48 protein-coding genes (1 of these 48 running past the window's edge) are annotated in these 57,671 nt (G+C 34.5%); 18 read left to right on the top strand and 30 right to left on the bottom strand.

Annotated elements, in window-relative coordinates:
- From ACHRWY_RS24325 to murI, 8 genes are all read left to right on the top strand, one after another.
- Positions 1–625, top strand: partial view of a CBS domain-containing protein gene (locus ACHRWY_RS24325; RefSeq protein WP_395358024.1) — the 3' portion only. It extends 35 nt beyond the left edge of the window; the window shows 625 of its 660 coding nt (coding positions 36–660); the start codon falls outside the window, past its left edge; the stop codon is at positions 623–625.
- Positions 626–738: 113 nt separating this feature from the next.
- On the top strand, positions 739–1,626 hold the full coding sequence (locus ACHRWY_RS24320; protein WP_395358022.1) for an NAD kinase: 888 nt from the start codon (positions 739–741) through the stop codon (positions 1,624–1,626).
- A gap of 173 nt (positions 1,627–1,799) precedes the next feature.
- On the top strand, positions 1,800–2,489 hold the full coding sequence (locus tag ACHRWY_RS24315) for a DUF6089 family protein (RefSeq protein ID WP_395358020.1): 690 nt from the start codon (positions 1,800–1,802) through the stop codon (positions 2,487–2,489).
- A gap of 4 nt (positions 2,490–2,493) precedes the next feature.
- Positions 2,494–3,234 (top strand): isoprenyl transferase, encoded by a 741-nt coding sequence (locus tag ACHRWY_RS24310; protein WP_395358135.1) that lies wholly within the window; start codon positions 2,494–2,496, stop codon positions 3,232–3,234.
- Positions 3,167–5,914 carry an outer membrane protein assembly factor gene (locus ACHRWY_RS24305; protein WP_395358018.1) on the top strand — a complete coding sequence of 916 codons (2,748 nt, stop codon included), beginning with the start codon at positions 3,167–3,169 and terminating at the stop codon, positions 5,912–5,914. The genes ACHRWY_RS24310 and ACHRWY_RS24305 overlap by 68 nt, the downstream gene beginning before the upstream one ends.
- 47 nt (positions 5,915–5,961) lie before the next feature.
- Positions 5,962–6,996, top strand: coding sequence for an OmpH family outer membrane protein (locus tag ACHRWY_RS24300; RefSeq protein WP_395358016.1), 1,035 nt, complete (start codon positions 5,962–5,964; stop codon positions 6,994–6,996).
- A gap of 15 nt (positions 6,997–7,011) precedes the next feature.
- On the top strand, positions 7,012–7,515 hold the full coding sequence (locus ACHRWY_RS24295) for an OmpH family outer membrane protein (RefSeq protein WP_395358014.1): 504 nt from the start codon (positions 7,012–7,014) through the stop codon (positions 7,513–7,515).
- 150 nt (positions 7,516–7,665) lie between these two features.
- On the top strand, positions 7,666–8,442 hold the full coding sequence (gene murI / locus ACHRWY_RS24290) for a glutamate racemase (protein ID WP_395358012.1): 777 nt from the start codon (positions 7,666–7,668) through the stop codon (positions 8,440–8,442).
- Between the two features lie 3 nt (positions 8,443–8,445).
- Here the strand turns inward: murI and ACHRWY_RS24285 are convergent, their stop codons facing one another.
- Together ACHRWY_RS24285 and ACHRWY_RS24280 are read right to left on the bottom strand one after the other, a co-directional pair.
- The gene (locus tag ACHRWY_RS24285) at positions 8,446–9,681 is read right to left on the bottom strand and encodes an aromatic hydrocarbon degradation protein (protein ID WP_395358010.1); all 1,236 of its coding nucleotides are present in this window, start codon (positions 9,679–9,681) and stop codon (positions 8,446–8,448) included.
- A complete protein-coding gene (locus ACHRWY_RS24280) occupies positions 9,682–11,007 on the bottom strand; it encodes a DUF4270 family protein (RefSeq protein WP_395358008.1) in 1,326 nt (441 codons plus the stop codon).
- Positions 11,008–11,288: 281 nt separating this feature from the next.
- Here ACHRWY_RS24280 and ACHRWY_RS24275 point away from each other — a divergent pair, with 281 nt between their 5' ends.
- The 5 genes from ACHRWY_RS24275 to ACHRWY_RS24255 all read left to right on the top strand — a co-directional run bounded on the left by ACHRWY_RS24275 (position 11,289) and on the right by ACHRWY_RS24255 (position 15,396).
- Positions 11,289–12,077: a DUF6268 family outer membrane beta-barrel protein gene (locus tag ACHRWY_RS24275; protein WP_395358006.1), complete on the top strand. Its 789-nt coding sequence runs from the start codon at positions 11,289–11,291 to the stop codon at positions 12,075–12,077.
- Positions 12,078–12,093: 16 nt separating this feature from the next.
- Positions 12,094–13,101 carry a Kelch repeat-containing protein gene (locus tag ACHRWY_RS24270; RefSeq protein WP_395358004.1) on the top strand — a complete coding sequence of 336 codons (1,008 nt, stop codon included), beginning with the start codon at positions 12,094–12,096 and terminating at the stop codon, positions 13,099–13,101.
- Positions 13,085–13,423, top strand: a complete 339-nt coding sequence (locus ACHRWY_RS24265; RefSeq protein ID WP_395358002.1) for a DUF4907 domain-containing protein — start codon at positions 13,085–13,087, stop codon at positions 13,421–13,423. Before ACHRWY_RS24270 ends, ACHRWY_RS24265 begins: the two co-directional genes overlap by 17 nt.
- Complete coding sequence (locus ACHRWY_RS24260) at positions 13,424–14,524, top strand: sensor histidine kinase (RefSeq protein WP_395358000.1); 1,101 nt, start codon at positions 13,424–13,426, stop codon at positions 14,522–14,524.
- Positions 14,525–14,679: 155 nt separating this feature from the next.
- Entirely contained in the window at positions 14,680–15,396 is a 717-nt protein-coding gene (locus tag ACHRWY_RS24255) for a LytR/AlgR family response regulator transcription factor (protein WP_395357998.1), read from the top strand.
- A 1-nt stretch (position 15,397) separates the two neighbouring features.
- Here the strand turns inward: ACHRWY_RS24255 and ACHRWY_RS24250 are convergent, their stop codons facing one another.
- Both ACHRWY_RS24250 and ACHRWY_RS24245 read right to left on the bottom strand, forming a co-directional pair.
- Positions 15,398–15,916: a gamma carbonic anhydrase family protein gene (locus tag ACHRWY_RS24250; RefSeq protein WP_395357996.1), complete on the bottom strand. Its 519-nt coding sequence runs from the start codon at positions 15,914–15,916 to the stop codon at positions 15,398–15,400.
- A 9-nt stretch (positions 15,917–15,925) separates the two neighbouring features.
- Positions 15,926–16,915, bottom strand: a complete 990-nt coding sequence (locus ACHRWY_RS24245) for a type IX secretion system membrane protein PorP/SprF (RefSeq protein WP_395357994.1) — start codon at positions 16,913–16,915, stop codon at positions 15,926–15,928.
- A gap of 143 nt (positions 16,916–17,058) precedes the next feature.
- On the opposite strand from ACHRWY_RS24245, the gene ACHRWY_RS24240 reads away from it, so the two are divergent.
- From ACHRWY_RS24240 to ACHRWY_RS24230, 3 genes are all read left to right on the top strand, one after another.
- Positions 17,059–17,958, top strand: a complete 900-nt coding sequence (locus ACHRWY_RS24240; RefSeq protein WP_395357992.1) for a NifU family protein — start codon at positions 17,059–17,061, stop codon at positions 17,956–17,958.
- Positions 17,959–18,073: 115 nt separating this feature from the next.
- Positions 18,074–18,511 carry a YtxH domain-containing protein gene (locus ACHRWY_RS24235; RefSeq protein ID WP_395357990.1) on the top strand — a complete coding sequence of 146 codons (438 nt, stop codon included), beginning with the start codon at positions 18,074–18,076 and terminating at the stop codon, positions 18,509–18,511.
- 89 nt (positions 18,512–18,600) lie between these two features.
- Positions 18,601–19,413, top strand: a complete 813-nt coding sequence (locus ACHRWY_RS24230) for a mechanosensitive ion channel family protein (protein WP_395357988.1) — start codon at positions 18,601–18,603, stop codon at positions 19,411–19,413.
- Positions 19,414–19,419: 6 nt separating this feature from the next.
- On the opposite strand, the gene tsaB is transcribed toward ACHRWY_RS24230, so the two are convergent.
- The 7 genes from tsaB to ACHRWY_RS24195 form a co-directional block, all read right to left on the bottom strand.
- Entirely contained in the window at positions 19,420–20,094 is a 675-nt protein-coding gene (gene tsaB / locus ACHRWY_RS24225) for a tRNA (adenosine(37)-N6)-threonylcarbamoyltransferase complex dimerization subunit type 1 TsaB (RefSeq protein ID WP_395357986.1), read from the bottom strand.
- Between the two features lie 299 nt (positions 20,095–20,393).
- On the bottom strand, positions 20,394–21,686 hold the full coding sequence (locus tag ACHRWY_RS24220; RefSeq protein WP_395357984.1) for an efflux RND transporter periplasmic adaptor subunit: 1,293 nt from the start codon (positions 21,684–21,686) through the stop codon (positions 20,394–20,396).
- A gap of 4 nt (positions 21,687–21,690) precedes the next feature.
- Positions 21,691–23,076, bottom strand: coding sequence for a TolC family protein (locus ACHRWY_RS24215; protein WP_395357982.1), 1,386 nt, complete (start codon positions 23,074–23,076; stop codon positions 21,691–21,693).
- Between the two features lie 79 nt (positions 23,077–23,155).
- Complete coding sequence (locus ACHRWY_RS24210) at positions 23,156–24,271, bottom strand: efflux RND transporter periplasmic adaptor subunit (protein ID WP_395357980.1); 1,116 nt, start codon at positions 24,269–24,271, stop codon at positions 23,156–23,158.
- A 37-nt stretch (positions 24,272–24,308) separates the two neighbouring features.
- Complete coding sequence (locus ACHRWY_RS24205; RefSeq protein WP_395357978.1) at positions 24,309–25,574, bottom strand: ABC transporter permease; 1,266 nt, start codon at positions 25,572–25,574, stop codon at positions 24,309–24,311.
- Between the two features lie 2 nt (positions 25,575–25,576).
- Positions 25,577–26,821 carry an ABC transporter permease gene (locus ACHRWY_RS24200; RefSeq protein ID WP_395357976.1) on the bottom strand — a complete coding sequence of 415 codons (1,245 nt, stop codon included), beginning with the start codon at positions 26,819–26,821 and terminating at the stop codon, positions 25,577–25,579.
- Positions 26,814–27,515 carry an ABC transporter ATP-binding protein gene (locus ACHRWY_RS24195; protein WP_395357974.1) on the bottom strand — a complete coding sequence of 234 codons (702 nt, stop codon included), beginning with the start codon at positions 27,513–27,515 and terminating at the stop codon, positions 26,814–26,816. Before ACHRWY_RS24195 ends, ACHRWY_RS24200 begins: the two co-directional genes overlap by 8 nt.
- 176 nt (positions 27,516–27,691) lie before the next feature.
- Here ACHRWY_RS24195 and ACHRWY_RS24190 point away from each other — a divergent pair, with 176 nt between their 5' ends.
- Positions 27,692–29,098, top strand: a complete 1,407-nt coding sequence (locus ACHRWY_RS24190) for a DUF4403 family protein (protein WP_395358133.1) — start codon at positions 27,692–27,694, stop codon at positions 29,096–29,098.
- Between the two features lie 21 nt (positions 29,099–29,119).
- On the opposite strand, the gene ACHRWY_RS24185 is transcribed toward ACHRWY_RS24190, so the two are convergent.
- The 16 genes from ACHRWY_RS24185 to ACHRWY_RS24110 form a co-directional block, all read right to left on the bottom strand.
- Positions 29,120–29,392, bottom strand: coding sequence for a hypothetical protein (locus ACHRWY_RS24185; protein WP_395357972.1), 273 nt, complete (start codon positions 29,390–29,392; stop codon positions 29,120–29,122).
- Positions 29,382–29,966: a DUF420 domain-containing protein gene (locus ACHRWY_RS24180; RefSeq protein WP_395357970.1), complete on the bottom strand. Its 585-nt coding sequence runs from the start codon at positions 29,964–29,966 to the stop codon at positions 29,382–29,384. The genes ACHRWY_RS24185 and ACHRWY_RS24180 overlap by 11 nt, the downstream gene beginning before the upstream one ends.
- A 2-nt stretch (positions 29,967–29,968) precedes the next feature.
- A complete protein-coding gene (locus ACHRWY_RS24175; RefSeq protein WP_395357968.1) occupies positions 29,969–30,658 on the bottom strand; it encodes an SCO family protein in 690 nt (229 codons plus the stop codon).
- 10 nt (positions 30,659–30,668) lie between these two features.
- Positions 30,669–31,310, bottom strand: coding sequence for a hypothetical protein (locus ACHRWY_RS24170; RefSeq protein WP_395357966.1), 642 nt, complete (start codon positions 31,308–31,310; stop codon positions 30,669–30,671).
- Positions 31,311–31,389: 79 nt separating this feature from the next.
- Positions 31,390–31,740 carry a cytochrome C oxidase subunit IV family protein gene (locus ACHRWY_RS24165; protein ID WP_395357964.1) on the bottom strand — a complete coding sequence of 117 codons (351 nt, stop codon included), beginning with the start codon at positions 31,738–31,740 and terminating at the stop codon, positions 31,390–31,392.
- 18 nt (positions 31,741–31,758) lie between these two features.
- A complete protein-coding gene (locus ACHRWY_RS24160) occupies positions 31,759–32,742 on the bottom strand; it encodes a cytochrome c oxidase subunit 3 (protein ID WP_395357962.1) in 984 nt (327 codons plus the stop codon).
- Between the two features lie 42 nt (positions 32,743–32,784).
- Positions 32,785–33,372, bottom strand: coding sequence for a heme-copper oxidase subunit III (locus ACHRWY_RS24155; protein ID WP_395357960.1), 588 nt, complete (start codon positions 33,370–33,372; stop codon positions 32,785–32,787).
- A gap of 8 nt (positions 33,373–33,380) precedes the next feature.
- Complete coding sequence (gene cyoE / locus ACHRWY_RS24150; protein ID WP_395357958.1) at positions 33,381–34,283, bottom strand: heme o synthase; 903 nt, start codon at positions 34,281–34,283, stop codon at positions 33,381–33,383.
- A 159-nt stretch (positions 34,284–34,442) separates the two neighbouring features.
- Positions 34,443–36,584 (bottom strand): energy transducer TonB, encoded by a 2,142-nt coding sequence (locus ACHRWY_RS24145; RefSeq protein ID WP_395357956.1) that lies wholly within the window; start codon positions 36,582–36,584, stop codon positions 34,443–34,445.
- A complete protein-coding gene (gene deoC, locus ACHRWY_RS24140; protein ID WP_395358131.1) occupies positions 36,585–37,328 on the bottom strand; it encodes a deoxyribose-phosphate aldolase in 744 nt (247 codons plus the stop codon).
- Between the two features lie 118 nt (positions 37,329–37,446).
- Positions 37,447–37,830 (bottom strand): VanZ family protein, encoded by a 384-nt coding sequence (locus ACHRWY_RS24135; RefSeq protein WP_395357954.1) that lies wholly within the window; start codon positions 37,828–37,830, stop codon positions 37,447–37,449.
- The gene (gcvH, locus tag ACHRWY_RS24130; RefSeq protein WP_395357952.1) at positions 37,823–38,203 is read right to left on the bottom strand and encodes a glycine cleavage system protein GcvH; all 381 of its coding nucleotides are present in this window, start codon (positions 38,201–38,203) and stop codon (positions 37,823–37,825) included. The genes ACHRWY_RS24135 and gcvH overlap by 8 nt, the downstream gene beginning before the upstream one ends.
- Before the next feature lie 85 nt (positions 38,204–38,288).
- Positions 38,289–45,491 (bottom strand): cell surface protein SprA, encoded by a 7,203-nt coding sequence (gene sprA, locus ACHRWY_RS24125; protein ID WP_395357950.1) that lies wholly within the window; start codon positions 45,489–45,491, stop codon positions 38,289–38,291.
- Between the two features lie 24 nt (positions 45,492–45,515).
- A complete protein-coding gene (gene ruvA / locus ACHRWY_RS24120; RefSeq protein ID WP_271336810.1) occupies positions 45,516–46,097 on the bottom strand; it encodes a Holliday junction branch migration protein RuvA in 582 nt (193 codons plus the stop codon).
- Positions 46,098–46,174: 77 nt separating this feature from the next.
- Complete coding sequence (locus ACHRWY_RS24115) at positions 46,175–48,466, bottom strand: NADP-dependent malic enzyme (RefSeq protein ID WP_395357948.1); 2,292 nt, start codon at positions 48,464–48,466, stop codon at positions 46,175–46,177.
- 159 nt (positions 48,467–48,625) lie between these two features.
- The gene (locus tag ACHRWY_RS24110) at positions 48,626–49,051 is read right to left on the bottom strand and encodes a CBS domain-containing protein (protein ID WP_395357946.1); all 426 of its coding nucleotides are present in this window, start codon (positions 49,049–49,051) and stop codon (positions 48,626–48,628) included.
- 574 nt (positions 49,052–49,625) lie between these two features.
- On the opposite strand from ACHRWY_RS24110, the gene ACHRWY_RS24105 reads away from it, so the two are divergent.
- Entirely contained in the window at positions 49,626–49,817 is a 192-nt protein-coding gene (locus ACHRWY_RS24105) for a hypothetical protein (protein WP_395357944.1), read from the top strand.
- A gap of 246 nt (positions 49,818–50,063) precedes the next feature.
- Here ACHRWY_RS24105 and ACHRWY_RS24100 read toward each other — a convergent pair whose 3' ends face one another.
- The 3 genes from ACHRWY_RS24100 to ACHRWY_RS24090 all read right to left on the bottom strand — a co-directional run.
- On the bottom strand, positions 50,064–52,064 hold the full coding sequence (locus ACHRWY_RS24100) for an OmpA family protein (protein ID WP_395357942.1): 2,001 nt from the start codon (positions 52,062–52,064) through the stop codon (positions 50,064–50,066).
- A 9-nt stretch (positions 52,065–52,073) separates the two neighbouring features.
- Entirely contained in the window at positions 52,074–52,979 is a 906-nt protein-coding gene (locus ACHRWY_RS24095) for a type IX secretion system membrane protein PorP/SprF (protein ID WP_395357940.1), read from the bottom strand.
- Between the two features lie 53 nt (positions 52,980–53,032).
- Positions 53,033–57,671, bottom strand: a 4,639-nt coding sequence (locus ACHRWY_RS24090) for a gliding motility-associated C-terminal domain-containing protein (RefSeq protein ID WP_395357938.1), incomplete at its 5' end; no start/stop codon positions are given.

Raw genomic sequence — 57,671 nt, 5'->3', positions numbered from 1 at the left:
CAGAGCGATTGACAGTCAGGAAACGATCGCCTCGGTTCAGGACTTTTTTGCTGACTTGAATTTTTCACATTTTCCGGTTTTGGAAAACGGAATTTTTATTGGAAGTATTGCTTCTGACGATGTTGAGACTTTTGATACAGACAAAAAAGCAATTGATTACAAGTATACCCTGGAGCGCTTTTTTGCCAGAAAATCCATGATGTGGCTGGATGTCTTAGAAGTTTTTGCCAAAAATCACACGAATGTAATTCCGATCCTTGATGAAAACAATACCTACATCGGGTATTATGAAATGGAAGACATCATGAAATTTTTTCAGGAAACCCCATTTTTAAAAGAACAAGGCGGCATCATTATCGTTCAAAAAGGGCTTTTAGATTATTCCATGGGTCAGGTAACACAAATTGTTGAAAGTAATAATGGTAAAATCCTGGGCTGTTTTATTTCTGAAGCAGATTTAGAAAATGTTCAGATTACATTAAAGATTGGTGTGGGACCTATGAATGAAATCATTCAGACTTTTAGACGTTATAATTACGAAATTATTTCAGAACATCAGGAAGATGCTTACATCAACAGTTTAAAAGAACGTTCAGATTACCTGGATAAATATCTCAACATATAAATGACCAATCTGGCAATCTCAGAATTTGTCTGTTCGGCAATTCTTGCATTTCCGGATTTTTACATTATTTAATTCTCAAATTGACACATTACTTCATTATCTAATCAAAAAGAATGAAAATAGCTATTTACGGACAGTATTATCAGAACAGTACAGAACCCATTATCAAAGACATTTTTTTGTTTTTCAACACTAATAATGTTGAAATGGTAATTGAAGAAAACTTTCTAAAAATGCTTTACGAAAAACAACTTGTTAAAAAAGAATACGAAACTTTTTCATCCAGTACTTCATTAGATAATAGCTATGAAATGTTGATTAGTATTGGTGGAGACGGAACCATTTTAAGAGCTGCCACCCTGGTTCGTAATTCCGGTGTCCCAATCTTAGGAATAAACGCAGGCAGGCTCGGTTTTTTGGCCACTGTTCAAAAAGAAAACATTGATAATTTTTTGCAGTTTGTAATTGACAAAAATTATACTACTTCTGAAAGAACCTTACTAAGCTTAACCTGTGATCCAAAAAATGACGCTATTGAAGAAGATTTGAATTTTGCCATGAATGAGGTTACAGTAAGCAGAAAAGACACGACTTCGATGATTACTGTCGAGACTTACCTGAACAATGAATATTTAAATTCATATTGGGCAGACGGCTTAATCATTTCAACACCAACAGGCTCAACAGGATACTCTCTAAGCTGTGGAGGCCCATTATTAACACCCGATGTTAAAAGCTTAGTGATTACCCCTATTGCCCCCCATAACTTAACAGCAAGACCCCTTGTTATTCCGGATGATACTGAAATTAAACTCAGAGTATCAGGAAGAGAAGATCATTACTTAGTTTCACTAGACTCCAGAATTGCTTCAGTAAAAAATGAATCGGTTCTAACCATCAAAAAAACTGACTTTAAAATAAAAATGGTTGAAATTCCGGGCGAAACCTTCTTAAAAACACTAAGAAACAAACTGCTTTGGGGAGAAGATAAGAGAAATTAAGTTTTTTTCTGGTTCACCACTATACGATAATAGGACTTTTTCTCGTTCTGCATGTATCGAATCCTTATTAAATGTCTCAAAATCATATTGTAAATTGAAAAAAAAGCACATTTAACTAAAGGAACGTTGATTCGTATTGATAATTATTATATTTGCACGCAATTTTGAATTAAATGAAGAAAATTTTTAATTTATTGTTATGTTTTTTCCCCTTTATCACACTAAATGCTCAGATCAATGAGATTGGTGTTTTTCTTGGTGGAAGCAACTTTGTAGGTGACGTAGGTAAAACAACTTATATCGCTCCGGAAAAACTGGCTTTTGGCATATTGTATAAATGGAATAAAAGTCCACGACATGCATACCGATTCTCCTACACCCAGTCAACTGTAGCAGGAAACGATCTCGATTCAAAAGAGACCGGAAGAAATCAAAGAGGCTATAGCTTTGAAAATGATATTAAAGAACTTTCAGCCGGATTAGAATTCAATTTTTTCGATTTCAATCTGCACGATTATCATACTAAAGTTACTCCTTATATATATTCAGGATTAAATTACTTTCTTTACGATCAGTTATATCGTTTCAAGACCAGTCCAAATGTAACCTATTCAAAAAATTCGAGTTCATTTGCTATACCTATTATATTAGGTATAAAATCTAATGTAACACCTCATTTTGTTATAGGCGCAGAAGTTGGAGCCCGGTATACTTTTACAGACGATATTGACTCAAGCAACCCCAACACAAAAAACACAAACATATTTCAGTTTGGAAATCTAAATAATAATGATTGGTATATCTTTTCTGGTATTACTTTAACGTATACCTTTGGACAAAAACCTTGCTATTGCGCAGAATAATAACATGAATTTAATAGACTCTATAGATCAAACAAACTTACCCAAGCATCTGGCCATTATTATGGACGGAAACGGCCGTTGGGCAAAACAACAAGGTTTTTTAAGAGCATTTGGTCACGAAAACGGAACAAAATCTGTAAAAAAAACAATCACAACTTGTGCTAAACTTGGCATAGAGTACCTAACCTTATATGCTTTTTCGACAGAAAACTGGAATCGTCCAAAATTAGAGGTAGAAGCACTAATGAGAATTTTGATCAATTCATTAAAAAAAGAGCTTGTTACCTTACAAGAAAACAATATCAGACTTAATGCAATTGGAAATCTTGATAAATTACCAAAATCAGCTCAAAAAGAGCTTCTGGATGTAATCGAAAAGACAAAAAATAATACGCGTCTTACTCTGACACTGGCTTTAAGTTACGGATCACGAGAAGAATTGGTAAATGCTGTGAGAATCATCAGTGATAAAGTTAAAAATAATATAATTTCAATAGACAGTATTGACGATTCAATTATAAATGAGCATCTTTACACGCAAAATTTACCTGACGTAGATTTATTAATACGAACAAGTGGAGAACATAGAATAAGTAATTTTTTGTTGTGGCAGATCGCCTATGCAGAATTATATTTTACTAATGTCTTGTGGCCAGACTTTAAAGATCAAGATTTATATGAGGCTATTATTAGTTATCAAAAAAGAGAACGTAGATTTGGAAAAACCAGTGAACAAATTAAATAATTTTTTAGTGTTACAAAAAAGAATACAAATAGTCTTTACCCTAATCCTTTTGGGTAGTTTTTCACAAATAAAAGCACAAGAAAGAGTTCCTTTTGATCAGGGAAAAAAATACATTCTTGCTAAAGTTTCTGTTGTTGGTAAAATAAGCTTCAATGAACAAACTGTTGTTACCTTTTCCGGTCTTCAAAAAGGACAGGAAATAACAGTTCCTGGCGAAGAAATTAGTGGTGCTATCAAAAAACTAGGCAAACTTGGCCTGTTTGATGAAATCGCATTTTATGTAAACAAAGTCGAAAATGACAGTATTTACCTGGACTTAAATATCGTCGAACTTCCCAAATTAAACGAGGTAAAATTTGTTGGTATAAAGAAAAGCAAAGTAGAAGGATTAATTAAGGACAACAATTTAACCAAAAATAAAATTGTCAACGAAAACTTAATTACGACAACTAAAAATTATATAGAAAATAAATATAAAAAAGAAGGTTTTTACAACACTAAAGTTACCATTACAAACACTCCTGATACCATTAACGGACATCAGGTAAATATGCTCGTTCGGGTAGACAAAGGCGATAAAGTAAAAATCAGCAGTATTGATTTCATTGGTAATAAACAACTTACCGGAAATCAATTACGATCTGCAATGAAAGACACTAAACAGAAGAATGTATTTCGTGTCTTAAAATCTTCAAAGTTCATCCCTGAAAAATACAAAACCGACTTAGAAAAAGTGGTTGCGGCTTATAAAGAAAAAGGATATCGTGATGCACGTATAATTTATGATTCTGTTACCTATAACAAGGATAAAAATATGCTTGCGATCAAAATTAAAATGGAAGAAGGAAACAAATATTACTTTGGTAATATTAAATTCTTAGGAAATACTGTTTATTCTGACCAACTATTAAATCGCTATCTGGGTATCAAAAAAGGAGAAACTTATAATGGCGTTTTACTGGAAAAACGTATTGCAGACAAAACAAAGCCAGACGCTGAAGATATCACAAACCTATACCAAAACAATGGTTATTTATTCTCTAACATCAATGCTGTCGAGGTAAAAACAGTAAATGATACGATCGATTTCGAAATTAGAGTTACTGAAGGACCAATTGCTTATTTCAATAAAATCTCTGTTGTTGGAAACGACAAAACAAACGATCATGTTATTTACCGTGAACTTAGAACTAAGCCGGGAGAAAAATACAGCAAAGAACAATTAGTAAGGACTATTCGTGAAATTGGTCAGTTAGGATTCTTTGATCCTGAAGCAATTGATCCAAAGTTCAAGAATGTAGATGCCAGCGCAGGAACAGTAGATATTGAATACCATGTTGTCGAAAAAGGATCCAGCCAGGTCGAACTTCAGGGAGGTTACGGTGGTGGAGGTTTCATTGGAACTTTAGGTCTTTCGTTCAATAACTTCTCAGCAAGAAACATTTTTAACAAAGAATCTTACAAACCATTACCAATGGGAGATGGACAAAAAGTAGCACTTCGTTTACAAGGAAGTACCTATTTCCAAACCTATAGTTTGTCATTCTCTGAACCATGGTTTGGAGGAAAAAAACCAGTACAATTTAGTTCATCTATCTCCTATAGTAAACAATTCTTAAACAATTACGCTACCAGAACTGTAGATAAAAGCAAAAGTTTTAACATCTTAACATTACAAGTTGGTTTAGCAAAAAGACTTACCGTGCCGGATGATTACTTTGTTTTATCTCAATCGGTTAGTTACCAACATTACGATTTAAATAATTACAACACAGGATTATTTACTTTTGGTAATGGGGCATCAAGAAACTTAGCATATACAATCGGACTTTCAAGAAGTAATAAAGGGGTTAACCCAATTTTCCCAACTTATGGTTCCGACTTTAGTATTTCTGCAAAAGTTACACCTCCATACTCGTTATTTAACGGAATTGATTATGGAGACCTAAAGAATCAAAAAGAATACAAATCACAATATACAGGAACTCCAACTTCTGGTATAGATGGTAAACCACTTAACACTGGTGATTATGTAAAAACTGAAACTGTAAACGGATCATCAGGTCTTGCAAGTGTTGGTTCTGATTTTGCAAGTGCAGATACTGATCAGGGAAAAGTAGATCAGAAAAAATACAATTGGTTAGAGTACTATAAAATCAAATTTAAAGCTGATTGGTATACTAAAGTGTATGGCAAATTAGTTTTAAGAACATTAACAGAATTTGGTTTCTTAGGTGCTTATGATCAGTCAAGAGGTGTTGTACCATTTGAACGTTTTTATTTAGGAGGAGACGGGATGGCAAATTACTCTATGGATGGTAGAGAAACAATTGGATTAAGAGGTTATGAAAATAATGCACTAACGCCTGTAAACGCAAATGGCGATCAAATTGGAGCAACTATTTACAACAAATTCTCTATGGAATTACGTTATCCAATTACATTAAAATCATCGGCATCGATTTATGCATTAGCCTTTTTAGAAGCTGGTTCATCGTACCCAACCTTTAAAGATTACAACCCATTTGACCTGTATCGCTCTGCCGGAGTTGGTTTACGTGTTTTCATGCCAGCATTTGGATTATTAGGTATTGACTGGGGTTACGGTTTCGATCCTCAACCAGGAGAAACAAAAGCACACGGTAAACACATTGGGTTTATAATTGGGCAACAATTTTAGTAGAATTTTTAATACATTTGTTTAAAAATTTAAAATATACTAATATTATGAGAAAACAATTTTTATTTATCTTTTTAGCATTGATTGTAGCAAATACAAGCAACGCTCAGACTAGAACGACAAGGATTGGTTACATTGACATGGAGTATATTTTAGAAAATGTATCTGACTACAAAGAAGCAAAAGCTCAATTGGAGTTGAAAGCTCAAAAGTGGAAACAGGAAATAGAAGCTAAAAAAATTGAAATTAATAAAATAAAAGAGAACCTTAAAGCAGAAAGAGCTTTGCTTACTAAGGAACTTATTGACGAAAGAGAAACAGAGATTAAATTTCTCGAAACCGAAATGATGGATTACCAGCAAAAACAATTTGGTTCTGATGGTAATTTAATGCACCAAAAAGCCGGATTGGCAAAGCCAATTCAAGATCAGGTTTTTACTGCGGTACAAGATATTGCTGAAGCTAAAAACTATGATTTTATTTTTGACAAATCATCAGATTTGACAATGCTTTTTAGCAATAAAAGATTTGACATCAGCGATCAGGTGATTCGTATTTTAAACCGAACTGATAAGCGGGAACAATTAACTAAAAAACAGTTAAAAGATCAGGAAGCTAAAGAAAAACTCGAAAATGCAATTGACGAAAATCCGGCAATGCAGGACAGACAAAAAGCATTAGACGAAAAAAGAACGGCCAGGGAGAAATTAATCGAAGACAGAAGACTCGAACAGGAAGCTAAGAAAAAGGAATACGACGACAGAAGAAAAGCAATAGCAGCCGAAAGAGAGGCTAAAAAAAATGGCACGGTTTCTGAACCTGCTAAAACAGATGCCACTAAAGATGCAACGGCCAAACCTGCCACCACAGGAACTGACGCAACAGCTAAGCCTGCTGCTTCCGGAACTGATGCAGGCACAACTACTGAGCCAGCAGTCGATAAGGCGGCAGAAAGACAAAAACTTTACGAGCAACGTAAAAAAGAGCTGGAAGAAAGAAGAAAGAAAATTTTAGAAGAACGAGAAGCGGCCAAGAAAGCAAAAGAAGCCGAAGCTCAAAAAGCAAATACGACCAATAATTAATTAATATTTTTAAAAATGATGAAACAAATCAAAACTTTACTAATTGCTGCAATACTAATTCTAGGAGCAAGTAACACAATGAACGCACAGGCTAAGGTAGCTCATGTTGATGTTAGCGAGATTATGTCGAAAATGCCTGCAATGCTAGATGCACAAAATCAACTACAAAAATTAAGTGGTACATATGATGCAGAATACAAAAAAATGGTTGACGAATACCAAGTAAAAATCAAAAAGTATGAAAGTGAAGCTGCAACTGTAACTGATGCTGTAAACGGAGAACGTTCTAAAGAAGTTCAGGACATGCAAAAAAGAATCGTTGATTACAGAGACAACGCTCAAAAAGAATTACAACAAAAAGAAACTGACATCGTAAAACCATTAATGGAAAAAGTAAGAGCTTCTATCCAAAAAGTTGGAAAAGCAAAAGGTTTCCAATATGTATTAGATGGTTCTACACTTTTATTAGCTGATGGTCCAAACATTACTGCTGATGTAAAAAAAGATTTAGGATTCTAAAAAAAGGATTTCTTATAATTAAGGCTGTTCAAACTCTAAAAGTTTGGACAGTTTTTTTTTACAATTAATTAAGATTAAAAAACCATAATATTCTCAGATTTCCTTTAAATTGGAATATAAATTTACTTCAAAAAACACTAAATTTGTACTATGACGAATAATAATCCTATAGGCATTTTTGATTCCGGAATTGGAGGAACTTCCATTTGGAGTGCCATTCACGATCTGCTTCCAAACGAAAAAACCATTTATTTAGCGGACAGCAAAAATGCTCCTTATGGTCAAAGAACCAAAGAAGAGATTGTTGCCTTAAGCAAAAAAAATGTTGATTTTTTACTCGAACAGAACTGTAAACTTATAGTAGTAGCGTGTAATACCGCCACTACAAATGCAATTCGTGAACTTCGTGATGATTATGACATTCCTTTTATAGGAATTGAGCCTGCTATAAAACCTGCTGCAAACAACTCAAAAACGCAGGTTATAGGGATTTTAGCAACAAAAGGAACGCTGAATAGTGAGTTGTTCAACAAAACGGCTGAAATGTTTCAAAACACCACAATAATTGAACAAGTAGGTTATGGACTTGTTCAACTAATTGAAGATGGGAATTTGAACTCACCTGAGATGACTCAATTACTGGAATCATATTTAAAACCCATGATCGATGCTAATATTGATTATCTGGTGTTAGGTTGTAGCCATTACCCGTATCTAATTCCACAAATTAAAAAGATACTTCCGGAGCACATCCAGATTATAGATTCAGGAGAAGCTGTTGCCAGACAAACTCAAAACATATTACGTGAGAAAGTTGGATTTACAGACCATTCAAAAAGTGATCCTGTATTTTATGTAAATTCAAACCCTGAAGTTTTAAAATCAATTTTAGAGTATAAATATCCGGTTATTGAAAAAGACTTTTAAGTACTAATCAATTTTTCGCTTGACGAACCAAATCCCGTCCAAAGATAAATTGAGAGAGATTTTATGATAGTTTTCTTTGATTAGATTATCTGAGATTCGGCCTCTTTGCCCATATGAATATGAGATATTCAAAGCTGAATATGTGTTTTCAATTGGTAAGGAAAGTCCAAAGGAAACTGCAGCGTTATTTACTCTTTTTCCATCTACTTCAAGATACCCGGTATCAAAATTTGCTCCGGCAGCGTACTGAACCCTATCCCAATATTTTCGAATATTCTTTTTGGTACTATAAGTAAATCCAAGTGCAAATCGGTCCTGATTTACAAAATCACCGTATAATTCAGATTGACTGGTATTGTTCCATAAACTTTTTTCATAATCCAATGTCATATTTACGTTGTTTTTAAAACGTTTACTAATACCTACACCCATTTCTAATGGCATATAATAATCGTCTGTATCTGATTTCACATTAGACTCAACAGTAGTCACTACATCATCTGCAACTGATTGAACTGTCTGAACTTTTGATGCTCCAATTTGTGTTGGCAATTTAAAAGTAGTTGCGATAGTAAAAGTCGAATCAATTTTATACTGTGCCCCCAATGTGGCACGAAAACCACTATAATTTGTCTTTTTCTGAATGCTCGTAATTGTGTTCATAATCAGAAAACTTCTATCATCGCTTGTGTTACCAAACAATACTGAAGCTGTCGCTCCAAGAGAAAGTTTTTTGCCAAATTTATATCCGTATGACAAATCAAAATTATTCAATCCGCCAGAACCTGCAGCGGTTAAATAGTAATAATCCTGACTATTGGTAATAGGCAGTTTTAAATTCGAAATTCTAAAAGCTGCACTTGAGTAAGGCTTTAGGGCAATACTAAATCCGGAATTTTTACTCACAGGAAAAGCAAGCGCAAGATGTGAAAACTGAAAATTATTACGACTTTCACTCTTTGAACTACTTTGATAAGTTGTTACAATAGCTTTTCCCCCTATATCAAACATAAAATGATTCTGAGGTATAAAACCTAAGGATGCCGGATTTAAATTATTGATAAAAGTACTTGAAGGCAAAGCCATTCCTGAAGAACCAATTGAGGGAATTACCCCAAAATCAGAATCATACAAACTCCCTACTCCATACAATGAATAAGGCGAGCTGGAAATACTTTGAGAAAATGAAGTTAGCGACATCAAAATGAAGCAACTTAAATAGACTATTTTACTTTTCATTTAATAAGAGATGTAATAAATTTTAAGCTGAATTTTATTGTTCAAATGTTTTTGATCTCCCAGAACAATTCTGTTTACTGTTTTAGAAATTCCAGGCAATGTGAGAATAAGGGAAGATTTAGAATCGGATGGTTTCAACATTTCTTTCTGAAGAAAATTACCTATTGGAACGAGATAACCTATATTTTCATTAAACTCATCGCTTTTTTTATTTAGAATACCAAAAACCGAAGTGCCAGCCGAGTTGACCAGCGAACCACTAATTCGATTTAAATTATCCGCCACATAAATCTTTAAAGAATCTGCCAGAGGGTACTTCTCTGAGTAGGTATTATTAACCGGCTTCAGCAACAACTGGGCGTCTACAATCGCCCCTTTATCCGAGAGGTACTTAAGCTGCTTGATATTAGGAAAATCAATTTTACAGGCAACACCAGTTCCTGACTGGATAAATCCCTGATGGCTGGTTAGCAAACTGGATAATTTACTACTCGACACCGGTAAATTCTCGATGATCGTTCCCGTTCTGTCTAGTGAGACCGCATTAAATTGCTTAGTTGCATCCTGAATGGTAAAATCTATTATAAAAGAAGTTTCTTGATCTGCCTGATATTTGGAATAATATAGCCGCACTTTGCTTGTTGTGACATGAAAGCCAATAACGCTAGCTGAATTCGAGGTAGACGGTACGAGAACAAGTCCTTTTAAGTATTCATTAAAACTATCGAAATCTGTAATTTCTCTTTTCTTTAATTTCTGAAATAATGCAGCCCCAAAAGTGCTGCTCATTTTAATATTAACAGAGTCTTTTTCGAGGGGTCTTGGCTTGTACGAAATTGTACCAAGACTTTCATCACTATAAGTTAAAGCCGAATTATTATAAAAATTATTATCGTCTGTATTTGGTTTTACTTTTTGAATCAATCGATGAATATCGAATGTTTGTACCTTTGTAGTATCTCCGTAATAGTAGTTATCGTATTTAAGGATCATCGAAATAGAATCAAAAACATAATTGGTTGTTTCGGTATCAGAACCACTATTAATTAAAGCATAAGAATCTGAAGCCAGTTGAAAATAACTGTTCGATTTTACCTTTCCGTAAATCGGATCTTCATAGTTTCCAATTAAAATCCGGCTTTGATTAGACGTAACAAGTGAATCAAAATTTATAGTAGACATATCTACTGTTACGGTATCAATTAAAACCACTTTATTATTTAAAGCTAAATAATCAGATCCAACAACAAACTCACCCGCATCTGAATCTGTTCCGCATGAAAGTGCTGTCATGGCAAAAAGCAACATCAATATAAACTTGTGCATAATCAATTTTTTGAACAAATATAAATGGCACTCTTCTGCACTACACTATAACATATACAGACTAGTGTTTTTAGCCTATAAAAAGCAAAAAAACATCTACAATGGATTAATCCCCTCAAATACTTCATTCAGCATTAAAAAATGCTAATTAGTCTATCAAAAAGTGCCATACATATATCTTCTTTTTTTTAAAACCATTAGGCACCTACTTTTGAACCAATAAATAAGTAATGAAAATAAGGTTGATAATTAGTTCGGTTTTTTTGATTTCATTTTTCAATATGAAAGCTCAGGAAAGTTTTTCTGTTGTTATGAATTTAAAAACAGAACCTACTGATAAAATTGATTTTACCGAAAGTAATATTGGAATATCATTTAATAAAAAGATAAACTCTAAAAACAAGATAACAAACACGTTAGAATATTCGAATTTGAAAGTTAATTATGAATTAGAAAGCAATGAATCAGCCTGGGAACTGAATGGATTTAATCAGATTCAAAACACATTTGCGATTTCGCACGAACTTTCAAATGCAACAAATCTGAATTTTTCCATTACTCCGACGGCAAATTTTCAACATAATCTGGATGTTAACGATCTGTCGGTTTTAGGTAGTTTTGAAATCAATCAGCAATTAAACTCTAAAACAACAATTAACATCGGAGTGGCCAGAACAACTATTTTGGGGAATCCCGGGTTTCTGCCTACTCTGTCCGTGAATTATAAAATAAGTAACGAAAGTAATTTACTAATTGGTTTCCCGAATTCGAAAATTTCATATTCAAACAATATTCGAAACCAGTTTAGTCTAACCAATAGCTTTAATGGAAATTATTATCATATAGATGCACATAATCCGGACAATAATGCTTCAAAAATTACTTTATCACAAATGTCCTCAGCATTTGAGTATGAAAGAAATGTAGACAAAAACTGGTTTTTGAATTTTAAAGCCGGATATGACTTTGATAAAAAATATAACATCATCGACAATGACAATCATAAGGTGTATGATTTTAATACCGGTAACGGATATATTTTAGGAATTGGCATCAAATACAAACAATAAATAAATTTAATACACTATGAATAATTTAAAAAAAGGAATATTATTCGCGGCACTGTTTTCGAGTCTCTTTTTTATAAGCTGCAGCAATGACGATGACGATGATGATTTAATAGGAAACTGGATTAAAAAATCAGCATTTGACGGGCCTGCAAGATCTAGTGCAACCAGTTTTGTTATTGGTGATTATGCCTATGTAGCAACAGGTTATACCGGAGATGTTTATTTGAAAGATTTATGGGCATACAATTCTACCGGGGATTATTGGGAACAAAAAGCAGATTTTACAGGTGTTGGAAGAAGTTCTGCATCAAGCTTTACTCTTAACGGAAAAGGGTATATAGGTCTTGGTTATGACGGAACTAATAAATTAAAGGATTTTTATCAATACGATCCTACCAGCAATAGCTGGACTCAAAAAACTGATTTTGCAGGAACGGGCCGTTATGCCGCTGTAGGTTTTCAGGCAGCTGGAAAGGCGTATTTTGGAACTGGTTATGACGGAAATTACCTGAAAGACTTTTATCAATATAATGATCAGACTAATACCTGGACTCTTGTAAACGGATTTAGCGGAAACAAAAGACGTAATGCTACTGCTTTTGTAATTGCCGATAAAGTTTATTTAGGAACCGGAATTAACAATGGTGTTTATCAGGAAGATTTTTGGGAATTTGACCCTGCTACTGATGTCTGGACAAGAAAACGTGATATTGATAAAGATACTGATGACGATTATTCATACAATGATGATTATGCCATTGTGCGTTCAAACGCATCCAGTTTCTCTATGAATGGCTTAGGATACGTTGTAGGCGGAGAAAGCATAAAAACAATTTGGGAATACAATCCAAGTACTGATTTATGGGTGGAAAGAACACCAATGGAAGGTGCTACAAGAACAGATGCTGTTGGTTTTGCCATCAACAATCGTGGTTTCTATATGTTAGGAAGAGTAGGTTCTACTTATTTTGATGATGCGTGGGAATTTAAACCTTTAGACGAACAAAGTGACGACGATAATTAATACAAAAAGACGATTCTTCTGGGCCAAAATCCAGAAGAATCTATTGTTTTTTTTACTGGTTTTACAATTTACTGCCTGTACAAAAAGTGAACCTTTAAAAACAGAATCTTTTAAAACGGCTTGGGGCTGGGGATATACGATTACATATAAAAATGAAATTATCATCAAACAATCTATTATTCCGGCCATAAATGACAGTAAAAGTTTTGCAACAGAAAAAGACGCTTTAAAGGTGGCTAATTTAGTTGTAACAAAGCTTAAGAAAAACATATCGCCAACGGTAAGCAAAAATGATTTAATTTTATTAAAAATAAAATTATAAATGAAAATAGATACCATCAAAAATACAAGTTCAAATAAAATTTTATTTCACTGCATAATCTGGATTTTCTTTATTCTGACTTCCTTAATTCAATTTTATGAGAGTCCGTTTAAAATCAATAATGATTTTTATGCACAATGGATCACGGGAATTATTTTGTTTTATCTGAACTATTTTTATTTGGTTCCTGCTTTACTTTTGCAAAAAAAATACTGGCTTTATTTTGTCTTTGTTTTTGTTCTCATTGCTGTTTTTATGATTATCAGGATCAATTATTTCATTCCTGAATTTAGGCATATAAGACCCAGAATGTTCCCTCCTGAAGATCTTAAATTAATGTATAAAGGAACAAGGACCAGAGCAATAATGGCTACCAGACAACCCTTATTTTTTAAAATTGGCCCATCATTTTTCTATATTTTAATTATTACCATAAGTGCCATTATCAGAACACTTACAGAATTTTACAACAATCAACAAAACAAATTAATCGCCGAAACTCACAGAACAAATACAGAATTGATTTATTTGCGAAAACAAACCAATCCGCACTTCTTATTCAATTCTTTAAATAGTATTTATTCTCTGGCACATAAAAAATCTGATTTGGTCCCTGATGCCATCGTAACATTATCAGAATTAATGCGGTATATGCTGTATGAAACAGATAATAAAACGGTGGCTTTAGAAAAAGAAATCAATTACATTCAGAACTATATTGAGCTCCAAAAGCTTCGGTTAAACAACATCGAAGACATTGTAATCAATGTACATGGCGATACCAGAAACAAACATATTGAACCGCTATTATTGATTTCATTTGTCGAAAATGCTTTCAAGTACGGAACAGATTATAAGGGTGCCGCTCACGTAAAAATTAAGATTTTCATATTGGATAACAGTCTTGATTTCTGGATCGAAAACACCATCGAAAACTATGTAAAAGATCCTGAAAATTCAGGAATTGGATTAGTGAATATCCAAAACCGACTGGATTTACTTTACCCAAATGCACATGAACTTACCATTACGCAAGACAATCAATATTATCGCGTGCATTTGAATCTTGAATTAGATAAAATTCAAACTGCTATAAATTAAATATAACGAATCATGGACAGAAAAAATTCATTCAAAATGGTGTTTTAGGAATTGCTTAGTCCAGTACGTTTTTTATGATAATTTTAAAACTTAATTTATTGATTTAAAACTATTTTTGACCTGAAAACAAATTTTAAAAACTTAATCTCCAACAGATGAAATGTGTAATTATAGACGATGAACCTTTAGCGGTTGAGTTATTAGAAGATTTTGTCCGAAAAGTAGATACATTAGAATTGGTAAGCACTTTTAACAATGCTATAGATGCTGTTTCTTTTATCAATCAGAATAATGTTGATCTGATTTTTCTGGATATTCAAATGCCACATTTCTCCGGTATTGATTTTTTAAATACCATCGAAAAAAAACCACTCGTAATTTTTACAACAGCTTATTCTGATTATGCTGTAGAAGGCTTCAATCTTGGGGCTGTCGATTATCTGGTAAAACCAATTCCGTTTCATCGTTTCTTAAAATCGGTTGTCAGAGCGCAACAGGTTTTAAATCCGGCCGGGGCAATTCAGGCTATTACAGAAAATACCACTGTTCCGGAGCTAGAGCAGGATTTTATGTTTGTAAGAGCCGAATATGAAAATGTAAAAATGAATTTTTCGGATATATTATTTATAGAAGGTTTAAAAGATTATGTAAAGATTTACACAACCGATAATAAATTTACACTAACCCTGATTAGTTTAATAAAGCTTGAAAACTTACTATCCAGTAAAGGATTTTCGCGAATTCACAGATCTTACATCATTAATATAAAACATGTAAAATCAATACAAAAAAATAAAGTTTTGATTAGTGATAAAAGAATTCCAATTAGCGAAAGTTATAAAAATGCTTTCTTTGAAAGAATCAATTTGTAGCTTAGTCTTCGTTTTTAAACCAACCCGAATACATTACATAATTATTTGATATACGCTCAATTTCTCCCGCAAAATCTGATTGATCAATGTCTTTCACTTTTTTTGCCGGAACACCTGCATAAATAGTCCCTGAAGCCACTACTGTGTTTTGAGTTACCACAGCTCCCGCTGCTATAATAGAATTACTTTCTACTACACAATTATCCATTACAATAGCGCCCATTCCAATAAGCACATTATCATGAATTGTACAACCATGAACAATTGCATTATGCCCAATTGAAACATTATTACCAATAATCGTTGGATGTTTCTGATACGTACAATGAATAATTGCACCATCTTGTATATTAACTTTATTTCCTATCGTAATGAAGTTAACATCACCACGAATAACAGCATTAAACCAAACGCTGCAAGAGTCTCCAAAAGAAACATCGCCAACAATTGTAGCATTTTCAGCAACATAACAATCCTCGGGAATCAATGGTGTTTTTCCGTTTACAGATTTAATAAGCATAATAAAATTTTAGTTGATTGCCGGACAGTTACAATCGTAACGTTCCTTTTTACAAAATAGATTAATCCCCAAAGTAATTTGATGATAGCCACCCGTATCAAATTTCACATCGCCGGTCACTTGTGAATACGTATAAGCAAACATGAAATTATTAAAATTCACACCAATAATTGGTGTAATATATTGTAGCTTTTGAGCTGCTACCCCGCTTGTTGTACTATATTGTGTCCCATCAAAACTTCTTCTGTAAGACAATGCCGCCCATATACTACCAAAGTCCATGCTTTTATAAGCCTTTAAATTCAAATCGATTGATTTCTCTTTAGTCTTATCAAATATTTGAAATAATACCGAAGGCTCCCAGGTAACATTATTGTGCTTTCCAAAAACATATCCGGCACTTAGAAGAAACTTTCTTAAATTATCACTTTCGTAATCGGTATATAATTCTCTTCTGGTTTCCAGTAATCCCTGAACTGTAGCATGAGCATAAAAATCAAGGTAATTATAAGAAGCTCCAACATCAACATTAAAATAAGAATCTTTTTGAATTGATCCGAAAACGATTGGATCAAAAGTTCCCCCAAATTTAGTTTCGTCTAATTGGCTTTGAATCACTCCTCCGCTAATACCAAATGAAAGCTGATTTAAATCCAGTTCATCTCTTGAAAACATAATATGGTGTGCATAAGTAAGTTTTACACCTTTTTGAGAATGGTAGCCATTTTTATCATTAAAAACAATAACTCCCGCACCTGATCGCTCTCCTATTCTGCCATTAAAAGTCAATGTCTGAAGTGTTGGTGCATCTTCCTGACCAAACCACTGTTTTCTTGCTGTCAGTCTTATCTTTGCGCAATTTGCCGCGCCGGCCATAGAAGGATGAATTAAGTAATAATTATCTGATAAATAATCGGAATAAACAGGTATTCCTTCCTGTGAATAAGAATAAGATGATAGGATCAAAAAAATAAATAAAACCTTGATTCTAAATTTCATAAAGGCAATTTTGTTTAAATATATTTTTTACTCTTATAATTTAATACGATTATTTTGAAAAGAGTCTTAATTATTTTATTAAAAAATCAAATATAGGTATTAGTAGAAAATAACTTTACTAAATTTGTGAAAAATTACAAATCATGACGAAAATCACCATAAAAGAAACTCAAAACCCTACCATATTAAAGTTCGAATTTGAAGATTTCATTACACAGAACCAAAACTTTGAGTTCAAGAATATTGATGAAGCGCAATCATCTCCTTTAGCACAGCAATTGTTTTACCTTCCGTTTGTAAAAACAGTTTATATTTCAGGAAATTTTATTGCTATTGAAAGATACAGTATTGTAGAATGGGACGACGTAAAAGACGCTGTTGCAGAACAAATTACTGCGTTTGTAGACAAAGGTGGTGTTATTATAAAAGTAGACGAAAATGCGACGAAAAAGCAGCCCATTACGGTTTATGGAGAAACAACTCCAAATCCTGCTGCTCTAAAATTTGTGGTAAGCAGGATGTTAACCCGTAATGCTGTTGAATACAAAAACATCGATCAGACTGCTTCTTCACCATTAGCCAAAGAATTATTCAAATTTCCTTATGTAAAAGAGGTTTTCATTGATGAAAATTACATCTCTGTTACCAAATACGACATTAACGATTGGGACGAGATTACTTTAGAAGTAAGAACTTTTATTAAACAATTTATTGAAAACGGAGGAACTGTTTTAGACGAAAGCTTAATTGAAGTTGCTACTAAAAACGATGTTACAAAAGATGAAGCATTTGACAAATTAGATGTTACATCACAACAAATCATCAACATATTAGAAGAATATGTGAAACCTGCAGTTGCGGCTGACGGCGGAAATATTGCTTTTGACTCTTATAATGAAAATGACAAAACGGTAAAAGTAATTTTGCAGGGTGCCTGCAGCGGTTGTCCATCCTCTACTTTTACTTTGAAAAGCGGAATCGAAAATATGCTAAAAAGCATGTTGAATGATGAAGCTATTAAGGTTGAAGCTGTAAATGCATAAAATTTCATCTGATAATAAACAAAAAGCGCCTCAAATGAGGCGCTTTTTTATTAAATCCATATTTACTTAATTTTCAACACATTATAACAACTTAATGTGATAAAATTTGTTAATATTGTATTCTAAACTAATCAATATTATAACCATGGGATTATCATCATTTTTTTCGAATTTATTTGGCAAAGCCAAAGATACTACATCAGATTTAGCAACTCAGGCCGAGGTAAAGTTTGAAGAAGCAAAAGAAGCAGCCGCTCCTTACATTGAAAAAGCAGAAACTTTTGCCGAAGAAACTATTGCAAAAGCAAAAGAAGCCTCAGAACCAATATTGGAAAATGCTGCAGAATATGCCAATAAAGCTAAAGATATCGTAAGCGAATATGTTGAAAAAGCTTCAGATTCAATAAGTGATGTAATAGATGCTGTAAAAGAAAAAACAACTGAAACAACCAGCGAAACCAAAACTGTTGTTTCAGAAACTGTAGCAGATGCAAGCGAAAAAACCGAAGCTGCAGCAGATGAAAATACCAATCCGGTTTCTGATAAGGAATAGAAACTCTTTTCTTATCCAAAGAAATATTTTTATATTTGCACTACCAATATACCTTCTCTTTTGAGAAGGTTTTTTTATTCAAAAAAAACATGAACATGAGTCCGGAACAACTTAGCAATTACGTTACCAAATTTATTGATGTACTGGTTGATTATTCTCCCAAATTAATCTCTGCCTTTATTATTTTATTTGTTGGTATATATGCCATCCGATTAATAAACAAAATTATCACCAAAGTAATGGTTCAGAGAAATCTGGACCCCACTTTAACAAAATTCCTTTCGGACATCCTAATATGGGCACTCCGAATTTTATTGTTTGTAACATTTATCTCCAAACTCGGAATCGAGACTTCGTCCTTTGTTGCGATTTTAGGAGCGATGGGACTTGCTGTTGGTTTATCATTGCAAGGTTCACTTTCTAACTTTGCCGGAGGAATGCTTATTATCGTTTTTAAACCTTTTAAAGTTGGCGATACAATCGAAGCACAAGGTGTAATCGCAACTGTAGTAGAAATTCAGATCTTTGTAACCAAAATGCTTACCGGAAATAATCAAACGGTCTTTGTGCCCAATGGAGCTTTATCTAATGGCACCATTATCAATTATTCGATGCAGGGAGAACGAAGAGCCGATTTGACATTTTCAATTTCTTACGACTCTGATATTAAAAAAGCAAAAGATATTCTGTTAGACGTTTTGAACAAAAATCCTAAAGTACTTAAAAAGCCTGCTGCAGAAGTTTTTGTAAAAAATTTATCGGCAAGTTCCATCGATTTTGCCGTTCGTCCATGGGCGAAAAACGCAAATTACGGAGCTGTTTTTTCTGAGACTTTAGAAAACTGCAAAGCAGCTTTAGATGAAGCCGGAATCTCAGTTCAGCCGTTTACACTTCAAAAATAAATAGTTTTATTGTTTTTTTGATGGAGGTGCCATCATAAAATCTTTCAGATAATAAGGTTCAAAATAAGCGACATCAACAGTGTCGCTTATTTGACATTTATCATAACTAATCTTGCTCATTGCAGCTGCCGAAGGATATTTGATTTCTTCTAAAAACACGAAATTTTCCTTCATTAAAACAGATTTGCATTTGTCAGCACAATCACCAACAAAATAGATTGTTTCCGTAAATTCAGCAAAAGATTCTTCTGTAATTATTTCAGCCTGGATACTTCTTTCTACTTCTAAATTTGCATTAAATACTTCACTGTACACTTCCATTCTTCTTGCATCCAGCATTGGGATAATTTTTCCATCTGAAACCTGAGCCTGAGAAGCCAGAGTTTGCAAAGTATCAACAGCAATTAACGGAATATTTAACGCAAAACACAATCCTTTTGCCGCAGATACTCCAATTCGTAAACCAGTATAAGAACCTGGTCCCTGGCTTACTGCAACAGCAGCTAAATCCTGAACCGAAATCCCTGCATCAGCAATAACTTCTTCAATAAAAACATGCAATTTTTCAGCGTGCGAATAACCTTCTTCAGCAATTTCTTTACATAAAATCGTTTCTCCGTTTTTTGCAATTGAGACTGAACAATTTTTGGTCGCTGTTTCGATATTAAGAATAAAAGACAATGTATTTAATTTTAAGTATTAAAAAATATTATTTAAGAATTTCCCATACAGAGAAAAACAGATATCAAAATCAGAACCGGAACGATGCATAAATTTATCATTAAAAAAAGTAAATAAATTAAAGCTTTCTTTCCAACAGAAAAATAAACATATTCTTCGTTGTAATATTGCGTTTTATATGCCTTGTAATGTGTAAAACAAAGAAATACCAGTATCAGTATCAGGCCCAAACCAATCGATTGAAAAAAACCATCCGGCGGACTTCCGCATAATGAAATCATAAGTAGTAAAATCTCAGGTTATTTCTTAGTAGCATCTGCTTTTTTAAGTTTTACTTTATCTCCGGAATTTAAGTCTTTAGAAACTGTCGTGTAAGGTCCCGTAATAACAACATCTCCAGATTTTAATCCTGAGGTTACTTCAATATTTGTATCGTCCTGAATTCCCGTTTTAATAATTCTGATTTTAGCCTTATCCCCTACTTTTACAAAAACACATTCAAATTTCTTATCGCTTTTTGGAGCTGCTTTTTTATCTTCATTGGGATCCTCAACTTTAAAATCTTTCACAGCAGTTGTATCTGATTTCACTACTACCGCGCTAATTGGCACTGCCAAAACATTATTTTTAGTTCTCGTAATAATATCCACTGTAGCTGTCATTCCAGGTCTGAAAGGCGAATATGTATTGGGTTGTCCTTCCAGTAAATCCTGATAGGATTCTTTCAAAATACGAACCTTAACTTTAAAATTGGTCACCTGGTCTGATGTTAAGGTAGAGCTGGCTGAGTTAGAAATACTGGTTACAACACCTTTAAATTTCTTTTTTAAGTAAGCATCAACTTCAACATTTGCTTCATCTCCAATTTTTACTTTAACAATATCATTTTCGTTTACATCAACTTCAACTTCCATATTGTTCAGGTTGGCTACTCTTAAAAGTTCTGTTCCGGCCATTTGTTGTGTCCCTAAAACACGCTCACCCAATTCAACATTTAAAACTGAAATCGTACCATCTGCAGGAGCATAAATTAAAGTACGTCCTAAATTGTCCTTAGCTTCTGTTACAGAGGCAGAGGCACTTTGTACATTATAGTACGAACTTTGTTTGGTCGCTTTTGCTACCTCAAAAGTAGCAATCGATTTATCCCAGTCTGATTTTGAAATTACACCTTTGTCATACAACGTTTTGTTGCGTTCATAACTTGCTTTTGCTTCCTTATAATTTGCTTCAGACTGTGTTAAACTGGCTTTTGTTCCGGATAAATTTGCAACAGAGCGATCTAATCCAGAAGTATATAAATCAGGGTTTATTTTTACCAATAAATCTCCTTTTTTAACAACCTGTCCCTCCTTAACATTTAAGGCTATAATTTCACCCGAAACCATTGACGAAAGTTTTACTTCAATTTCCGGTTGTATTTTTCCGGTTGCCGAAACGGTTTCAACAATTGTTGAGGCCAGTACTTTTGAAATCTCTACTTCTTTTCCTTCATCCTTATTTCCTACAACTCCGGCTTTTGAAAGACCAACTAATACTGCAATAAAAACTATCGCACCACCTAATAAGAAATAAACTGTTTTTTTTGACATAATATTATTTTGTAATAATTGGGACAATTGGAATTCCAAAGTAGAATTCAAGTATTTTTATTTTAAACATGTAATCATACTTCGTTCTGATCACATCTGACTGTGCATTGGTTAACAATGTTTGTGCTTGCGTAAAATCAAATGAATTCATCAAACCCACATCGTACTTTTCTTTAGCATAATTGTAAGCCTGTTGTCTCGCCTCTAAAGTTACCGTTGATGATTCGTAAGTATTCAAAGCACCTTTTGCATCTGTAAAAGCAGTATAAACGTTACGTTGCAAATCTAAACTTTTTTGTTCTAAATCTATTTTAGATTTCTCTAAACTTACCTTACTTCTTTCTACATTATTCCTAACTGAAAAACCATTAAAAATTGGAACATTCAATTGAAAACCAAAATTGTGCCCCTTGTTATCACTAAACTGATCCAAAACAGAGTGTGGTCCGGCATAAACCGGGTTTCCGCTACCGTCTGTTCCTATAAGTCTATCACTGTAACTTGCACTTGTACTAAACTGATAAAAGCCTCTAAGTGTAGGCTGAAAAGCACCTCTTGCTATAGCAACATTTTTCTCTGCAATTTCAAGATTGGTTTGTGCCAGCTTCAATTCTGTTCTTATTTCTTTTGCTTTATTATAAATATCGGTTGGAGCTTGTGCCAAAATATTATTTTCATCCTTTGCATTAGTATCATCTACAACATCAAAATCTGCAAACTCTTTTAATTGTAAAAGCTGAGCCAAACTTAATTTAGAAATTAACAAACTATTTTCAGCAATAATTATAGCTTGTTGATCGGTAGCCTCAGTGGCTTTTAAATCATATAAATCGCCACGCGGAATTGTTCCTGCATTAACCATTTCCTGAGAACGGGCCAAACGTTTTTGATCAATCAATAATTGTTCTTTTTTTACTTTTAAATTTTCTTTATTAAAAAGAATTTCCAAAAATGCATTGGCAACATTTAATGAAATATCTTCCTGCATTTTCAACAATTGATATTGCGATGCTATAATAGAAAGCTTCGCTCTTCGATAGGTATTTTGATTTTGCAAACCTTTATAAATATCGACACCTGCGTTAACTCCTAATGAAGAATACTGTGTTGTCTGAGTAGTTGCAATATTGGTCACCGGATTAACGTTCAAACCTATATTCCAGGAATGAGAAGCATTTCCACTTACAGACGGAAGATAACTTCCTAATGCTCCTTTTTTATCAATTGTAGCATTTTTAACATCTAACTCGGATAACTTTATAGTTATATTATTATCTAATGCATATCGCACACATTCTTCTAATGTCCATTGTTTTGATTGTGCCTGAGTTGATAGACCAAACCCAAAAAGCATGGCAAAAACAAGACTATTATATTTATTTATTTTCATATATTTTTAATGAAAGCACAGCAAAAAAGCTACGCAAATTTAACATTTTTTAAATCCCAAAAACCTTTATGCGTTCAAATTATTTTTTCTCTCCTTCATTTATCAAACCCTGATTCCAGATTTTAATTTTATCTGTAGCTTTAAGTCCGCTTTTAACCTGAACGTAAATTCCGTCACTCACTCCTAAAACAAGATCTCTTCTTTGAAATTTCTGAGGAGCTGATTCAATTTCAACATATGGTTTTTGTGTCTTTTTATCAAACTGAACCAATGATTCTTTGATCGCTAAAATCTTATCCGCTTTTTCCAGGATAATAGAAGCATTTGCACTTAAGCCTGCTCTTATAAAAGTGGCATCTCTATTTTCTAACCTGGCTTTTATTTCAAACTGAATAGCACCATTTTCTACAACACCTTTTGGCGCAATATCGGTCAAAACCGCCTCAAATTTTTTATTTTCAATGGCTCCAACAGTAATTTCTATAGGCATTTTTTCTTTGATTTTACCTACTTCAGATTCGTCAATTTTTCCAATAAAAATCATTCTTCCAACATCTGCAACACTGGCAATTGTAGTTCCTTCATTAAAATTATTACTTTCAATAACCTGATTTCCAACTTTTACAGGAACTGCTAAGACCATTCCGTTTACCGTTGAACGAATTAAGGTATTTGCATAACTTCCTAATGAAGTTGTGGTTCCTGTTTTTACAATATCCAGACTTTGTCTTGCAGCCTGATAATTTTGTTTTGCCTGTGTGTAGGCTAGTTGAGCTGCATCAAAATCATTAGCCGAAATAACATCTTTATCAAACAGCGTTTTTTGTCTTTTATATATTTTTTCCTGATTATCCAAAGCAATTTTAGCAGTTTGCACCTGATTCTGAGTATTACTAACATTAGATACATTCGCCACAACTCTAATTTTGGCAATCATATCCCCTGCTTTAATTTTCTCACCTGCTTTGATATATACTTCTTCAATAATACCCGAAATATTTGGTTTGATGAGAACCTCTTCATCAGGCTGGATGTTACCAGTAGCAATTGTGTTTTTTACGATCGTTTTAACCTCTGCTTTTTCAGTTTTAAAGACTATTGGAGATTCCTGGTTTTTTGCGTACAAATAATAAAGCGCGCCGAAGAAAACTATAGCAATAAAGATTAAAATGGTTACGGTTATTCCTTTTTTCATTTTTTTTTGGTTTAATCGATTATTTTTGATTGATAATTTATTCTGTTCGTAAAGCATCTACCGGCTTCACATTAATTGCGGTTTGTGCCGGAATAAATCCTGCCAGCAAACCAGATCCTACTAATATTATTAAAGCAACAAATACAACTCCTAAATCTACACTTGGATTTGCAAACATTGTATCATTTCCTGGCGGCATCGAATCCAACACCATGTTTAGAATTGCAATAATACCGGTTGCTACGGCAATCCCCAACATTCCTGAAATAATAGTCAGAAATATAGATTCTGCTAAAATCTGACCTCGAATTGCTGCAGGAGTTGCTCCCAATGCCCTGCGAATCCCAATTTCTTTGGTACGTTCTTTAACTACAATAAGCATGATATTTGAAATACCTATTACTCCTGAAATCAAAACCAAACTTCCTACAAAATAAGCAATAACCTGTAAGATATTAAACAAACTTTGCACTTTATTAAATTGTTCGAATAAATCAAAGTTTCCAACTGCCCTGTCATCTGCAGGATTTACAGAATGAAGTGCTTTAATTAGCTCTAAAATTTTTGGTTTTAAATCTGTAATAGAAACTTCATCTCTTGCCGTGAGAGCCATCCATCCTACTTTATCCCCATAGTTAAAAGCCTGCTGAAAAGTAGTAAAGGGCACAAATATGTTCTTTTGTTCCTGTTCTGCATTTCCTCCCTGTTGTTTAGATTTGTAAACTCCAACTACCATAAAGTTAATTCCGTTGATTTTTACATATGTTCCAACAGCTTCTTCTTCTTTACCATACAACTCGCTGATAACACCTTTTCCAATCACCGCTACTTTCCTTCTTTCAAGAATATCCTGTTGATTTACAAAACGTCCTTTTATAATATCCATTGGTTGCTGCTTGATCAATTCCGGATAATCCCCATAGATCGTAAATGCAGCTGTTTTTGTACCACGAACCACATTATTCGAACCATTAAAATCCCCTAATTGATTTCTTGGCGAAACATATAACAAGTCTGGCAATGCAGATTTCAAAGCTGTTACATCACTATTTCTAAAATCATAACGACGGGTTTTTGGCAATCCTTTATAAGCCTTTGATGTAGTCTGACTCCACATAAACATCGTATTGGTGGCAATTCCGTCAAAACCTTTTTTCACGCCATTCTCAAGTCCCTTTCCTGCAGCAAGTAATATTACCAGAATAAATATACCCCAAAATACCCCAAATGCTGTTAGCACGGTTCTAAAAACGTTGGCTGTTAAAGCCTGTAAAATCTCATCCCAATTATCTTTCTTAAACATAATTATTCGTCTCTAAGTGCTACAATAGGTCTAATTTTGGCGGCTCGGTATGCTGGAAAAAAGCCTGCCAAAGCACCAGCAAAAACAAGTAAAACAAGTGTCGTTAAAGCCACACTAAAATCAACCTGAGGATTTCTAAAATATTCACTTTGCACCATTGGCCCAACTAATTCAAGTAATAATAAACTTGCCAATAAACCAACAAAACCAGCAATAGTGGTAATGAAAATTGATTCATGAAGTATCATCGAAATAATTGAAAATGGCGATGCCCCCAATGCTTTTCTTATTCCTATTTCTTTCGTTCTTTCTTTTACGATAATAAGCATGATATTACTAACTCCTACAACTCCGGCAATAATGGTACAAATTCCTACCCACCAGAAAAACAATCTGATATAAAGGTTAAGGTCATAGAATTGTTTCGCATCTTTAACGGAGTTATAAGCATTTATTCCGCTGTCGTCATCCGGAGCTACCACATTTTTACTTCTCAATAAAGCTTTTATATCCTGAGTAAATTTTTCAGATTGCGCTAAAGCTTCATCATAATCATTTGTTTTCTTTAAAGTAAAAAAAAGATTACTTATTTTATCCCCACCACCATAAGCTCTTTGTACAGTTGTTTTAGGTAAATATGCCCTGGCTTCTTCTCGTTCTCCTCCCGGATCTGTAAAAACTCCCACTACTTTAAAATTGACATTATTGATAGAGATCTCTTTACCTAAAGCATCTTTGTCTTTAAACAGATCTGTTTTGACTTTCATTCCAATAGTTGCCACTTTTTCATTATTAGCTAAATCGTTACTATTTATAAATCGGCCCTGAACTATTTGTATGTTTTCTACTCCACCATAATCCGGATCTACTCCTCTGTATTGATAACTTCCGGATTCTTTTCCATATGTAAATGTACCACCCCAAAAATTATAGGTGGCAGCGCGCAAATCTAATTTATCTTCAAATTTCTGAACCGATTGAGAATAATCACTGTTTCTAAACTGAATCTGTCTGCCCGGATTCAACCCTTTGTACTCTTTTGCTGTTGTTCCTGACCAAACCTCGATAAGTCCCGCAGCATCGCGCTCAAATTGCTTTTCAATTCCGTTTTGAAGCCCCTTTCCGGCACCCAGCAAAATCACTAAAATAAAAATTCCTGAAGCTACAGAGATCCCCGTCAGGAATGTTCGCAAACGGTTTTTAGAGATTGCCTCAAATATTTCCTGCCAACGCTCAATATTAAACATAGGATGATGCTCTAACTTGTTCTACTTTTTTATCATCAATAATTAATCCGTCTTTCAGGACTACATTTCTTTTGCACATTGCGGCAATATCAGGCTCGTGTGTAACAATCAATATCGTTTTGCCTTCGTCATTAATTCCTTGTATCAGTTCCATTACTTCGTAAGAAGTCTTGGTATCCAATGCCCCTGTTGGCTCATCCGCCAATAAAACCTTTGGATTTGAAGCCAAAGCCCTTGCTATAGCCACACGCTGCTTTTGACCTCCAGAAAGCTCATTTGGTAAGTGGTGAGAATGTGAGCCAAGGCCTACTTTCTCTAAATATTTCATAGCAATGTCGTAACGTTCTTTTCGCTTGATACCCTGATAATATAAAGGCATTGCCACATTATCCAGAGCTGTTTTATAATTGATTAGATTGAATGACTGAAATACAAATCCTAAAAACTTATTTCTATATTTTGAAGCTATCGTTTCATTTAAGTTTTTAATAGGTGTTTTATCCAAAATGTAACTACCCGAATCAGCCTCATCCAGAATTCCTAAAATATTTAAAAGTGTAGATTTACCAGATCCTGATGACCCCATAATCGCAACTAATTCGCCTTCTTCAATATTAAAATTAATCCCTTTTAACACATGTAATTGTGAATTTCCCATTTTATAGGACTTATGTAAATCTTTGATTTCAATCATGGCATTGTTAAATTTTAAAACAATAATAACGTTTTTATTAAGTAATTTATGATAAGAAAAAGTTAATAATTTCGTTTCATCCTTTGAATAAGACTCAATTTGTTACCAATTGTTACACTTTTTTAAGATAATATAATTGTTTTCTTAATTTTGTTGCACCTAAAAAAACCTTAATGATGAAGTTTATCTCCACCATCTCTTTATTTATGCTGCTTGCCACGCTAATCAGCTGTTCTACTTCTCAAAAGCTAGAAACGTTAAAACCGGAACCGGATGACGCAAGTCCACTTGTTTACGACGCAAATCCTTCGTTTATCAATTTACCTATAACAGTAAAACTTACTGATATTGAGAATCAGACCAATGCAATTCTTAATGGATTAATTTATGAAGACAACATTATAGATGATGATGACATCGAAATGAAAATCTGGAAACAGGCTCCCATAAAAATTCAAAATGACCCTGCAAATCCGAATAAAAAAATAAAAACAATTCTGCCGCTAAAAGCTACAATCAAATACAGGATTGGAACAAAAAAACTAGGTGTTGAACTTTATGATACCCGGGAATTTAACTTAAACGGCGTTATCACTTTATCAAGCGAAGTTGCACTGACGAACTGGAAATTGAATACCAAAACTGAATTTAAATCATTAGACTGGAACGAAAGCCCGACAATGTTAGTCTTTGGTAAAAACATGCCTATTACTTATTTGGTAAATCCGGCAATTTCTATTTTTAAATCTAAAATTGAAAAGAAAATTGATGAAGCTATTGAAAAATCAATGGATTTTAAACCAAACGTTTTGTCTGCTTTAGAAAAGATCAGCACTCCATTTCAAATGAGTGACACTTATGAAAGCTGGCTGAGAATTGTTCCGGTTGAGATCTATTCTACAAATGCAAAACTTAAAAATGATTTATTTTTACTAGACATGGGAATGAAATGTAATATGGAAACCATTGTAGGCAAACAACCGGAGTCTAAATTTAATGCCAGTAAAATTGTATTGAAACCTGTAGCAAAAATCCCAAACCAAATTTCAGCTAACATTGCAGCAATTTCAACTTATATTGATGCGTCAAAAATCATGACCAAAAATTTTGCCGGACAGGAATTTGGTTCCGGAAGCAAGAAAGTTACCGTGAAAAATGTTTCTATTTGGCATAAAAACGGCAAAATGGTAATTGCACTAGATGTTTTAGGATCTATAAACGGAACACTGTATCTAAACGGATCTCCTCAATACAACCCTCAAACAAAAGAAATTTATTTTGATAAACTTGATTATGTTTTAGATACCAAAAGCAAACTAATGAGAACGGCAAGCTGGCTGGGCCAAGGTTACATATTAAGAAAGATGGAAGAAAGCTGTCGTTATTCTATTCAGCCTAACCTGGAAGAAGGCAAAAAAAGCATGGCAGGATATTTGAAAAATTATTCTCCAATGCCGGGTGTTTTTGTAAACGGAAAAATGGAAGATATTCAATTTGACAAAATACAATTAACCAATCAGGCCATTATCGCTTTTATAAAGATAAACGGAACTGTAAATGTTTCCGTTGACGGATTAAAATAAAACAAAAAAAAAGCAGAATTATTATTCTGCTTTTTTCTTTTTAGACTGGTACATTCTGTAGATCAGAACACCAATTACAGCAACAAGCAAATATGGAATTACCATTAAATAAACAATGCCATTGTTGACTGCCTCTGCTTTTTTTACATTCGAGTCTCCCGCAAGAGCCGCACGGCACATGGCACACTGGGCATTCGAAGAAACTCCAATCAGGAAAATACAAATTCCAAAAAACAACTTTTGAAAATTGAAACCTGTACTTCTAAAATTTATTATTTTATTTTTAGTGCGCATAATAAGGAGAAATCATTAAGTAAACTATAACACCTGTAACCGCTACATACAACCAAAGAGGGAAAGTTATTCTGGCTATTTTTCTGTGTCTGTCAAAACGTTGCGAAAGAGCCCTAACATAAGTAACCAAAACAAATGGAATGATCACAACTGATAAAACAATATGTGTAAGCAAAATAAAAACATACAAATATCTAACTGCACCAACTTTAGCTTTTTCGACAGCATCTACAATTCCATCATGATTTAAATCACCCAACTTAGTAGAATCAGCCGTCATGTGATAAGCAACATACATGACCAAAAAAGCCAAAGACAAGGCAATAGCCGAAGTCATTAATCTTTCATGAAGTTTTTGTTTTCCATTTTTAATAGCAATAACTCCCAAAACCAACGCAATTGCTGTTAAACCATTTGTTGTTGCATAAATTGGTGGCAAAAATGAAAGAGGCTCAACATTGATCCCAAAATCTTTTAATTTAATGACAAATAAAATACCTACCGCGACAGGTATTAAAATTGAAACAGCAATAATATATTTATTGTATTTTTTCTCTAATGAATGATCTTCCATTTTTATTCTGCTAATAATATTTTAATATCTTCCTGAATATCCCTAACTCCTTTTTTATCTAATCCGTCATAGTAGATATTTGGATTGCCAAATTCATCTTTTCTACAACGAATATTTCCATCTTTATCTATTAACGCAAATAAACCGGAATGCTCAAAACCTCCACTAACTTTAGAGTTTTCACCAGCATACAAATTAAATCCTTTATTAGACAAATCCATAATAGTAGCCTTATCTCCCGTTAGAAAATTCCATGTAGATGATTTAACCCCTAATAATTTAGCATGCTCCTTTAATACTTTTGGTGTATCACGTACAGGGTCTATGGTGATGGAAACAATTCCAAAGTTAGGATTTCCGAAAAAAGTCTTCTCAATTTCCAACATACTTAAATTCATTTTAGGACAAATAGACGGGCATGTTGTAAAGAAAAATTCTAAAACATATACTTTACCTTTATAGGTTTCATTCGAAATTTTATTATTATCCTGATTTGTCAGTTCAAATTTCGGAGCAGGACCAATTTTAATCAGTTTTCCGTCTGATTTTGAAGTTTTCAAGCCAACATTATCCAGACGATTTCCTTTAACAACTTCGCCATTTGTAACCCTGTCCACTATTTTTGGAACAGCATAAATTCCGAAGATTAGAATGATAAACGAAATCCCGATATATGATTTATTTTTAAACATAATATAACAATTAAAGTTCTTTAGTAGCGTTGTGGTTCTTTTTTAAAGCTGCGCGATATTCATATAAAATGATTTTAAAATCATCCAGCATTTCATTGCTCAGCTCTGAAGGATGAAAAGTATTATATCCTTCCTTGTATTCATCTTTATCTTTTCGCCCTCTCAGGTTTCTTTCTTTATCTACGATATAAACATTTGAAGTCCCCAGATTTTGATCTAATTTCCCTTTTAAATGTAATTGATCATAAAAGACCTTAATTTCTTCAGGCGAAGTAAAAACAAAATGCCATCCTGAAACATCCGTAAATGCACCTAAAGATTCTTCTATCTTGCTGGCGTCATTTTCTGTTCCTAAAGGACAAATGACAACAAATTGCAAATCTTTGAAACCATTGTAACGCTGGTAAATTTTTTCGTTTAGATTAAAGAAGTTTCCTCTGTTTTTCAAGATCTCAGAACCTGAAAAACCAAGAATGGTAATTTTATTATTTAAAGTTACTTTTTCTCCTTTTAGAGATTTCCAGTGACCAAGATCAGCAACTTTTGGAGTTATTACGGGAAGTTTAGTAAAGCTATTTACACCTGAAGCAAAAAACAAATAGGCTACAATTGGCAAAACAAAAAGTACAAAGAGAACTATATTTTTTTTCATTTTATTTACCGGAAGTTATTGAGGTACAAAAATAAAAAAAGCTCCGCAAAACGGAGCTTCTTTTCGAATTAATATCATGTTAAAAATTCCATTTAATAGTAGAATCCTTAAAAACCCCAAAGACATAATGTCCTTCTGTTAACAGAATAAACAATAAATATAAAACTAGGAAGATTACTGGTGATACAACAGACCATCTAAGGCTGCTTTTTTCACCTTCCATGTGCATAAATGCCCATACTATATAATACGCTTTGAATATTGTCAGAATATAAAATATCCAGTTCAACAAATTCAAACCTACAAAATGATTAAATTCTAATACTCCCGGTTTAATAATACCCAAGATAACTTCTACTGTAGTTACTGCTGATAATAAAGCAAAAACAAACCAGATTCTTTTTGTATTTGATACGTGTTCGTGTGACATAATAATTAAAATCTAAAATTAAACTAAGTAGAAAACTGTAAATACAAATACCCAAACTAAATCGACAAAGTGCCAGTATAAACCAACTTTCTCTACCATTTCGTAGCTTCTTCTTTTTTCATAAGTTCCCAATAATACATTAAAGAAAATAATGATATTAATGATAACTCCTGAAAATACGTGGAATCCGTGGAATCCTGTAATAAAGAAAAAGAAATCAGCAAACAATTTACTTCCGTATTCGTTTCTGGTTAAGTTTGCACCTTCTACTACATATTTTGCCTGACTTAAACGAGCTTCAGATTCTGCTCTTGACAAAACTGTTTTTTTCTTTTCTGCCGTAAGATGTTCTGTTCTGATTAATAACTCGGGATGTGCTTTAAAACCAGCCTGAATATCCGCTACTGAATATGTTGGTACCGTTTCGGCACTTTCCATAAACCATTTTGCTTTTGCTCTTGTAAGCTCTTCCGGTTGATTTGGTAATTTCACAGCAAACTCTTCAAGAGCAACTCTTTTACCATCTTTATCAACAAACTGCAATAAACTACCTCCTACTGTTTCAACTGCACCGTATTCTCCTTTAATGAAGTTTTTCCATTCCCAGGCTTGAGAACCAACGAAAATTAAACCTCCAATAATCGTTAAGAACATATAAATTGCAACCTTTGTTTTTTTCAATTGGTGACCTGCATCAACAGCCAAAACCATTGTTACAGATGAGAAAATCAAAATAAAAGTCATTAAGGCCACATAATACATTGGAGCCGAAACGCCATGCATAAATGGAAAGTGAGTAAACACTTCATCAGCCAATGGCCAGGTTTCGATAAATTTAAATCTAGAAAAACCATAAGCCGCTAAGAATCCTGAGAATGTCAAGGCATCCGATACGATAAAAAACCACATCATCATTTTACCATAACTTGCTCCTAATGGCTGGATCTCATGCCCGCCTCCCCAAGTTTTTTCGTTATTTGCAGTAGTAACTGTCGCTTCCATAAAAGATATTCGTTAAAAAGTTCCCAAATTTACGTTTTTTTCTTATTTAAAGAAATATAAAAATAAAAATAAATATACCCATAATAAATCTAAAAAATGCCAATACATCGCACCTAGTTCTATACCAAGAGTTTGAGTCGAATTGTATTTTTGTTTAAAATGATTATAAATTATAATTAAAAGTGAAATTAGCCCTCCAGCCAAGTGTAATAAGTGCGTAACGGTTACCACATAAAGAAAAGTTGTAGTAATTGAACTACCTTCTCCCGTGAAATAATAACCACTTTTTACGATTTGTCCAAAACCAACAAATTGCAAAACCACAAACAGGACCCCTAATGCCAGTGTCCCTAAAAGCAATGCTGTGGTCGCGCTTCTGTTATCTTTCTGAATCGCTTTTTTAGCCAGATAAAAAGTAACACTACAACCAATAATCACCGCTGTACTGTAATAGAATGCACTTGGCAATTCAAAATTCTTCAACCAGTCGGCTCTTGATTTACTTACTACAAATGCACTTGTAAGTCCTGCAAACATCATGGTCATACTAACCATTGCGAATAACAAAATCAGTTTTGCCGATTTTGATTTTCGTACTTGTTCCTCACTTGTTTTCATTGTCATTGTCATTTCCATAACTATCTTAAAAATTTATCAACTATAAATACGATTTGCAGCAATGATATATACGAAACACTAACCAGCATTAATGTCCTTGCCGCTTTTGCAGTTCTTAACTGATACAATCTTACCGCGTAGAACAACATCCACAAACCTAATAAAAACACTAAAGCTGCAGCGATTGGCGAAATGAACAATTGCCCTGTATATCCTAAAACCGGCAATAGTGATGCTATAATAAGCCAAACGGTATATAAAATAATCTGCAAAGCGGTTCCTTTATCTTTTTTTCCTGTTGGCAACATAAAGATCCCTGCTTTCTCATAATCTTCATATAAAAACCAGCCAATTGACCAAAAATGAGGGAATTGCCAGAAAAACTGAATCAAAAACAGAGTACCTGCCTCAATACCGAATTCTCCTGTTGCAGCAACCCAGCCTAACATAAAAGGAATTGCCCCAGGAAAAGCACCCACAAAAACCGATAACGAAGTTACTGTTTTTAAAGGTGTATAAATACTTGTATATAAAAATATCGAGATTGCAGCAAACATTGCTGACTTTGCATTTATCGTGTACAACAAAGTAACACCAATAATAGTCAACAAAACAGCAATAAACAAAGCCATTTTTGGAGACATACGTCCTGAAGGAACCGGACGGTTTTTAGTTCGATCCATTAAAGAATCAATATCTTTTTCAATAACCTGATTAAAAGCATTTGAAGCACCAACCATACAATAACCTCCAATTGCTAAAACCACCAAAACACTCCATTTAAAAGGATGCGCATCATTGACGCCTAATAAATATCCCGCAATTGAAGAAAACAATACACTGATTGCCAAACCAGCCTTAGTAATCTCTTTGAAATCGGTAAATATTGATTTTATTGAAAATGTATTTTTAGTAGCGTTCAATACGGTAATTGTTTGTATGTTTTTTTTGAGTGGTGCAAATGTACAAATTAGATTGTAGAATTCTGACCTATAAAATTAGATTTTTTTCAATAAAACCTTTACAAAATAAGGACTTGCAAATCTTTAACACTATTATTTCGAAAAATCTTATTAAAAATCCTAATAATCAAAATACCAATTAAAGATATCGGAACGTAACCCGATTGAAAACCAGGTTGTACTTTGCTTAAAAGTCGTCGCTGTTTCTTGTGTTGGATCAAAATTCCTGTAGATCAAACTTCCAAATAATTTTAAGTTTGTCATTGGATTAATTAAATAACCCGCCTGAACATCTGCAATAAAAATACTGGTTTTATTACCCTGTCCCACTTTTACACCTTTATCATACGGACGGTTTACATCATAACTCTTATAAATATTCCCTCCGTAATTATAGCTATCCTCTGCTGTATCGAAATCTAAACCTCTTTTGCCAATTGTAAACTTAGTATCTGCAAAATAACGTCCTTTATGGTAACGTCCAATTGCCACAAATTCTTCAAAATTTCCACCCCATTGATGTCCAATGCTTTGATTATTATGACCATAATTGGTAATTACAGCACTGTGCGAATACACATACGGACGTACATGGTTGTACTCTAATTGCAACAATAAATCTTTTACCTTAAAAGCATTAAAATACTTAGCACCTAATTGGTATCCAAATTTATTTTTCCAACTATTTTCTCCTGCCGCCATATCACCCACTGAAAATTCATCCAACAGGAATTGCGCATACAAATTAACATTGTTGTTCCATTTGTACTTACCAGACATCCCCAGAAGTGCATTACCACTTCTCGATGATGATGAAAACTCTACGGAACGATAAAAAATAATTGGGTTAACAAAATTAATATCAAAACCTCTGTTATTAGTATCTGTCCAGACAACCGATTCAAAGAAACCCAGATTCAGCTTATCCGAAACATTCCAGCTTAAGTAATGATTCGCCATAAATTTTGTAGCGTATGTCTTTTCTACAGTAACATCAGGACGAACATCCTTAAGCCACATGTATGTATTGGTGTATTTTATCTTCCAAAATGTGGTATTAATTTTAAAATAAGGATAAGGACTTGCCCCATCGCTTTCCAACAAGGAACGATAACCATCTCCAATAAAATTTCTTCCATAACCCAATTGAAAATCAAAAATTTTACTTGGCGCATAAGTAATATTAGCTTCAGCCAAAGGAAAATCATACGCATCAGTTTTAAATCGCTTTGCAATTCCCATTCCGGGAATAATTGCAGGGTTTCCTCCTGATGGCTTTAAAGTTTCGGCATAAGCATTATAATACCCTGCAAATCTACCCTGACTTTCAAAAACCGTGGTTGTAAAGTTAATTTGCTTTCCTAAACCTCCTCTAAAATTTAGCGCACGTGTATTCACATAAGTGTACGAGTCTTTAAGATCTGAAGCTTTACCCATTTGCAAATCCAAAATAGGATTTAAAGCTAACCAATAATCTTCTCCCTGAATCTGAACCAGATTTTCATTCCAAAATTTTCTTCCTAACCAGGTAGAAGTATTTTTTTGAAGCGATTGATTGACTGCTTTTAAATTATAATATTTCGAGACTTCGGCATATGTATAAGGCTTTGAAGCGGTATGATTATTACTCCCAACCTGATTCATTGCGCCATCAAACTGCGCATAATAACTATGAGAAAACGGAATATTTAAATGACTTTCGAATTCCGGATTATTATATTTTTTATATACAATACTATCCAGCTCCGTCATTGGTTTTTCTATTGGCTTTAAAATTTGGGCTGCAGCCAAAGCTTCTGACGCAAGCTGATCTGCACTTTTTAATGGAATATCTATTGAAATCGTATATTTTGAATATGTCGGTTTTCCGTTATAAGTCGACGGTTTTATCTTCGGGAATTTTCCAAAAACACGTTTTGCCTCATTTGACAATACGTCATTTACAGCGTTTACATAAATTACTTTAAACTCGCCATTGGCATCTACTTCAAAAAGTACTTTTACTTCACCTTTATAATTAGCCTGCTTTAAATTTTGTGGTACTTCAAAATTCTGAAATACAAAATCCTGTACTTCTTTATAAAAACAATCTTCGAGTTTTTTAGATTGCAGGTTTTCGCAATTTGGAAAAACGGGAAATTGTTCTGATGTAAAACCGGGTTTAATAGAAGAGCTATTGTTTTCTTGCGAGAAAGCAAATAAGGCAGATAATGTTAAAGTAAAAGATAGAAAAATCTTATTCACGTAAATTTTGATTTTCATTTAATATTGATTTGTGGTATTTTCTCCGTTTGCAATAGCTTTTGCAGCTGAAGTTCCGATGCGCTTAACACCTAAACGAATCATTGCTGCAGCATCTTTATAAGAACGGACTCCTCCCGCAGCTTTTACAGGCAAAGGTGATGCATTTTCCAGCATCATTATTATAGTAGGAATAGTTGCGCCGTTTGGCAAATCATTTTGGGTTTTATAAAATCCGGTTGATGATTTTACAAAAACTGAAGCATAATTTTCTTCTTTAAAATTTGACATCACAACATTTTTGATCAGTGCCGAAAGCTGAATAATTTGCTTATCACTTAAGGCTGCAACTTCAATAATCCATTTTACGGTTTTATTGTTGGCAAGACCAATTTGCGTTCCAATTAAGACTTCTTGTTTTACTACAGCAAGATCTCCTGTTTTAAAAGCTTCATAATTACAAACAAAGTCCAGATCATCTGCTCCGTCTTCTATTGCTTTGTTGGCTTCTTTGAGCTTAGATTCTAAATCAGATGTACCTTCAGGAAAATCTATTACGGTACCTACATGCAAAGCTGAATTAGCTTTCAATATCATTTCCTTAGCTAAAGCTACGTGTTCCGGACGAATCATAATTAACTTAAATCCTTCAAGAATCGCCTCGGCAATTGCATTTTTAACGACAAGCGTATTCTTTGCTTCTGAAAGTCCGGCTTGAGAGGCAGTTTTTAAGTAGGTGGAATCTAAATATTGCTTAACATTCATGTTTTCTGAAGGTTCGTAGAATTGGGACAAAAATACATTTTAAATTCAGAAAATAATACTCTTTTTAAAGCTTGATTTTTCGGCAATAAAAAACCCACCGAAGTGGGTCATTATATTCTTATATTTTATCGATCTGTTTTTTAAAGGCTATTGCGGTAAAAACACCAATCAAAGCGCCAATTGCATTCGCCAGAATATCAGTAACATCTGCTGATCTTGTGGTAGTCAAAACGCTCTGCAAGATTTCGATTGTAATTCCAAAAAAAACAGAAAATATAAACGAAATAAAATAGGCTTTATAATCATCCGGTGCTTTTCCTTTAAGCTCTTTTTTGAAAAACAAAATCCAGGAAATAGTGAATCCAAAATGAAAACAAAAATGAACAATTTTGTCTATACTCGGAAAACTCACTGCCGGTATATTACTCGAATCTGTCAGGCAGAAATAAGTAATAATCCCTGAACAAATAATGGCCCAGACCAAGAGCAGTTGTTTAGGCACCGATAAGTTCTTTATAAGCTTCGTCAGATAATAAAGAATCTATTTCTGATGTATTTGCGATTTTTATTTTAATCATCCACCCAGCTCCGTAAGGATCAGAATTTACTGTTTCCGGCGCACTTTCCAGACTGTCATTAAAAGCAATAATTTCTCCTGTTAAAGGCAAGAACAAATCAGATACGGTTTTTACAGCTTCTACTGTTCCAAAAACCTCATCTTTATCAAGTGTCTGATCTAAAGTTTCTACTTCAACATACACGATATCTCCTAACTCTTTTTGTGCAAAATGAGTAATTCCTACAGTTGCAACATCTCCTTCGATGCTAACCCATTCGTGATCTTTTGTGTACTTTAAATTTGCTGGTATGCTCATAATAGTATGTTTGAAAATTGATAATTTAATAATTAAGCCACAAATGTAATAATCTTCTAATGAAATACAGTTTAGAAACTAAAAATTAATTTCCGAAATTATATCGAAGTGTGAATCCTGATCTAATGTTCGTTAAAGGAAATGACGTCGAAATTACTGCTTTTGAAAACGAATGATCGTAATAGAATATCGCTGTCAGGTTTTTACTAAAAGCATAATCAGCAGTAAGTTTAAGCGACCAGATATTTTGTCCTGCCGCCAGTTGATTATTATCATAATCTAAGTAACGAACCAAAGTTTGATTATTCCTAAAAGAGAAATCGGCTTTGATGTTAATATCACTTTTGATTATTCCCGTAGGATTATCTGCCAGTCTCGATGAGAAAATAACATCTTTAAAGCGATATCCTAAACCAACTACATATTCCATACCTTTTACTTCTGTCAATAAATTATTATCAAAACTCATGGATAGCGCTCTGTCTTTCTTGATTTCGGTAAGCAAACGCAAAGAGCTTTTTAATTCAAAATCTACTCGGATAAGCGGACTAAACTGCTCTACCAAATTGACGTTTGACATGATGGTTTTATTAAAGAAATTGGTATTCACATCTTGCCCATCCGGTTTTTCAGTATAATCAAAATTAGACCTGAACTGGTTTATGGTATAAGATGCCCTATAATTATGCTGCAATGAAAAACGTTTAAACTTATCTTTAAAATATTTATATCGCATTAATCCATTGTATTTTATGCTCCAGTTTGGAATAGGAAAACTTCTAAAAATATCTGTTGAACTGCCTGAAGCATTACTACCTGTATAAGCAGCCATAAACGCCGGCAACAAAACCGCCTGATTACTTTTTGTAAATCCTATTGGATATCCCTGATTTGCGACATATACTTTATAGTTAGGATCTGTTTCTGCCGGAATCGGATTGTTTACATCTCCATATCTCGGTATAGCAGCTCCTGCCCCATAATGATCTGCCGCCAGACGATCTGCAATAATCAAACGATTATTTCTAAAATCATCAAATGCTGCTGACTGGGTTTCACTACTCGTAGAAAATGCCGTTTTAATTAAAACCGTTGAAATTGAAAACATTCCATAAGTATATGGCGATTGTGCAATATAATCACCATTGATTACATTGTATTGTTCTGATGAATTTTCAGAATAAGAACGATCCATTGTTAAATCAACTTTTAAGTCCGGCAATAAATCAACATTTGCCGTCACTTTTAGCAGCTTATTTGTAACCTGAGTAAAGTTTTGGTTAAAATCCTGATAGTCTGTCAGCCAGCCTCTTTTTGCCGCTTCGTAACGTATATCGTCCTGGCTTCCAAAAACAAACCCTAAACTTGGCTTAGAGGTCCCAAAGAAACCAACGCCTTGTGTAAAGCCCGGCAAAACCGTTCCGCTGTTTTTAGTATAGTTTACCTGAATATTTTTTACACTTGTCAAAACTCCAATCAAACCATCATAAAACGGGTTGCTGCTTGTTACGGGTTTAGCGGTATTTACAATTTTCTCTCCCGGTTTTGGCGGTGCAGCTGGTTTAGGTTTTGAAGCTGTTTTTGACCCTGGTGTCAATCCTAAATATTTATACAACATATTCATATTGAAAGTTGTTGTAAGCGTATTTGAATTGGCATTCTGGATCGTATTCCCTAAATCCCATTGAAGTCCGTTAGCATCTACAAATTGAGAGAACGCTGTTGAAGAACGCTGCCAACTATAATCTGCTGTATAAGAATAGGATGCTTTTACAAAACTCAGCACCGGAATTTTATTAATTGGGATATCATAATTCAACACCAACTGTTGCAGGTGCTGATTTGGGGTTCCAATATCAAAATAATCATCCCAGATATTAAAATCTTCTTTTGGCGAATTATCATCGTTCAGGAAGTTTCGAACTATATTATTGGATGCCGCCGTATAATTTAATTTTAATGATTTTGTCAAATTAAATCCAAAGCCGTATTGATAATTGAAGGCAAAATTTCTTCTGTACAAAGGATCAAGACCAATTCCCTGTATATCGACTTGCCTGTATTGCTGGCGATTACTTTGTCTTAAAACATTGGTATTAAAAGAAATATTTGATGGTAAGTAATTAAAGTTAAAATCACTTAGCAGTTTCCAATATTCACTTTTTTTCATGAATTTGGTTTGCTTAAACGGAACTACTTCTTTTGGCTGAAAAGTATACGCATAGTTTACAGCGGTATTAGATTGTTCGTCTACATAGCTTTCTACCTCATAATCATGACGTTCTACCTGATTGTAGGATTGCGAGAATGTTAAGTTCTCAACATCGTAAACATGTGGCTTTTGTTCTGGCGCCCTGTCTTTTCTTACTCCAATAAAGTTGATACTTCTTCGTTTTGTATAATCTACAGCACGAGTTCTAATATTGTCTTTTTCTGCCTGATCTGTAGTTTCGCTTATTAACTGTTTTAGTTTTATGTCCTGATTAAACGGATCATATTCCGGAGTGATTACTTCTTCTCCAATAGCATAATTAAAGGGCAAATTGATACCCCATTTATGAGGCAATAATTTTCCTAAATTAAGATTTGTAACAATATTATATTGCTGAATATCTTCACGATCCCTTTCGTTTGCTCCTTGCTCCAAAGATCCAAAACCAATCGTACTTTTTCTACCAGTCGCCGATACGGTAGCAAAATCTGCCATATTGGTATCAATATTTAATATTGCTGCCATACCACCTTTATTTTCTAAATCAGCCAGTCGAAGTTCATTAAACCAAACTTCTCCTTTGATATCTTTATGGTCGGCCCTGCTCTTTACCCCCACCATTAAATTTCGGACTAAACCAAAATTAGGATTTCCTTTTATACCTAATCTTAACTTACCATCTCCATCACCTCCGCTTAAACTCAAATCATCATCAGGATAATAAATTCCGTTGATATCGCGCTTGCTCGAGTTAATATCGATACTCATCGCCTGAATTTTCATTTTAGTCAATAGTTCAAGTGCCAGATCAATATTGTTTTCTTCCAGCCAGACCTGATCCGGGCTTATGGTACAAGATCCTCCTGTTCGGGTAACCTTAAGCGGAACCTCGACCTGATAAAAGTTTTGTGTATAATCATTACCAAAACGAATGAATCCAACCATTTCGTCATCTAGTAATGTATTTTCAGCAGGCAAAGATTCTGCGTGTAAAAACATTTTTAGTTTTTTGTACTGACGCATATCAACACTCACACTTTTAAAAACTCCTCTTGAATCCTGGTATTGCAAACCTGTTCCTCCAACCCTTAATGCTAACGCTTGTTCGTTTTGATTGATAATCGTATTGTTATTATACAATTGCTCTCTTTGAACACCCGGCGGAACTACATAGTTCACCGGACATTTGGTCCCATTTTCCTGAATATTTACAGCAGCAACATCAAATTCAGTTCCGTCATCATCCGGATTCGTGTCATTTGCATCCAGCGTACCCGTATATCTTCTCCATTCCCCTCTTACTAAATCTAAAGCTCCAAAACGAACAGTCATTTGATTGTTAAATCCGGTCATAAACATCCTCATGAACCGAATAGACCTAAAATCAGTAATGTTCCCAATTGTGTTTTGAGGCTGAGCAACCGGAATTTTAAACTGAATCCATCTTGCTGTTGTTGTGGATCCGTTTGGCAGTTCGACATTACTAACTTCACGAATATCCGTGATATAGTTTTGTCCAACCTGCATGCCTGGTTTTACATCGATACTGTATTCATAATAAGCATTAATCGTATTCATTGTATTGTCACGATTAATATCTTCTACATCCGGTAATGTTGTTGAACCACGATTAGGATCGTCTATACTTACGGCAGAGTTATTTTCTGTACCATTGTAATTTTTATAACGGTCCAGTACTCCTCCGTCTGTATTCAGGTAATATTTATAATCATCCGCGGCAGGATCTGCTTCTCCTGCATAATTCGTGTATACTGAACCTTCTTTAGAACTTGGCAAACCGTCTAAACCAACGTCCTGATTTTTACGATTATCAGCATTGGTATCAAAAGCATAGATTAGAGATTGTGATGCAGGAACATCTCCCCAAAGTGGTTGCGGATTCACCATAATCTGATCCGGACCTAATCCGTTTTCATATTGTTTTCTTCCGTCTTTTAATACATCTTCAGAAATTTCACCTAAGTTGAAATATATTTTTCCGGTATTGTTGATCGGAGCTTCTCCGTTTCCAACATACGGGTCCATCACCCAAAATTGTATATACTCTACATTTCCCTGCTCAAAATTGGTCGAGTTTAAAGCGCGCATAATTCCTCCAAAATTAGAGTTTGCGGGATTTGTGCTAAAATTTGGATTATTATTGTATGGCCCTCTGTCTGACGGATAATAACTCAAATCTAATGTATTAACCACCTGAATTTGCCCTTGTGCAATATCAGTGTTTGGATACAATTCTTTACTGTAGATTCTTCTGGTGGTATTTAAAGACAAATCATCATTTGATATCCCTGATGGTTTTGAGGCATAAAAAATTGGATCAATGGTATACCAGGCCAATTTTGCACGTTTATAACCGTATTCTAATGTATTAGAATTAGCATTAAATGTATTATCGTTTATTGAGTTTAAGAATGGTGTTGAGGCCAGACTCCAGGCATAAGCTGATCGCATATCGATTGTAGATTGCGAACCTTCAAAATCGTCTACATAAATGGTTGCTTCTCCTTCAAAATCACTTGCTTTGGGCGCATCCGGTTTTAAGAATGCTACTTCTCCGCGTATAGAAAGATTAGAAGGAACATCTGTATCTATGTTTGGCAATTTGTTCACTAATCGGGTAAAGAAAGGAACTTCGGTAGAGTAGTTTCCATTAAATCCAAAAATAGTGTTATTTACAGATTCTTGTCCATAACTCGATTTTTGAGTAAATGGTTTTTCTGTCATTTTTAAATAGGTTCCTCCAATAACAAACTTATCTGAAATTTTGTGTTCGATATTGAACCCCATAAATCTTCGGGTTTGTTGTCCGAATATCGAATTGTTTTCTAAGGAAACTTCAATTGGTGTATTGGATGCCTGAAGTGAAGGATCCAGAATCTGAACTCTTCCTAATTGATAATCGACACTATAATCAATACCTTCTACCAGCCTTCGTCCGGCTGCCATTACAACAACAGAACCCTGAGGAACGTTAAATGCCCCAATTGGAATACCGCTGCTTCCTGATGATTTATACTTTCCTCTTAATAAGAATTTATTTTTATCACTATCCTGTAAAGCTCCCGACTGAGTATTTCGATACATGTTTCTAAACACATATTTTTGTTGGTTCGCATTGTATGAGTTTGGATCGTCGTAATTTTCGCCTGAACCTGTATTTTGCAGCTTTTTAAACAAAAGCTCTCCAAAAGGCTCTTTTGTGGTAAAAATAATGCGCCCGTTCTGAACGTCTACTGTTACACCGGGAATATAATCAAAGAAACCATCTCCACCAGCCTGAGGATCATTATTGTAATTCAACCTGTCTAAATTAAAGACATTTAGCAATGGAGTCTGGTCTACTTTATTATCAGCAGTTGGATTTGCAGGAAAGGTTGTTCCTGTAACCGGAGTAATATAATTTATTGGCGAAGGATCTGTGTAAAGTATATTTAACCTAAAATCGTCTTGTTTGATTTGATAGGCCTGAGGTATTTGATACACGTTTTTCATCATCAGATTCCAAACCGGATTCTGAACGTTTGTTAAATTGCTTTTCAGCATTTTTAAAACTAAACTTTGCGTAATAATAGCCTGATTAGCATTATTGTTTCCGGTTACTACAGTTGCATCAACACCATCACTACCAAATTCCCCAACCTGGTATACTTTTCCTCCCACTGTATATTCGAAAGCTACTGCCAAAATCTCATCATTTGCCAGACGTTGCTGCAAAGAGATATATCCTAATTGTGCATTGAAGGTATATTCGTTTGCCGTTAATTTTCTGGCATTTTCAAGTACAGAAAAATCGGTTCCTTCGCTGGTATTCGCATTATTGAATCCCGACTTTGCTGTTACAATTTCTCTAATATTGGAGTTTAAATAAGCACCCGCCTGACCAATTGTAGCCGGATCGTATTTATTATTATTGTTATCTGTAGGTGTATCAGCCGGATTATTGAAAAAACCTGTTGGAGAACTTATTACTACTACCTGATTATCCGGAACACCTGTAATTTGTCCTTCCCCTAAATCCTGAAGAGCAATAATATTTCTTAAGTTATTATTGTTTGTCGTTACACGATTTTGTTTGTTTGTTACCCAAACCTCTAATCTTGTAACCTGAACACGGCTATCAATAAGCGGATAATTTTTTAAAGAAGCGTCGTATTTATTTCTAAAGTATTGCGACAGGAAAAAGTGTCTGTCATTATCGTAATCTAAAGCATACAAATCAAAGTTCTGAACTGTTCCGCCACCTTCTGCAACTATACTCTTGGTTTGTGACTTTTGTTCTGAGAAAACACCTGTAACTGTTGTCTTACCAAATTGCAAAACGGTTTTAACCCCAAACAAACTCTGAGCTCCCCGAATAAGGGTACTGTTCAATGGCATACTAACGTTACCAACTTCTACTTTTTGAACAATATCATCTTCTGAGGGTGTATAAGCCAGTTTGAATAAGTTCTGAAAAGCAAAAGTAGATTGGGTATCATAATTGGCATTAACCTCTAATCTGGTTCCTACTTTACCCATTAAACTCATACTGATTCGCTGATCAAAGTCAAAAGTCATACTTGACCTGTTTCTTGGTGAGAAAGAAGGATTATCTTGTTTGGTATAGCGCACACCTAAGTCCATCTCTACTGACCCTGTGGGTTTTACATCGATGGTATTACTACCAAAAATGCTTTCAAAAAATCCTGAATTGATATAATACCGAGGTAATAGATTTTTTTTAGCCTCTTCACTTCCTGCCTTTTTACCATCAATTGCATCTACTTTTTTTCTGAAATAATCTCTTCTGGATTCTTTCAAAACTAAATCTTCGTACTCTTTGGGAGTTAAGACAATAGGGTAATTGATATTAAAGCCGTCGACTGAACTGGTGTAAATATATCGATCTGTAATAGGATCGTATTTATAAGCCGAAAGTATGCTTGGTGGATTTTGTAATTCTACTTTACCAACAGAGAACTGTGTTTTAGTTGTATCTTGAACTGCTGGATTTACTTGCGCACGCAAAACATTACCGCATAATAAAAACAGTAAAAAAATACAAATTTTACGCATACAATTCGTTTATATAAATTGAGTTTATAGGCTCTTTAAAGCTTTCTTGATAATGGTTTCTACAGTAGCTTCCGGATCTTCTTTGACAATCTTCTCTACTACTTTTTCTGAAGTTTTTCTAACAAAACCTAAAACTTCCAAAGCAGATAACGCTTCATCTCGATTTGTATTGTTTTGAACTACAGAAACTTCATCCAAATCATACAACTTTAACACTTTTTCTTTTAAATCGAGTATAACTCGTTGTGCTGTTTTGTTTCCAATTCCTTTTATAGACTGTATAACTCCAACATCTCCGGATGCGATTGCGTTAATAATTTGTCTTGGTTCTATAGAAGATAACATTGTTCTGGCAATATTGGCTCCAATCCCCGAAACAGATAATAACATTCTGAATATTTCGCGCTCTGATTTTTCTGCAAAACCAAATAAAGTATGCGCATCTTCCTTGATTAGAAGATGCGTATACAGTTTTATATTTTCAGCATTGGGAATTAATGAAAAGGTATGTAAAGATATATTTACCTGATATCCAACTCCTCCACAATCAATTATGACGTCTGTTGGATTCTTCTCCACTAATTTCCCTTGCAAGTGTGCTATCATAGTATAATTTATTAGGGTCAAATATAATAAAAATGCAATAAAAATAAGACAATATTATTTGATCCTTATTATCTATACTATTTCGCTAATTTATTTTTTTTATTTTCTTTTTCCTGAGCGTCAATTACTGCGATTGCAGCCATATTAACCATCTCTTCAACGCTTGCGCCTAATTGAAAAATGTGAACTGGTTTACCCATTCCCATCATGATTGGGCCTATAGAATTTACTTTATACAATTCTTTTAATAATTTATAAGTAATATTCGCTGATTCCAGGTTAGGAAAAATTAATGTATTTACTTTTTTGCCTGCTAATTTAGAGAACGGAAATTTCTCTGCAAGCATCTCCTGATTTAAGGCAAAATCTGCCTGGATTTCTCCATCAACAATTAATTCAGGATGATTTTTGTGTAAATAAGCTACTGCTTCTCTTACTTTTGAAGCACCAGGACTTGTTGAAGAACCAAAGTTAGAGAATGAAACCATTGCAATAACAGGTTCAACACCAAACATTTTTGCTGTCTTTGCTGTCATAATGGCAATATTAACCAAATCTTCAGCAGACGGATTTATATTGATTGCTGTATCTGATAAAAACATTGGACCACGGGAAGTCAACATCATATTTGCTGTTGCCACAAGCGAAGCTCCGGGTGCTTTATCAATTAATTGCAACATTGGTTTTACCACACTTGGGTAACTTCTTGTATGACCGGTAACCAAAGCATCTGCTTCGCCTTCGTTCACCATCATTGCGGCAAAATAGTTTCTTTCGCGCATGAATTTTTGCGAATCAAGTAATGAAACCCCTCTTCTTTCTCTTGTTTCCCAGTATGATGTAGCAAATCTGTTTCTTCTTGCTTCTTCTTCGTTTGTTTTAGGATCAATGATTTCAAGTTCAGCATCAAAACCTAATTCAGCTTTAAGCTCTAAGATCACTTCTTTATTTCCTAATAAAATTGGAAAACCAATTCCGTCTTCATGGACAATTTGCGCTGCTTTTAAGACATTTAATTGATCTGCCTCGGCAAAAACAATTCGTTTCGGGTCCATTTTAGCACGGTTGGTAATCAAACGCACCATTTTATTGTCATTACCCATACGTTCACGAAGCACATCTTCATAAGCTGCCCAGTCTGTAATAGGATTTTTAGCAACTCCGGAATCCATTGCAGCTTTTGCAACAGCTGGTGCTACAATTGTAATCAATCTTGGATCGAATGGCTTAGGAATAATATAATCTCTTCCAAAACCTAACTTTGTTGCTCCGTAAGCTACATTTACCTGCTCCGGAACTGGTTCCTTTGCTAAGATGGCTAATGCTTTTACAGCGGCCATTTTCATGGCTTCGTTAATTTTTGTAGCTCTTACGTCTAATGCTCCTCTAAATATATATGGAAAACCTAAAACATTATTTACCTGATTAGGAAAGTCTGAACGTCCTGTAGCCATAATAACATCTTTACGAGTTTCTGTAGCTAAGTTATAATCGATTTCCGGGTTTGGATTTGCCATAGCAAAAACAATCGGGCTATCTTTCATTGTCAACAACATTTCAGGCGAAAGAATATCTCCTGAAGATAATCCGATGAAAACATCAGCACCTTTTACAGCATCTGCTAATTCAATTTTAGGACCGTTGACAGCATATTTTAATTGCAATTCTGATAGCGAAGGGTTGTCTTTTGTTAAAAGTCCTTTACTATTAAACATTAAGATGTTCTCTACTTTTACGCCTAATAAAACATATAAATCCGTACAAGCTATCGCAGCAGATCCTGCACCGGAAACTACCACTTTTACATCTTCTGCTTTTTTTCCTGCTAATTCTAATGCGTTGATTAAAGCTGCCGAAGAAATAATTGCAGTACCATGCTGATCATCGTGCATTACAGGAATATCTAATTCTTCAACCAGTCTTCTTTCGATTTCAAAAGATTCCGGCGCTTTAATATCTTCTAAATTTATTCCTCCAAAAGTGGGAGCAATATTTTTTACGGTCTGAATAAATTCTTCAATATCTTTTGTTCCGATTTCAATATCAAAAACGTCAATATCAGAGAATATTTTAAATAATAAACCTTTTCCTTCCATCACTGGTTTAGAAGCTTCCGGACCAATATCACCAAGTCCTAATACAGCTGTACCGTTTGAGATCACGGCTACTAAATTTCCTTTTGCAGTATATTTGTAAACGTCATCTACGTTTGCTGCAATTTCTAAACATGGCTCTGCAACACCTGGCGAATAAGCCAAAGACAAGTCTCTTTGGGTTGCGTATTTTTTTGTTGGAACTACCTGAATTTTTCCTGGAGTTGGTTCTGAATGGTACAGTAACGCTTCTCTTCTTTTACTCTCTTTGTTCATTATATTTAGCTTTTATTCTAGCTTACAAAGATATAAGTCTTGGTTTAAAATGGCGTCTTTTTATTATTTTCTTTTATCAAAATAACGTTTATTACATCCAAAAAAAATAGTCCACATATTGTTTGGACTATTTTGTAAAGCTTATTTTTTGATTTTCTTTTATTGAGAAATATAAGAGTTTAAATGATTTATAGTGTCTTTTTGAATTTCTATAATTGCCTTCACAACATCGCTAATCGAAATTATTCCTACTACAGTGCCGTCTTCCAGAACTGGCAAATGTCTAATTCTTTTTGTACTCATGAGTTCCATGCAATCTTCGATGTTATTGGAGAGTTTTACCGAAAAAACATTGCTTTCCATAATTTCATGTACAAAAGTTTCTTTTGAAGATTTGTCCTTCAAAACAATTTTTCTGGCATAATCCCTTTCAGACAATATTCCTTTTAAATCGTTGTCATCAATAACAAGAATTGCTCCTATGTTTTTTTCTCCCATTACTTTTAAGGCTTCATAAACCGTTGTTGTTGAGAGCACTGAATAAACATTTTTCCCTTTTGCGTTTAGTATTTGATTTACAGTCATATCTGAAAAATTTTAGATCTATAAAGTTAGAAAAAAATGAATATAAAAAACAACGAAATCGATTTTTTAAGACTTAACTAATTCATTTTAAATATAATAACCAATATCCCGTGTTTTAAAAATATTAGTTCAAAAAAATGAATGAATTTTAAGACTTTTTTGCAGAAAATGCAGCTTTTTTTGAAGGTTTTAGATTTATTATGAAATGAAAAATTTAGAATTAGTTTACAGATCTATATTCTTTTGAGGCTACCGACCGTTAACCCTAATGGGTTTTCGTAAAAATTAAGTATCTGTAGAAACTCACTTAGTAGTAGAAATAAAGAATCATGAAACCTTAGAATAATATCCTGTAGAGATGGAGAATAATTTTAATCCGGTAGAAATTGATTTATTATATTTTTTCAGAAAACATTTTATGTACCAAGGCACTTGATTCTATTTTCAACGAATCAGCTATTGAAAAAAGCAAACTAATGGTAATATTCTGTTTCCCTTTTTCAATTCGTTGAATAGTCCTTATATCAAAACGGTGTAAAAAAATAATACTACAAATGCTAAAAAATATCCCATTATGGAAACACATGAAATTAAAAACTTAGATTACTTAAGAGAATTAGCTGGTCGGTATTTCAACACTTTAAGCACTGATAAAAAAGGGAATCACGGGGCTCAAATTAAGGTTGTAAATTATTGTGAGCTTGGTTGTATTTATTACAGAAACTCTAAAATTATGCATTGTGGCGCCAGATCAGGAAGCCCATAAAACCTCTAATACAATTAAAAATTCACCCCTAAATGTGGCGCTTATTTTAGAAATGGTGGTAGATATGTTTCCTTCAGATGAATTATGACATACTAAAGTATCGTTATTGAATTTGCTTTGTCGAGCTGCTTGTGTGATCCTTCCTTCATCAGGATGACATGCTTTGTGGTTACTTTGTTTATTTATTTGAAATAAAAAAAGACCTTTACTAAAGTTTAGAAAGGTCTTTCAAATTATATTCTTGAATTACAAATACGTAATAATAAACTCGCTTCGTCGGTTTTGTTGATGTTCGTTTTCAGTACATTTTACACCATCGGCGCATTTATTTACGAGTTGTGTTTCTCCAAATCCTTTTGCTTTTAATCGATTGCCATCGATTCCTTTGCTTACTAACCAGTTCTTGGTCGATTGTGCTCGTTTTTCAGACAAAATCATGTTATTTGAAGCAGATTGTCGGCTGTCTGTATGGGAACGGATGTCTAGTGTTAAGGTTGGATATTGTTTTAATACGTTGACAATTTTCTGCAATTGAGGTTCTGATGATTTTCTGATGGTTGCTTTTCCTAAATCAAAAAAGTTCATCGGAATATGAAGTACTTTTGCCAGATCTGTTCCCACTGCAATAGGTTTCATTGTTACGGATTTAACCGATACTGTTTTAATCATTATCGTTTTAGCTACTAAAGGTAATGGTGTTTTTTCTAATGAAACTGGCAAGATTGTTTTTCCATTTTCTTTTTTAATGGTCAATGGAATTTCCTTTATTTCATAATCGCTTTTTGATGTCTTTATGAAGTATTTTTTGCCACATTTTACTTTTGAAAAAACATAGTTCCCGTTTTGATCCGAAACAACCTGCTGTGCATTTTGTCGGTTTTCATCAAATAATATTAAGGTTACATTCGAAAGGATTTGTTTTGTTTCTGAATCTGTAACTGTTCCTGTTAATTCCTGTTCGCAAATTAATCTTCGGGTTTCTCTAAATCGGTAAACATCGTCTAATCCCTGGCCATTGTCTCTGTTCGAAGAGAAAAATCCGTTTCTGTTTTTACTATTTAAGATAAAGGCAAAATCGTCTTTTTTGCTGTTTACCGGTTCGCCAATATTCTGTACTTCATCAAAAGTTCCGTCATTATTTATTTTGGTTACAAAAATATCAAGTCCGCCTAATCCGGGTCTTCCATCGGTTGCAAAATAAAGTTCATTCTCTTCTGAAATAAACGGAAAAGTTTCTCTTCCTTCGGTATTAACCGAAACTCCAAGATTTTCAGGTTTTCCAAAAGTCCCGTCATTATTTACGGCAACTTTAAACAAATCAGATTGTCCTAACGTTCCTGGCATATCTGATGCAAAGTACAATATTTTCTCGTCTGTACTTAATGCCGGATGAGCCACACTATATTGATCGCTATTAAACGGAAGTTCTTCAATATTCTTCCATTCACCATCAATAAAACTGGCTTTGTATAATTTTAATAAAGTGGTCTTGTGTTCGTCTCTTCCTCTTTTTCCGTCCAGAAAATTATTTCGGGTAAAGTACATGGTTCTCCCATCTTTTGTAAAAACGGGAGTTGACTCATTGAATTTGGTATTTACTTTTTTCTGAAAGCGTTTAGGTTTTCCCATGCTCCCATCCGACATTAATTCTGCGGTATACAGATTGGTAAAAGATTTATTGGTCCATCTGAAGTTTTTTCTGGCAACGCCTCCTGTATCACGTGCAGATGTAAAAACTAATTTGTTTTCAAAAATGGTACTTCCATAATCGGAATAATTAGAGTTAATTCCGGCATCGGCAATTTCGAATCGTCCTGAATTAAATTTTATTTCGTCTAAGTAATTTCTATTGTTTTCAAACAAAACGCCTCTTTTATCAGTAGTTACTTTTTGATTGAATTTTTCAAGATTGGCATCTGCTTTAGCATAATTTCCAACTGATTTTAGACATTGAGAATATCTGTATAAATATTCTGGCTCTTGCTGGTCATTGATTGCAAACAATTCGTCGTACCATTTTAAGGCCTGGACCAGTTCACCATTAAAATAGTATGAATTACCAAGACGCTGAAACATTTTCTCGTCTTTGTAACCTTTATTGGCTTCGCTTTCGTACAGTTTTATAGCCTCAACATAAGCATATTTTTCATACAGATCATTAGCATGGCTGATCGTTGTAGTCTGGGCAATAGCATTACAAACAAATAATAAAAATAAGGCGGTGTAAGTTAGATTTTTGGATTTCATGGGGCTGTTTTAGAAAAATCTTGGTGATGTAATTTTGTTATAATTATTAAAAAACTCAAAGCGTAAGAAAATCTCGTGAGATCCTGAGTTGTATCTTCTTAAATTGGTTGTTTCATGATCATAACCGTATCCTACATATAAACCATCTGTTACCTGAAAACCAGCCATTGCACTTACAGACGCACTCCAGCGATAAGCAAGACCCAATACAAATTTATCATTAAACATGAAGTTTCCTGAAACATCAACCTGCAAAGGAGCACCTTGTACCATTTTGGTTAATACTGCCGGTTTGAATTTGACGTAATAATTAACATCAAAAACATAACCTGCCATGAAATAGTAGTTTATTTTGTCCTTGAAAATGGCAGTATCGTCATCATTATATCGATTGGTTTCGATAAAATTGGGCACCGATAATCCTAAATAGGCTTTATCTGAATGCCAATACACCCCTGCTCCTACGTTTGGTGTAATTCTGTTATTTAAATTTTGAAACTGTGGATCATCCTGATCTTCAAAACTTAATTTATTTACATCGAGATTAAAAAGATTGGCTGTAGCTTTTATTCCAAATGAAAGTTTAAAGGTTTCAGAAGTTGGAACGGTATAAGATAAATCGGCAGATAATGTATTTTCGTTGGTTGGGCCAATCTTGTCGTTTACTAAGGAAACTCCTAATCCTAAATTACTGTTGCTTAATGGGGTATTTACCGAAAAGGTACTGGTTTCAGGCGCACCGTCAAGTCCTACCCATTGTGTACGATATAATCCAAAAACACTTAATGCACCACGAGAACCGGCATAAGCAGGATTTATCGTAATGGTATTATACATATATTGTGTGAATTGAGAATCTTGTTGCGCGGAACACACTACCGAAAAAAACATGAACATTAAAACTATCTTTTTCATTTCAAAAGGCTTTTAAAAAGCGACCCGGTAAACACCAGGCCGCGTATATTTTTTTATTTGTTGATATATAAATAACCTGAAAGTTCATGCGGATTTGACTCGCTGTCTTTGTATTTTAAGATATAGAAATAAGTCCCTACCGGTAATCCATCTGATTGTTTTACTGTTGTACGTCCTTCAGAGAAACCTTTAAAAGCACGATCTTCGTTATTATATTTATCAATATCATAGACCAGAACGCCCCAACGGTTGTATATTTCTACTGTATTATCAGGATAACATTCTAATCCCTGAATATAAAATCTGCTGTTTTTACTATCTCCATTTGGTGAGAAGGCATTGAAAACTTTGATGACACAACCACTTAAAGGTAAAACTGTGGGTTTGTCTTCGGTATTGTTTTCATCATCTGACATGTCTTCAACCGTAACTCCTCTCAAACTCGTTCCTTTTACTTTTGCCTGATTGCTTACACTTCCTTTGTTAATATCACTTTGTGTAATTTTATAAATGGCTGTAAAATTATTTTCATCAGATTCGTTTACATCCAAATCAATGGGTTGTCCCAAAACCACAACTCCCGGCAAAGGATCAGAAATCATTACTCCGCTTAACGGAACATTCCCTGTGTTGGTTACTTTAAATTTATAGGTAATTGTTTCACCTGCATTTGCATATCCGTTACCATTTTCATCATTAGAAACTGCTGTTTTAATTACTGCAATAGCCGGGAATTCTACAAAAACAGTTAATGTAGCTGTGTTACAATTTGACAGATCTGCTTTCTCGCAAACCTGATACGTCAAGACATAAGTTCCACCTGGTGTGTTGGGCCTTACATTTACGGTTCCATCAGCATTAAATTCGAAATAAGGGCTCTTTGGCGTATTTGTAATTACAATATCTGCCGCTTTAATTGGATATCCGTTTAATAAATCATTACCTAAAACATTTATAAATTCAAGTGAACCATTTATACCATCAACACTTACTCCCTGATCGTTTGTCAGAACCATTTTTGATTTTGGTGTTACAGGTGGTGCCGGATCTTCAATATTTACTACTGAAATTTTTACTACTGCCTGACTGCAGTTACCTGGATTTAACGCTTCACAGATTTGGTATGTCAATTCATAACTACCGGAAAGCGTTCCCGGTTTTACTTCAATTGTTCCATCAGCTTTTAAAATCAAATTAGGATTTGCAACTGTAGTAGTTAAAACAACATCTTTCGGATTAAGAACAGATCCGTTTAGTGTATCATTATTAAATATATTCGTTGTCGAATGCTCTCCTTTGGTGCTATTTACCGTTCCTGCATTATCATTATTCGCTTGTAAAGTAGCGCCTGTTACCGGAACATAACTTTTCACAGTAACACAATTTGCCGGATTTAGATATTCACAAATTCTATACTCAACTTCATAAAGTCCTATTGGAGTACCAGCATTTACTGTTATCGTTCCATTTGCATTTAAAATTAATCCTGTTGGAACATTTACAGGCGTCAGGACAACTCCTCCCGGATTATTACTGATCACTACAGGAGTACCATTTAGAGTACCGTTGATTATTGAAACTGTAGTACCTCCAATACTGCCATTTATAGGAAGTGTCGTTACTGGTACTGCATTTAGTACACCATTTCCAACTACTACCGTAGCGGTTGCTGTTGAACAATTTGTTCCTGCTCCTTCTTCACAGATCGTATAATCAATACTATAAGTTCCTGATGGTGTATTAGCCGCTAAGGTTAATCCGCCATCGGCATCAACACTTAAAGGTCCTGTTGTTTTTGGCGTTACATTGGTGTTTGCCGATGTTACAAATTGTCCGTTTAAGGTATCGTTTGTCGTTACATTTCCAACGGATGTTACTGTAGTTCCCGATACTTGTGTTCCAAAGTTTTTATCTTCATTGGCAACAAGTATGTTTCCAACCACCACCGTAGCGGTTGCTGTTGAACAATTTGTTCCTGCTCCTTCTTCACAGATCGTATAATCAATACTATAAGTTCCTGATGGTGTATTGGCTGCTAAGGTTAATCCGCCATTGGCATCAATACTTAATGGGCCTGTTGTTTTTGGCGTTACATTGGTGTTAGCTGATGTTACAAATTGTCCGTTTAAGGTATCGTTTGTTGTTACATTTCCAACGGAAACTATACTAGTTCCCGATGTTTGTGTTCCAAAGTTTTTATCTTCATTGGCAACAAGTATGTTTCCAACCACCACAGTAGCGGTTGCTGTTGAACAATTTGTAGCCGATCCTTCTTCACAGATCGTATAATCAATACTATAAGTTCCTGAGGGTGTATTGGCTGCTAAGGTTAATCCTCCATTGGCATCAACACTTAACGGGCCTGTTGTTTTTGGCGTTACATTGGTGTTTGCCGATGTTACAAATTCTCCGTTCAGGGTATCGTTTGTCGTTACATTTCCAACGGATGTTACTGTAGTTCCCGATACTTGTGTTCCAAAGTTTTTATCTTCATTGGCAACAAGTATGTTTCCAACCACCACAGTAGCGGTTGCTGTTGAACAATTTGTAGCCGCTCCTTCTTCACAGATCGTATAATCAATACTATAAGTTCCTGAGGGTGTATTGGCTGCTAAGGTTAATCCGCCATCGGCATCAACACTTAAAGGTCCTGTTGTTTTTGGCGTTACATTGGTGTTTGCCGATGTTACAAATTGTCCGTTTAAGGTATCGTTTGTCGTTACATTTCCAACGGAAACTATACTAGTTCCCGATGCTTGTGTTCCAAAGTTTTTATCTTCATTGGCAACAAGTATGTTTCCAACCACCACCGTAGCGGTTGCTGTTGAACAATTTGTAGCCGCTCCTTCTTCACAGATCGTATAATCAATACTATAAGTTCCTGAGGGTGTATTCGCTGCTAAGGTTAATCCGCCATCGGCATCAACACTTAAAGGTCCTGTTGTTTTTGGCGTTACATTGGTGTTTGCTGATGTTACAAATTCTCCATTCAGGGTATCGTTTGTCGTTACATTTCCAACGGATGTTACCGTAGTTCCCGATACTTGTTCTCCAAAGTTTTTATCTTCATTGGCAACAAGTATGTTTCCAACCACCACAGTAGCGGTTGCTGTTGAACAATTTGTAGCCGATCCTTCTTCACAGATCGTATAATCAATACTATAAGTTCCTGATGGTGTATTGGCTGCTAAGGTTAATCCGCCATCGGCATCAACACTTAAAGGTCCTGTTGTTTTTGGCGTTACATTGGTGTTTGCCGATGTTACAAATTGTCCATTCAGGGTATCGTTTGTCGTTACATTTCCAACGGATGTTACTGTAGTTCCCGATACTTGTGTTCCAAAGTTTTTATCTTCATTGGCACAAATTTTAGAATCAATAACGGCACTTGCGCTTGAAGATTCACAACTATTAATTTTTGCAATTATTGTATAGCTACCTACCGGAGCTTTTATGATATTTCCTGTTTGAGTAACTCCTGTTGAGGGGCTTACTATGTAAGTATAACTTGCGTCATAATTTAAAATCGTAAAGCTACCTGTTGCTGTTGAACATGTCTGTTGCGTTATAGAGCTCAATAGAGGTTGAGATGGAGTTGTATCGATCGTCACTGAAACCGAAGTTCTTGTACTCTCACAACCAGTCGTGGTCTGGCTTACATAATAAGTTCCAGTAGTTAATAACTCGGTTCCTGCATAAGCTGTTCCGCCTGTATTGGTGTTGTACCATTTTTTTGTTGCACCTGTAGCTAATGTTACCGCTAAATCATTTACTGTTTTGCCTTCAACTGAACAAAAAGTCTGCGCCGAAGCGGCTGGAGCTGCGGGTGTTGGATTTACCGTCACTGAAACCAAAGTTCTGGCACTCTCACAACCAGTCGTGGTCTGGCTTACATAATAAGTTCCCGTTGCCAATAACTCGGTTCCTGCATAAGCTGTTCCGCCTGTATTGGTGTTGTACCATTTTTTTGTTGCACCTGTAGCTAATGTTACCGCTAAATCGTTTACTGTTTTGCCTTCAACTGAACAGAAAGTCTGCGCCAAAGCGGTTGGAGCTGCTGGTGTTGGATTTACCGTCACTGAAACCGAAGTTCTTGTACTCTCACAACCAGTCGTGGTCTGGCTTACATAATAAGTTCCCGTAGTTAATAACTCGGTTCCTGCATAAGCTGTTCCGCCTGTATTGGCGTTGTACCATTTTTTTGTTGCACCTGTAGCTAATGTTACCGCTAAATCATTTACTGTTTTGCCTTCAACCGAACAGAATGTCTGCGCCGAAGCGACTGGAGCTGCGGGTGTTGGATTTATCGTCACTGAAACCGAAGTTCTGGCACTCTCACAACCAGTCGTGGTCTGGCTTACATAATAAGTTCCCGTAGTTAATAACTCGGTTCCTGCATAAGCTGTTCCGCCTGTATTGGTGTTGTACCATTTTTTTGTTGCACCTGTAGCTAATGTTACCGCTAAATCATTTACTGTTTTGCCTTCAACCGAACAAAAAGTCTGCGCCGAAGCGGTTGGAGCTGCCGGTGTTGGATTTACCGTCACTGAAACCGAAGTTCTGGCACTCTCACAACCAGTCGTGGTCTGGCTTACATAATAAGTTCCCGTAGTTAATAACTCGGTTCCTGCATAAGCTGTTCCGCCTGTATTGGCGTTGTACCATTTTTTTGTTGCACCTGTAGCTAATGTT

The sequence above is a fragment of the Flavobacterium sp. FlaQc-48 genome, from assembly GCF_044007335.1.
In the GTDB taxonomy this organism is placed as follows: Bacteria; Bacteroidota; Bacteroidia; order Flavobacteriales; family Flavobacteriaceae; genus Flavobacterium.
Note: the sequence above shows the minus strand (reverse complement) of the source record. Positions and strands in the feature narration are given on the sequence as shown.

What these genes read in the sequence shown, in the direction of transcription:
- ACHRWY_RS24320 (WP_395358022.1), top strand. Translation starts at nt 739, where the DNA reads ATGAAAATAGCTATTTACGGACAGTATTATCAGAACAGTACAGAACCC.
- ACHRWY_RS24315 (WP_395358020.1), top strand. Translation starts at nt 1,800, where the DNA reads ATGAAGAAAATTTTTAATTTATTGTTATGTTTTTTCCCCTTTATCACA.
- ACHRWY_RS24310 (WP_395358135.1), top strand. Translation starts at nt 2,494, where the DNA reads ATGAATTTAATAGACTCTATAGATCAAACAAACTTACCCAAGCATCTG.
- ACHRWY_RS24305 (WP_395358018.1), top strand. Translation starts at nt 3,167, where the DNA reads ATGAGGCTATTATTAGTTATCAAAAAAGAGAACGTAGATTTGGAAAAA.
- ACHRWY_RS24300 (WP_395358016.1), top strand. Translation starts at nt 5,962, where the DNA reads ATGAGAAAACAATTTTTATTTATCTTTTTAGCATTGATTGTAGCAAAT.
- ACHRWY_RS24295 (WP_395358014.1), top strand. Translation starts at nt 7,012, where the DNA reads ATGATGAAACAAATCAAAACTTTACTAATTGCTGCAATACTAATTCTA.
- murI (WP_395358012.1), top strand. Translation starts at nt 7,666, where the DNA reads ATGACGAATAATAATCCTATAGGCATTTTTGATTCCGGAATTGGAGGA.
- ACHRWY_RS24285 (WP_395358010.1), bottom strand. Translation starts at nt 9,681, where the DNA reads ATGAAAAGTAAAATAGTCTATTTAAGTTGCTTCATTTTGATGTCGCTA.
- ACHRWY_RS24280 (WP_395358008.1), bottom strand. Translation starts at nt 11,007, where the DNA reads ATGCACAAGTTTATATTGATGTTGCTTTTTGCCATGACAGCACTTTCA.
- ACHRWY_RS24275 (WP_395358006.1), top strand. Translation starts at nt 11,289, where the DNA reads ATGAAAGCTCAGGAAAGTTTTTCTGTTGTTATGAATTTAAAAACAGAA.
- ACHRWY_RS24270 (WP_395358004.1), top strand. Translation starts at nt 12,094, where the DNA reads ATGAATAATTTAAAAAAAGGAATATTATTCGCGGCACTGTTTTCGAGT.
- ACHRWY_RS24260 (WP_395358000.1), top strand. Translation starts at nt 13,424, where the DNA reads ATGAAAATAGATACCATCAAAAATACAAGTTCAAATAAAATTTTATTT.
- ACHRWY_RS24255 (WP_395357998.1), top strand. Translation starts at nt 14,680, where the DNA reads ATGAAATGTGTAATTATAGACGATGAACCTTTAGCGGTTGAGTTATTA.
- ACHRWY_RS24250 (WP_395357996.1), bottom strand. Translation starts at nt 15,916, where the DNA reads ATGCTTATTAAATCTGTAAACGGAAAAACACCATTGATTCCCGAGGAT.
- ACHRWY_RS24245 (WP_395357994.1), bottom strand. Translation starts at nt 16,915, where the DNA reads ATGAAATTTAGAATCAAGGTTTTATTTATTTTTTTGATCCTATCATCT.
- ACHRWY_RS24240 (WP_395357992.1), top strand. Translation starts at nt 17,059, where the DNA reads ATGACGAAAATCACCATAAAAGAAACTCAAAACCCTACCATATTAAAG.
- ACHRWY_RS24230 (WP_395357988.1), top strand. Translation starts at nt 18,601, where the DNA reads ATGAACATGAGTCCGGAACAACTTAGCAATTACGTTACCAAATTTATT.
- ACHRWY_RS24220 (WP_395357984.1), bottom strand. Translation starts at nt 21,686, where the DNA reads ATGTCAAAAAAAACAGTTTATTTCTTATTAGGTGGTGCGATAGTTTTT.
- ACHRWY_RS24215 (WP_395357982.1), bottom strand. Translation starts at nt 23,076, where the DNA reads ATGAAAATAAATAAATATAATAGTCTTGTTTTTGCCATGCTTTTTGGG.
- ACHRWY_RS24210 (WP_395357980.1), bottom strand. Translation starts at nt 24,271, where the DNA reads ATGAAAAAAGGAATAACCGTAACCATTTTAATCTTTATTGCTATAGTT.
- ACHRWY_RS24205 (WP_395357978.1), bottom strand. Translation starts at nt 25,574, where the DNA reads ATGTTTAAGAAAGATAATTGGGATGAGATTTTACAGGCTTTAACAGCC.
- ACHRWY_RS24200 (WP_395357976.1), bottom strand. Translation starts at nt 26,821, where the DNA reads ATGTTTAATATTGAGCGTTGGCAGGAAATATTTGAGGCAATCTCTAAA.
- ACHRWY_RS24195 (WP_395357974.1), bottom strand. Translation starts at nt 27,515, where the DNA reads ATGATTGAAATCAAAGATTTACATAAGTCCTATAAAATGGGAAATTCA.
- ACHRWY_RS24190 (WP_395358133.1), top strand. Translation starts at nt 27,692, where the DNA reads ATGAAGTTTATCTCCACCATCTCTTTATTTATGCTGCTTGCCACGCTA.
- ACHRWY_RS24185 (WP_395357972.1), bottom strand. Translation starts at nt 29,392, where the DNA reads ATGCGCACTAAAAATAAAATAATAAATTTTAGAAGTACAGGTTTCAAT.
- ACHRWY_RS24180 (WP_395357970.1), bottom strand. Translation starts at nt 29,966, where the DNA reads ATGGAAGATCATTCATTAGAGAAAAAATACAATAAATATATTATTGCT.
- ACHRWY_RS24175 (WP_395357968.1), bottom strand. Translation starts at nt 30,658, where the DNA reads ATGTTTAAAAATAAATCATATATCGGGATTTCGTTTATCATTCTAATC.
- ACHRWY_RS24170 (WP_395357966.1), bottom strand. Translation starts at nt 31,310, where the DNA reads ATGAAAAAAAATATAGTTCTCTTTGTACTTTTTGTTTTGCCAATTGTA.
- ACHRWY_RS24165 (WP_395357964.1), bottom strand. Translation starts at nt 31,740, where the DNA reads ATGTCACACGAACACGTATCAAATACAAAAAGAATCTGGTTTGTTTTT.
- ACHRWY_RS24160 (WP_395357962.1), bottom strand. Translation starts at nt 32,742, where the DNA reads ATGGAAGCGACAGTTACTACTGCAAATAACGAAAAAACTTGGGGAGGC.
- ACHRWY_RS24155 (WP_395357960.1), bottom strand. Translation starts at nt 33,372, where the DNA reads ATGACAATGACAATGAAAACAAGTGAGGAACAAGTACGAAAATCAAAA.
- ACHRWY_RS24145 (WP_395357956.1), bottom strand. Translation starts at nt 36,584, where the DNA reads ATGAAAATCAAAATTTACGTGAATAAGATTTTTCTATCTTTTACTTTA.
- deoC (WP_395358131.1), bottom strand. Translation starts at nt 37,328, where the DNA reads ATGAATGTTAAGCAATATTTAGATTCCACCTACTTAAAAACTGCCTCT.
- gcvH (WP_395357952.1), bottom strand. Translation starts at nt 38,203, where the DNA reads ATGAGCATACCAGCAAATTTAAAGTACACAAAAGATCACGAATGGGTT.
- sprA (WP_395357950.1), bottom strand. Translation starts at nt 45,491, where the DNA reads ATGCGTAAAATTTGTATTTTTTTACTGTTTTTATTATGCGGTAATGTT.
- ruvA (WP_271336810.1), bottom strand. Translation starts at nt 46,097, where the DNA reads ATGATAGCACACTTGCAAGGGAAATTAGTGGAGAAGAATCCAACAGAC.
- ACHRWY_RS24115 (WP_395357948.1), bottom strand. Translation starts at nt 48,466, where the DNA reads ATGAACAAAGAGAGTAAAAGAAGAGAAGCGTTACTGTACCATTCAGAA.
- ACHRWY_RS24110 (WP_395357946.1), bottom strand. Translation starts at nt 49,051, where the DNA reads ATGACTGTAAATCAAATACTAAACGCAAAAGGGAAAAATGTTTATTCA.
- ACHRWY_RS24105 (WP_395357944.1), top strand. Translation starts at nt 49,626, where the DNA reads ATGGAAACACATGAAATTAAAAACTTAGATTACTTAAGAGAATTAGCT.
- ACHRWY_RS24100 (WP_395357942.1), bottom strand. Translation starts at nt 52,064, where the DNA reads ATGAAATCCAAAAATCTAACTTACACCGCCTTATTTTTATTATTTGTT.
- ACHRWY_RS24095 (WP_395357940.1), bottom strand. Translation starts at nt 52,979, where the DNA reads ATGAAAAAGATAGTTTTAATGTTCATGTTTTTTTCGGTAGTGTGTTCC.